Below are 55,664 nucleotides of genomic sequence, written 5' to 3'. Positions count from 1 at the left end.
CCATAACAAAGGAGACGACATGGACCTGCATTACAGCGACGACGACCTGGCCTTCCGGCACGCCGTGCGCGCATTCATCGCGGCCGAACTGCCTGCGGAATTGCGCGCCAAGGTCATCAACCACCTGCGGCTGGACAAGGACGACTACGTGCGCTGGCACCGCATCCTCGCGCGCCAGGGCTGGGCGGCGCCGGGCTGGCCGAGCGCCTACGGCGGGCCGGGCTGGACGCCCGTGCAGCGCCATATCTTCGAGGAAGAGTGCGCCCGCGCCGGCACGCCGCCAGTGCTGCCGTTCGGCGTGAACATGGTGGCGCCCGTGATCATGGCCTTCGGCAGCCAGCAGCAGAAGGATTACTACCTGCCGCGCATCCTGTCCTGCGAGGACTGGTGGTGCCAGGGATATTCGGAACCGGGCGCCGGCTCCGACCTCGCGTCGCTCAAGACGCGTGCCGTACGGGGCGTCGACGCCGACGGCGAGCACTACGTCGTCAACGGCCAGAAGACCTGGACTACGCTGGCCCAGCACGCCGACATGATCTTCTGCCTCGTGCGCACCGACCCCGACGTGCGCAAGCAGGAGGGCATCTCCTTCCTGCTGATCGACATGCACAGCCCCGGCGTGACGGTGCGGCCGATCGTGATGCTCGACGAGGAGCACGAGGTCAACGAAGTCTTCTTCGACAATGTGCGGGTGCCGGTCGCCAACCTCGTCGGCGAGGAAAACAAGGGCTGGACCTATGCCAAGTACCTGCTGGGGCACGAGCGCACGGGCATCGCCGGCGTGGGCCGTTCCAAGCGCGAGCTGGCGCGCCTGAAGCGTCTCGCGCTGCGCGAACACAAGGACGGCCGGCCGCTGCTGCACGATCCGCTGTTCGCGGCCAAGGTCGCCGACCTCGAGATCGAGCTGATGGCGCTCGAGATGACGGTATTGCGCGTGCTGGCACGGGCCGACCAGGCGCCCGGGCCGGAAGCCTCCGTGCTGAAGGTGCGCGGCACCGAGATCCAGCAGCGCCTGACGGAATTGATGGTGGAAGCCGTCGGGCCGCTGGCGCTGCCGTTCGATCCCGCCTACCTGTCCGGCGAAACCGACCACAGCGTCATCGGCGACGACGATGCGGCGCCGCTGCTGGCGCATTACTTCAATTATCGCAAGACCTCGATCTACGGCGGCTCGAACGAGATCCAGCGCAACATCATTGCCCAGATGATCCTGGGACTGTGAGGAATACCATGGACTTCAATTTCAAGGAAGAGCAGCTGCAGCTGGCGGATGCCGTCAAGCGCTGGATCGCGAAGGATTACGGCTTCGAGGCGCGGCGCGCCATCGTGGCGTCGGAGACGGGAGATTCTCCGGCCGCCTGGGCCACGATGGCCGAACTGGGCCTGCTCGCGCTGCCGCTGCCGGCGCAATATGGCGGCTTCGACGGCGGCGCGCTGGACGGCTACCTGGTGATGCAGGAACTGGGCCGCGGTCTCGTCGTCGAGCCCTACCTCGCCACCGTGCTGGGGGCGAAGTGCCTGGTGCTGGCCGATGACGGCGCACGCTTCGGCGCGCTGCTGGAACGGGTCGGCACCGGCGCCGCCAAGCTGGCCTGCGCGCTGGGCGAGCGCCAGTCGCGCCACGACATGCGCGACGTGGCGACCCGTGCCGCCCGCGACGGCGACGGCTGGGTGCTGAGCGGCGAGAAGAAGGTCGTGCTGCAGGGCGCCGCGGCCGACGTGCTGGTCGTGTCCACGCGTACCCGCGGCGGCCAGCGCGACGAGGACGGCATCACGCTGTTCGCGCTGCCGGCCGCCACGCCCGGCGTGCGCGTGACCGGCTACCGCATGCTGGACGGCCAGCGCGGGGCCGACGTGCTGCTGGACGGCGTCCGCGTGGACGCCACGATGCTGGTCGGGCGCGAGCACGGGGCTGGGCGATCCTGGACGAGGTGCTCGACGTGGGCGCCGGCCTGCTGTGCGCGGAAGCCATCGGTGCGATGGATGCGCTGTTCGCGGTTACGCTCGACTACCTCAAGACGCGCCAGCAGTTCGGCGTCCCCATCGGCAAGTTCCAGGCCCTGCAGCACCGCATGGCGGACATGTATGTGCACCTGGAGCAGGCCCGCTCGCTGGCGCTGCTGGCGGCCGTGCGCATCGACGGCGGCGACGCCGGGGAGCGGCGCGCCGCCGTGTCGGCGGCCAAGTACCGCGTCGGCCAGGCTTCACGCTTCGTCGGCCAGCAGGCGGTGCAGCTGCACGGCGGCATGGGCGTGACCGACGAGCTGCCTGCCGCGCACTGGTTCAAGCGCCTGTCGACGATCGAGCTGGCGCTGGGCGATTGCGACCACCACCTGGCGCGCTTCATCGCCCAGCCGGGCTTTGCCGCCAACCTCGGCGCGGAGGCCGCATGAGCACCCCCCGCATCGCGTGGTACTTCGAGGATTTCCACGCCGGCCAGGACATCGACCTGGGCACGCGCAGCGTGACGGAAGAGGAGATCGTCGCCTTCGCCACGGCTTTCGACCCGCAGCCCTTCCACGTCGATGCCGCGGCGGCCAGCGCCTCGATCTACGGCGGCGTGATCGCGAGCGGCTGGCATACCTGCAGCATGATGATGCGCCTCGTGGTCGACGGCCTGCTGAGCCGTTCGTCGAGCATGGGTTCGCCCGGCCTGGACGGCGTGCGCTGGCTCGCGCCCGTGCGCGCCGGCGACACGCTGAACGTCCGTTACCGCACGGTAAACGTCAAGCCGTCCAGTTCCAAGCCGGACCGCGGCGTCGTGTGGTCGACCTGGGTCGCGATCAACCAGCACGGCGAGACCGTCTGCACCGTGGAGGGCATGGGGATGTTCGGACGGCGGCCCGCCGCATAGCGCTCAGCCCATCCGCTCAGCCCATGGTCCGGTACTGGTTGCGGCCGCCGGCCTTGGCCTGGTAGAGCAGGGCGTCGGCCACCTGCACCAGGTCGGCCGGCGCGCTCAGGTCGCCGGGGACCATGCTCGAGATGCCCATGCTGGCCGTCAGCCGCGGCGCTGTGGGCGACGCCGTGTGCGGGATGTCGAGGGCGGCCAGTTCGTCCATGAGGCGGTGGGCGACGCCCGTGGCGCCCTTGGCGTCGAGCTGGGGCAGCAGGATCGCGAACTCCTCGCCGCCGTAGCGCGCCACCAGGTCCTGGGTACGCGCGGCGGCGCGCCGCATGGCGCCGGCCACCTGCACCAGCGTGGCGTCGCCGGCCGGATGGCCGTAGTGGTCGTTGTACAGCTTGAAGTGGTCGATGTCGACGAGGATCAGCGCCACCGGCAGGTGGGCGCGCCCACAGCGGCGCCATTCGGCGTCGATGCGCTCGTCGAACGCGCGCCGGTTGGCCACGCCGGTCAGCGAATCGGTGAGGATCAGCGCGCGCAGGGCGTCGCGCTGGCGCTTGACGGTGAGCTGGGTGCGCACGCGGGCGCGCACGACGGCCGCGTTCACCGGCTTGCCGATGAAGTCGGCGGCGCCCGCGTCCAGCGCCCGCGTCTCGTCCTCGGGCGAGGTAAGCGCAGTGACGAAGATGATCGGGATGTCGGCCGTGTCCGGGTTCCCCAGCAATTCCCGGCAGACGGCATGGCCGTCCATGTCCGGCATGACGGCGTCGAGCAGGATCAGGTCGGGGTGCTGGGTGCGGGCGATCTCGAGCGCGCGCCGGCCGTCCAGCGCGAACAGCACCTCGTGCTCGTCCTGCAGGGCGCCATGCAGGATCTGGATGTTTTCCATCGCATCGTCGACGACCAGGATGCGGCCGCCCGCCGCCATGTCGGTCCAGCTCATGCCTTCGCCTCCATGTCCAGTATCCCGCGCACCAGGCGCGCGGCCCCGTCGAAATCCAGCACGGCCAGGGCGTCCGCCAGGGCCGGCAGTGCCGCCGGCACCTGCCGCGCCAGCGCCGGGCGCATGCTCTCGAACTGTGCGATTGCCTTCATGTTGTTATTGTGGAGTAAATCCAGCAGATGCGCCAACGCGTGCCGCAGCGCCGCGTGTCCGGTGGGCGAGGGCGAGGGCGCGGGGTCCGGCGCCGGCGCCGGGCCGTCCGGCGGGGCCAGGTCGCGCGCGGCGTCCAGCACTTGGTGCAGCGCCCGATCGAGCTCCAGCAACAGCCGTTGCGGCGCCGGCGCTGCGGCGGCGTCGCCGCGCAGCGCCTGTTCCAGTTCCAGCGCCAGCCGCGCGACCTCGGTGGCGCCCAGGTTGGCGGCCACGCCGCGCAGGCGGTGGGCGGCGTGGGACGCGCCCACGCGGTCGCCCGCAGCCAGGCTGGCGCGGATGGCGTCCGCGGCGCCGCCCTGCGATTGCGTGAAGCGCCCGAACAGCGCCGCGAAGGCCGCGACGTTGCCGCCGAAGCGGGGCAGCGCGGCGTCGAGGTCGACGCCGGAAATGCGCGCCGGCATCCGCTGGCCGCTCTCCATGGGGCGCGTGACGCCGTCCGTGCCGGCTGTCCGCGCCCGAGCGCCCGAGCGCTCCAGCGTGGCGACCAGTTCGTCGAGGTCGACCGGCTTGGCGATGTAGTCGTCCATGCCGGCGTCCAGCGCGCGCCGGCGGTCTTCCTCGAAGGCGTTGGCCGTCATCGCGATCACGGGCAGGGCGGACAAGCCCATGGCGCGGATGGCGGCCGTGGCCTCGTAGCCATCCATGACGGGCATCTGCAAGTCCATCAGCACGGCGTCGTAGCGGGACGCGTCCTCGGCCAGCATGGCGACGGCGGCCTGGCCGTCCGGCGCGAAATCGACGGCGGCCCCGGCGTGCGCCAGCACGTAGTGCGCCACTTCGCGGTTCAGGACGTTGTCTTCGACGACGAGCACGCGCAGGCCGGCCAGCCGCGCGGCCGGCCGTGGCGGCGGGAGCGGCTACTCAGGCGCCCCTGGAGGCACGTGCTGCGGCCCGGCGTCGCCGCAGTGCGCCTCGGCGAGCGCATCGGCGAGCCCTTGCGGCGTGAACGGCTTGGCCAGCACGGCGTCCACGTGCAGGCCGGCCGCGTGGGCGTCGAGGCGCGCGCGCTCCGCATCGGCCGCGAGCAGGATCCAGCGCGGCGGCGAAGTTCGATCGGCGCCGCGGCCGGCGGCGGCGATGACGGCGAGGCCGTCCGTATGCGGCATGCCGGCGTCGACGAAGGCCAGCGCGTAGCGCTTGCCGGCGCGCAGCAGCGCGAGCGCCTGCGCGCCGTCGATGGCGGTGTCGACGTCCCAGCCGCCCGCCGCGAGGGCGGCGGCCAGCGCGGCACGGGCGCTGGCGTTGTCGTCGGCCACGAGCACCGTCCGTCCAGGCGCCGCGTGCGGACAGGCCGGCGATCGCGCCGCTCCCGCACCGAACCAGGCCGAGAAGCGGAAGGTGGTGCCCTGGCCGGGCGCGCTCTCCACGGCCAGCTCGCCGCCCATCGCGTCGACGAGGCGCCGGCTGATCGCCAGGCCCAGTCCCGTGCCGCCATACTTGCGGCTGGTGGAACTGTCCGCTTGCGAGAATGCCTCGAACATGCGTGCCTGCTGGTCGGGCGCGATGCCGATGCCCGTGTCGCGCACGCCGAACGCCAGTTGCACCTGTTCTCCGTCGGGCTCCACGCGGCGCGCCAGGCAGCCGATCGACAGCACCACCTCGCCGCGTTCGGTGAACTTGACGGCATTGCCGAACAGGTTCAGCAGCACCTGCTGGAGGCGCATCGGATCGCCCACCAGCGCGTCCGGGACGCCGGGCGCCACCGCAAACACGGGTTCGACCCCCTTGTTCCAGGCGCCCGCGGCGGCCAGCACGCCGATGCTGGCCAGGACATCGTCCAGCCTGAACGGGGTGCGCTCCAGCGCCAGCTGCCCGGCCTCGATCTTCGAGTAGTCGAGCACGTCGTTCAGCATCGACAGCAGCGTCCTGGCGGCCATCTGCATGCGCTCCACATAGGCGTGCTCGCGCGGGCCCAGGCCCGCGTCCTGCAGCATCCGCGCCAGGCCCATGATGGCGTTCATCGGCGTGCGGATCTCGTGGCTCATGTTGGCGAGGAACGCGCCCTTGGCGTTGCTGGCCGCCTGGGCCGCGTGCAGCGCCTCCTCCAGGCGCGACTGGGTCCTTTTCAGCTCCGTCACGTCCGTGTGCAGCATGTAGAAGCCCTGTACGCGGCCCGTATCGTCGACGTCCGGGATGTAGTTGCCCCAGGCATCGATCACCTGGTCCGAGCCCTTGCGCTGCAGGCGGCGCTCGAAGGACACCCGCTCGCCCGCCAGCACCCGTGCGATGTGCGGCCGTACCTGCGCCATCTGCGCCTCGTCCATCAGTTCCTGGGCCGTATGGCCGATCACCTCGGCCGCGGGGCGTCCCAGCCAGTCGAGGTAGGGCTGGTTGGCGAAGCGGCAGCGCAGCCCCGCGTCCCAGTAGCCGACGAGGGCCGGCAGGTGGTCCGTCACGGTGCGGATCATGCGTTCGCTCGCCTCCAGGCGTTCGCTGAACGCCTGCAGCGCCGCCTGCGTGCGCACGCGTGCCGTGATGTCGCGGATCGTGCCCTGGACGATGCCCTTACCGCCGATGTCGACGGCGTTCAGCAGCACGTCGGCGTCGAACAGGGTGCCGTCGCGGCGCCGGTGCACCCACTCGAAGCGGCAGCTGCCCATCTCCAGCGCCTGGCGCATGTAGGCGAGCGCGGCCTCGTCCGAGCGCCGTCCGCCCGGCTGCAGCTCGGGAGACGTGCTGACCGGGGACAGGGACAGCACATCGTCCGCGCGCTCGACGCCGAACAGCGCGGCGGCGGCCTGGTTGGCGCTGACGAAGCCGGCGCCGTAGGCGATCAGCACGTGGGCGTCGCCCGAGCCTTCGAACAGGGCGCGGAACAGTTCCTCGTTGTCGCGGTTGCGCTGTTCCTGGCGCTTGCGCTCCGTGATGTCGAGCACGACGGCATTGATGCCGACCAGTTCGCGCTCCGGTCCGTACACGGGATAGTAGCTGCACATCCAGTGGCGCATCGTGTCCGGCTCGGCCGGCGACGGGCCGCTGTCCTCGATCGCGATCAGGGGACGGCCCGTGGCCAGCACCTCGCGGTAGGGACGCTCGATCGCGACGCCGCGTTCGCCCAGCAGTTCGGGAAGGGTGCGGCCGATGTGGGCGGCGGCGGACAGCGCGTTCACGCGCGCCAGGTAGTCGTTGATCATGACCACGCGCAGGCTGCGATCCAGGAACGCCAGGCCGACGGGGGCGGTCGCGTACACGGTCCCGAGCAGGGCGCTGGAGCGCTGCAGCTCGCGGGTGCGTTCGGCCACCCGCGCTTCCAGGTTCGAGCGGTACTGCTGCAGCTCGTCCTCCACCTTGCCCAGCGCGCGCGCCACCTGCGCCGCTTCGCGGATCGCCAGCGGCGGGATGGCGAGCGGTTCGCCCCGACCCAGCGCCGCGGCGGGCGCCGTCAGCGCGCGGACGGAATCGGCGATGGAGCCGCCGATGCGCCAGGCCAGCACGAGGCTGACGGCCAGCATGGCGCCGATCCAGGAGAACGTCGTGCCGGGCGCGGGGCCGAGCAGCTCGCGCGCGGCGTGGCGCGGGAAGCCGATCGCCACGGTCCAGTCGTGCGCCGGCGTGCGCGCATAGGCGATCCAGGCCGGCTGCGTGTCGCCGTCCCGTTGCTGGCGCACGGCGACCAGCCCGGTCGGCGCGCGCGGCAGGGCGGCGGCCAGTTCCGGCCGCATCGGGGCGCCGAGCGCGCGCAGCCGTTCGCCACTGCGCGCGACCAGGCGCCGGCGGTTGTCGAAGATGCGCGCGCTCCAGTGCGCCGGCAGGTGCTGGCTGGCCAGCAGTTCACCGAAGCGGCGCGGGCGCAATTCCACGCACAGCACATACGCCACCTTGCCGTCGCGCCAGACGGGTACGGCGATCGAGATCACCCATGGATCCGCATCGCTGCCCCGGTGCAGGCCGGAGGTGACAGCGTCGCCTTGCGCGAACACGGCGCGCACGTCGGCCTCGTCGCCGGAGGGGCCGAGGCGGCTGCCGAACGCATGCCGGGTGTCGAGCAGGACGGCGCCGTCCGGCCCGTGCAGCACGAAGGCATGGGACGGCAGTTCGGGGCGCAGCAGGCGGCGCGCCGTCGCGTGGAAGGCGGCTAGGTCGCCGCGCGCCAGGCTGGCGTCGATGGCCAGCGTGCGCGCGGCCGTCTCGCCGTTGGCCAGGTCGCGGTCGACGCCGGCGGCCAGCGCCCGCGCGATCATCTCGGCATCGTTGGCGATGTGGGCGCGCTCGCGCTGGTCGGCATCGGTCGCGAAGACGAAGTAGCCGGCGACGATCGGCAGTGCGCAGCCGAGCACCAGCCAGACCAGCTTGGCGCGTATCGAAGGAAGCGAACGTCGTTGTAACAGCTGCAATGCAGGCTCCACCACGGCAAGGGCACCCGGCGGGTGCCGATTCCATTCTGCCACTCTCGACGATACGCGACCGTCCCCCACGCACCCGAATTCGGGGTCAGAGCACATTTTTCGTTGCCGAACGGTCGTAAGCCGCTGAAACAAAAGGGATTTGTTGAGAAAAGATCTTGAAAATGTGCTCTGACCCCGAATTTTCGGTTGCGTGGCGGATACGGTTGGGAACCGAAAGTAATTCCTTGGATCAATTTTCAGTTTTCTGACGTAAAATTGCCGGATTGCATATGTTCGAAACGAAGGCGTGTCATGGCGAGGCCAGAAAAAGTCCGGCTGGGGGAAATCCTGGTGCAACAGAAGCTGCTGTCGGAAGACCAGCTGAACCAGGCGCTCGCCGACCAGAAGCGCAGCGGGCGCAAGCTCGGGCGCGTGTTCGTGGACAACGGCTTCGTCACCGAGGAGCAGATCGCCGGTGCGCTGGCGCGCCAGCTCGGCATCCCCACGATCAACCTCAAGTTCTACAACATCAACCAGGAACTCGTGCGCACGCTGCCAGAGACGGCCGCGCGCAGGTTCCGCGCCATCGTGCTGGAAGACCGCGGCGAGACGGTGCTCGTCGGCGTCTCGGACCCGACCGACTTGTTCGCCTATGACGAGATCGCGCGCCTGCTCAAGAAGGGCGTCGAGCTGGCCGTCGTCAACGAGACCGAGGTGCTGCAGGCGATCGACCGCATCTACCGCCGCACGGGCGAGATCACGGGCCTGGCGCGCGAACTGGAGCAGGACCTGGGCGACGCCACGTCGGTCGACTTCGGGGCCCTGAGCGCCAGTTCCGGCCTCGAAGAAGCGCCCGTCGTCAAGCTGCTGCAATCCGTGTTCGACGATGCCGCCCAGGTGCGCGCTTCCGACATCCACATCGAGCCGCAGGACGGCCGCCTGCAGATCCGCTTCCGCATCGACGGCGTGCTGCACCTGCAGACCGAGGCGGACATCAAGATCGCCACGCCGCTGGCGCTGCGCCTGAAGTTGATGGCCGACCTCGACATCTCGGAAAAGCGCCTGCCGCAGGACGGCCGCTTCGCCGTGAAGGTGAGGAACCAGCGCATCGACGTGCGTATCTCGACGATGCCCACGCAGTATGGTGAATCGGTCGTCATGCGTCTGCTGAACCAGGTCGGCAGCACGCTGCGCCTGGACGCGATCGGCATGGCCCCGCGTCTCGTCGAGCGTTTCCGCGCCATCGTCCAGCGTCCCAACGGTTTGGTGCTGGTGACTGGGCCGACGGGTTCCGGCAAGACGACGACGCTGTATTCGGCGCTGTCCGAGCTGAACTCCGTCGAGAAGAAGCTGATCACCGTGGAAGACCCGGTCGAGTACCGCCTGCCCGGCATCAACCAGGTGCAGGTCAACGACAAGATCGAGCTGTCGTTCGCGCGCGTGCTGCGTTCCGCGCTGCGCCAGGACCCGGACATCGTGCTGGTGGGCGAGATGCGCGACCAGGAAACGGCGCAGATCGGCCTGCGCGCGGCGATGACGGGCCACCTGGTGCTGTCGACGCTGCACACGAACGACGCGGCATCGACGCCGCTGCGCCTGATGGACATGGGCGTGCCGCGCTACATGGTGGGCGGCTCGCTGCAGGCCGTGCTGGCGCAGCGTCTCGTACGCGTGATCTGCGAGAGCTGCTCGGAGCCGCACCAGGCCCCGGCGGCCGAACGCACCTGGCTGCGCGCCGAGCTGGGCGACCGGGCCGAGGCCGTGCCGCTGTTCCACGGGCGCGGCTGCTCGCACTGCAACGGCACGGGCTACCGCGGCCGCACGGGCGTCTACGAACTGCTGGAGATGACGCGCGCCGTCAACGAAGCCGTCAACCATCCGGATCCGGCGCACTTCCTCAAGGTGGCGCATGCCGAGATGCGCGGCGAGACGCTGCGCCGCAGCGCCGTGCGCCTGGCCATCGCGGGCCGCACGACGGTGGCGGAAGCCATGCGCGTGTCGAACCAGATGGACGAATAAGGCATGCCGTTCTTCGCCTACAAGGGCCGCAATGCGCGCGGCGAGTTGATGCAGGGCGTGCTCGAAGGGGCCGACAGCGGCGCCGTCGCCGACCAGCTGTTCGGCACGGGCGTCACGCCCATCGAGATCAGCCTCACGACGCGCAAGAGCGCGGGCGGCGCCGACGACAGCCTGTGGCAGCGCCTGACGCGCAAGCGCGTGACCTCGCTCGACGTGCAGCTGTTCAGCCGCCAGATCTACACGCTGCTCAAGTCCGGCGTGCCCATCATGCGCGGCCTGGCCGGCCTGCAGGAATCGGCGACCAATAAGAGTTTCGCGCGCGTGCTGCAGGACTTGCGCGAGTCGCTCGACGCCGGCCGCGAACTGTCCGCCGCCATGCGCCGCCATCCGGAGTGCTTCAACGCCTTCTACCTCGCCATGGTGCGCGTAGGCGAGATGACGGGCCGGCTGGAAGAGGTGTTCCTGCGCCTGTTCGACCACATCGAATTCGACCGCGACATGCGCGCCCGCGTGAAGACGGCGTTGCGCTATCCGAGCTTCGTCATCATCGCCATGATCGTCGCGATGGCCGTCGTGAACATCTGGGTCATCCCGCAATTCCAGAACATGTTCAAGACCCTCCACGCCGAGCTGCCGTTCATGACGCGGATGCTGATCGGCACCTCGGAATTCACCAAGTCCCAGTGGCCGTGGTTCGCCACGCTCGCGCTGGCCGCCTTTGTCGGCTTCCGCAAGTGGACGGCCACGGTGAACGGCCGCCTGCGCTGGGACCGCACCAAGCTGCGCCTGCCCATCGCCGGCAAGATCGTCCACAAGGCTACGATGGCCCGCTTCGCGCGCAGCTTCGCGCTGTCGATCCGCAGCGGCGTGCCGATCGTACAGGCCCTGAGCGTCGTGGCCCAGACGTCCGACAACGCCTACCTGTCGATGCGCATCGAACAGATGCGCGAGGGCGTCGAGCGCGGCGAGAGCATCCTGCGCACGGCGACCAATGCGGACGTGTTCACGCCCGTCGTGCTGCAGATGATCGGGGTGGGCGAGGAGTCGGGCTCGCTAGACGACTTGATGGACGAGATCGCGATGATGTACGAGCGCGAGGTCGACTACGAACTCAAGACGCTGTCGAGCCAGATCGAGCCGATCCTGATCGTGTTCCTGGGCGTGATGGTGCTCGTGCTGGCGCTGGGGATCTTCCTGCCGATCTGGGACGTGGGGGCGGCGGCATTGCGGCACTGAGGCGTGGCGAGTGTTTACAGGACGCCACACATTCCCGCCGTCCAGCGTTTTCGTCAAAAAAACTTTACTTTCAGTACGTAAAGATTGCTGAAAATCAAGGTAGAATGAGGCACGAACCGGCGCCAGTCTGAGGCGCGATGTATCCCTAACAAGCACGCGCGGCGATCGCGCACCATCCGGAGAAAACATGAACAAGAATTTGAAGCCCAGCGCCCAAGGCGGTTTCACCCTCATCGAGCTGATCGTCGTGATCGTCATCCTGGGTATCCTGGCGGCGACGGCCATGCCGAAGTTCATGAACCTGAGCGGCGAGGCGCGTTACGCGTCGCTCAAGGCCGCCAAGGCTTCACTGATCTCGACGTCGACGATGGCGCACAGCAAATGGCTGGTCAATCCGACCAATACGATCACTGTGGAAGGCGTGACGATCACGATGGAAAACGGCTACCCCAACTCGGCCACCATTGCTGCGGCGGCGGGCCTGGACGCTAACGATTACAAGCAGACCATCAACGGCAGGAACATCACCGTCTCGCCGGTTGGCGCCAACGCCGCTACCTGCAGCGTCGTCTATGACAACACCGGTGCCGCCACCGGCCCGATCATCACGGTCAACGGAACGTCGGGCGACAACTGCATGTGATTCACCCAGCCGGGAACGGATGAGGCTGTTCCGATCGGCCGTACGGCTTCGTGGCCAACCATGTGTTGGGGCGGGGTCGTACGGCCGCCATCATTTTTGCGGACATGCTCGACGGTTGAGGACGGCACGCGACAGTTCCATGTGTCCAAACCAAAAATATTTTTCCTGAGTGAAAAATTGGTATCGATTTTGCGTATCTGTTGAATATAATCAATACCCTAGCATACGTACTTCAACCTTACCGCCATTCACCGCCGATGGGCCTTTTCAAGAAAACCAAGAACAACGGAGCCTGGCTGGCCCTGGCGCTGCAGGGCGACGGCATCGCCGCCGCCAGCGTGCGCAGGGGCGATGGCAAGCCGGCGGTGACGGTGGCCGCGTTCTTTGCCGGCGCGACGGGCGCCGACGCGCTGGAAAAAGCGGGCAGGGAGCTGCACAGCGCGGACTACCGCTGCACGACGGTGCTGGGCGGCGGCGCCTACCAGTTCCTGACGGCCGAGGCGCCGAACGTCCCTCGCGAAGAACTCGGGACGGCCATGCGCTGGCGCTTGAAGGACCTCCTCGACTTCCCCGTCGCCGACGCGACCATCGACGTGCTCGAACTGCCTCCCGGCGACAATGCGGGCGCGCGCGCCCAGCAGAGCGTGTTCGCGATCGCCGCGCGCAACAGCACCATCGCGCCGTTGCAGCAGCTGTTCGCCGACGCCAAGGTCAAGCTGCGCTGCATCGACATCCCCGAGATGGCCCAGCGTAACGTGTCGGCCCTGCTGGAGGCGGACGGGCGCGGCGTCGCCATGCTGTCGTTCGGCGAGGATGGCGGCCTGCTGACCGTGTCCTGGCGCGGCGAGCTGTACCTGTCGCGCCGCATCGACGTGACGCTGGCGCAGCTGCTCGAGGCCGACCACGAGCGCAAGCACCAGAGCTTCGACAAGATCACGCTGGAGCTGCAACGCTCGCTCGACCACTTCGAACGCCAGTTTTCCTTCATCAGCGTGGCCAAGCTGGTCCTGGCGCCGACGGGCGCGACGGGCCTCGAGGAGTACTTGTCGAGCAACCTGTACACCCGCGTCGAGTCGCTCGACCTGGGCGCCGTGTTCGACCTGCAGGACGCGCCCGAGTTGAGCGAACCGGCCCGCCAGCAGCGCTTCTTCGTGCCGCTCGGCGCCGCGCTGCGCGATGAGAAGGCGGCCGCATGAGCCAGCAGATCAACCTGTTCAATCCGGCGTTCGAGCAGCAGAAGCACCTGCTCTCGGCGACGGGCATGGTGGCCGCCGCCGGCGCGGCCGTGCTGGTGCTGGCTGTGGCCGGCGCCGTCGTGCACGTGCGCACCGCGGACTTGCAGGCGGAAGCCGATGCCGGCGCCAAGCGCCTGGAAGCGGCTCAGCAACGGCTGGCCGCCGTCAGCGCCGAATTCGCGCCGCGCGCCGCCGACCCGCTCGTCGCCACTCAGTTGTCGGAAGCCGAAGGCCAGCGCGCGGCGCTGCAGCGCGTGCGCGGCCTGATCGAGCACGGCGACCTCGGCAACACCCAGGGCTATGCCGAATACTTCCGCGCGCTGGCGCGCCAGCACGTCGAAGGACTGTGGCTGACGGGCGTGCGCGTGAAGGGCGCGGGCCTGGACCTGGGCGTGCAGGGCAGGGCGCTCGATCCGGCGCTGGTGCCGGGCTTCCTCGCGCGCCTGCGCAACGAGCCCGTCATGCAGGGCAAGCCCGTGGGCAGCCTTCAGATCGGCCAGGCGGCCGACCTGAAGGCCGTCGACAAGGACGGCAAGGAAACGGCGCAGCCCGCGCCCTACGTCGAATTCAGCCTGCAATCGGCCGGCGCCGCGGAGCCCAAGCCATGACGATGAAACAGCGCTGGCTGGCCTTTTCCGCGCGCGTGGATGCCCTGGCGCCGCGCGAACGCATCATGGTGCTGGGCGCCGTGCTGGCCGTGCTGGCGGCGCTCGGCTGGACGACGGCGCTGGGCCCGGCGCTGCACAAGCAGGACGTGCTGCGCCGCCAGATCGGCCAGCAGCGCGACGCGCTGGCGGGCATCGAGGCGGAGACGGCGCACAAGGTCGCGGTCGGCCGCGACGACCCGGACGCCCCGCTGCGCGAGCGCCTCGCCGTCACGCGCCAGGACAGCGCGCGCATCGCCGACGAGCTGCGCGCCATGCAGAAGGGCCTGGTGGCGCCCGAGCGCGTCGCGCCGCTGCTGGAAGCGATCCTGCGCGCGAACGGCAAACTGAAACTGGTGTCGATGAAGACGCTGCCCGTCGGCTCGCTCAGCGACATCGCCGCGCAGGCGGACGAGGCGCACGCGCCGGCCGCCGGCGACACGATGGCAACCGCGCCGGCAACCGCGCCGGCAACCGCGCCGGCGAATGCGCCGAATGCGACGGCGTCTGCCAAGCCCGTCGCCAGGGCGCCCGACCTGCTGTACCGCCACGGCGTCGAACTGACGGTGCGCGGCAGCTACCTCGACATGGTCGACTACATGACGGCGCTGGAGGCCATGCCGACCCAGTTGTTCTGGGGCCGCGCCCAGCTCGACACCGAGCAGTACCCGAGCGCGCGCCTCACCCTTACCCTGTACACCCTGAGCCTGGACCCGAAATGGATGAAGCTGTGAAGCCGAGGAAGACCGTCACGCGCCGCGCGCTCGTGGCCGCAGTGGTATCTGCCCTTGCCGCGCTGGCGTGCGGTGGCGCGGCCGCCCAGGCGCTGCAGGATCCGACCCGCCCGCCGGCCGCGGCGCTGGCCGCCGCTGCCGCCCCGACGGCGGCGGCCGGCGGCCCGCAGCTGCAGACCATCCTGATCGGCCGCGGTCCCGGCGGCCGCCACCTGGCCGTCATCGACGGCGAGACCGTGCGTCCCGGCGACACCTTCCGCGGCGCCCGCGTGGCGCGCATCGCCGAGAACGAGGTGGAGCTGGCGAACGGGCGCGAACGCCAGGTGCTGCGCCTGTACGCGCCGGATGGCGCCAAGGGCGGCATGTCGCCGGCCGGGCGACCCGGCGTGCTGGCCCAGGCCACTTCCCGTTGAACGAGCACGACCCCGACCAGGACCGATGAAGACGATGCGACCCTCCCGCCCCCATGCCACGATCGGCGCGCTGCTGGCTGCCGCCATCGCCATGAGCGGCTGCCAGACCCCGCCCGCGAACACGACCTACGACACCATCCGCAAGGAAGTCGCGGAGGCCTCCCGGCGCCCGGCCGCGCCCGCGCCCGCCGCAACTGCCGATAATGCGGCGGTGGCCGACGCGCTGCTGCCGCCGGCCGCGGCGCTGGCGAACCAGTTGCCGAAGGCGCGCCCGGCGCTGGAGGAGCGCTTCAATGTCTCCTTCAACAACGTGCCGGCGCAGCAGTTCTTCCGCTCGATCGTGGCGGGCACGCGCTACAACATCCTCGTGCACCCCGACGTTTCCGGCACCATCACGGCGAACCTGAAGGACGTGACGCTGCCCGAGACGCTCGACGCCGTGCGCGAGATGTACGGCTACGACTACAAGATCGAAGGCACGCGCATCTCGATCAAGCCGCTCACCATGCAGACCAGGATGTTCCGCGTGAACTACCTGGTCGGCAAGCGCCAGGGCGCGTCGAACACGCGCGTGACGTCGACGTCGGTGGCGAATGCCGTCGGCAACAACGGCAACAACGGCAACCAGAACAACGGCTTCGCCAACCAGAACGGCCAGGCGAACAACAACGGCAACAACCCGAACAATCCGAACAACCCGAACGGCCAGAACGGCTACCAGGTCGACAGCACGGACGTCAGCACGTCGTCCGAGAACGACTTCTGGGGCGACCTGAAGAAATCGATCGAGGCGATCGTTGGTTCCAAGGACGGCGGACGCAGCGTGGTCGTCAGCCCGCAGTCGGGCGTGCTCGTGATCCGCGCGATGCCGGACGAACTGCGCAACGTGGACGCCTATTTGAAGGCCACGCAGCTGGCCGTCGACCGCCAGGTGATCCTGGAAGCGAAGATCCTCGAGGTGGAGCTGAACGACAGCTTCCAGAGCGGCGTGAACTGGGCCTCGTTCGCCTCGATCCGCAGCAGCCACGACAACCGTGTCTCGGGCGGCATCGTCGCCCCTGGCGCCACGCTGACGCCGCTGCCGTTCGGCGGTGGCCAGCCGGCCGTGATCACGGACCCGTCCACGGGCCTGTCGGCCAGCAGCGGCTTTTCGCTGTCGAACGCGGCGGCGACGGCCGGCTCGATGTTCGGCCTGGCGGTCCAGACCAGCAATTTCGCCGCGCTGATCTCGTTCCTGGAAACCCAGGGTAACGTGCACGTGCTGTCCAGCCCGCGCGTGGCTGCCGTCAACAACCAGAAGGCCGTGCTCAAGATCGGCACCGACGAATTCTTCGTGACGGGCGTGCAGACGACGACCAACACGACCACCACCGGCAACACGACGTCGCCGAGCGTCACGCTGCAACCGTTCTTCTCGGGCGTGGTGCTGGACGTGACCCCGCAGATCGACGAGCGCGGCAACATCCTGCTGCACGTGCACCCGTCCGTGAGCCAGGTGTCCACCGTGACCAAGCTGATCGACCTGGGCACGGCGGGCAGCCTGAAGCTGCCGCTGGCCGCTTCCGCGACGTCGGAGCTGGACAGCATCGTGCGTGGTTCCAACGGCCAGGTCGTCGCCATCGGCGGCTTGATGCGCCAGTCCTCGACCAACGACGTGTCGGCCGTGCCGGGCACCACCAGCGTGCCGGTACTCAGCACGCTGTTCGGCCAGAAGAAGCGCGTGAACCAGAAGCGCGAGCTGGTCGTCCTGATCAAGCCCACCATCGTCGAAGGCATGGGCAACTGGAACGAAGACCTGCTCGACACGGGCCGCCGCATCGAGCAGCTCGATCCGCGCCAGCGGGGAGCGCGCTGATGTACACCGCGCACTTCGGCTTGCGCGAGCTGCCGTTCGGGATCACGCCGGACACCAGCTTCTTCTTCGGCAGCCCGGGCTCGCAGGAAGCCTTGAACACGCTGCTGGTGGCGGCGCGCAGCGGCGAAGGCTTCATCAAGATCACGGGCGAGGTCGGCACCGGCAAGACGCTGTTGTGCCGCAAGTTCCTGGCCACGCTGGGCCCGGAATTCGTCACCGCCTACATCCCGAACCCGTACCAGGAACCGCGCGCGCTGATGCTGGCGCTGGCCGACGAGCTGGAGATCCTGCTCGAGCGCGACGTCGACCAGCACCGCCTGCTCAAGTCCATCACGGAACGCCTGATGCAGCTGGCCGGCGACGGCCGCCAGGTGCTGCTGTGCATCGACGAGGCGCAGGCGATTCCCGTCGAGAGCCTGGAAGCGCTGCGCCTGCTGACGAACCTGGAGACGGAAAAGCGCAAGCTGCTGCAGATCGTCCTGTTCGGCCAGCCGGAACTGAACCGCAAGCTGGAACTGCAGTCGATCCGCCAGCTCGCCCAGCGCATCACCTTCCACTACCACCTCGGACCGCTGTCGCGCGACGATCTCGATTTCTACCTGGCGCACCGGCTGCGCGTGGCCGGCTTCGGCGGCGCTCGCCTGTTCTCGCGCGCCGCCGTGGCGGGCCTGTACCGCGCCAGCGGCGGCGTGCCGCGCCTCGTGAACATCCTGGCGCACAAGGCGCTGATGCTGTGCTATGGCCAGGGACGCCAGCAGGTTGAGCGCCTGCACGTGAACGCGGCCGCCAGCGACACCATCGCCACCAGCCGGCGCGTGCCGCGCCTCGCCGCCTGGCGCCCGGCGGCGGCGGGCGCGCTGCTGGCCGGCTTGGCCGCCGGCATCACATGGGTGTGCATGCGATGAGCCTCATTAACAAGATGCTGCAGGACCTGGACGCGCGCGGCACCGCCGCGGGCGAGGCGTATCCGATGCCGGCCCGGCCGGTGGCGCGCGAGGAGCGGGCCGTGCCGCTGCGCGCGGTGGCGGTGGCGGCGGGTATCGCCGTGGCCGGCGCCGCCGGATGGTTCGCGTGGCAGCAATACGCATCCCGGCCCGCCGCCATGCATGTGCCTGTGCCCGTGCAGGCGAATGCGCCGGTCTCGGCGCCCGCCGCCGTCGCGGACAGCCGGCCGGTGACAGCGCCGCCTGCGCAGGCCGTCCAGGCTGCTCCGGCCGTCCCGGTCGCGCCGGAGGCAGAGCTGCCCGCACCCGTCGCGCACGAAGCGGCGCCGGCGCGCGCGCCGGCAGCGCCGACCGCCGCTACTGCCGCCACCCCCGCACCGTCCGCGGCACCCGATGCCCCGCGCGGAAAAACCGTCGAGCCGATGGAGCCGGACAGCCCCGAAGCGCGCGAGGCGCGGCGCGTGATGACGGCCCTGCTGGCCGCGCGCCAGCCCGCGCCGGCGCCGGCGCCGACGCCCAAGGCAGCCGCGCGTGCCGCCGCTGCCGCGCGTCCGTCCGTCAAGGACCCGCGCCCCACAGAACCGCAAGCACGCCAGGCCGGCGGCTCCCGTCTCGCCGAGGCGGCCTACCGGCGCGCGCTGGAGCGCTTGCAGGACGGCCGCATCGGCGAGTCGCTCGCCGCGCTGGAAGAGACGCTGCGCATCGATCCGGGACACGATGCGGCGCGCCAGACGCTGGTGGGACTGTTGATCGAGGATGGCCGGCCGGACGAGGCGGTGCGCCAGCTGGAACTGGGCCTGGCGCGCGATCCGCGCCAGCCGGCGCTGGCGATGCTGCTGGCGCGCCTGCAGATCGAGCGCGGCGGCAGCGGCATCGAGACCCTGATGCGCACGCTGCCGCATGCCGGCAACGATCCGGACTACCACGCCTTCCTAGGCGGCGCGCTGGAACGCCAGCAGCGCCACCGCGACGCGGCCGAGCATTACCTGGTAGCCGTGCGCGGCATGCCCGCCAACGGCGTGTGGTGGATGGGGCTGGGCATCGCCCTGCAGGGCGACAGGCGCAATGCCGACGCGCTGGACGCTTTCCGCAAGGCGCGCGCCAGCGGTACCCTGACGGCCGAACTGGCGGCCTTCGTCGAGCGCCGCATCCAGCAGTTGGGCGGATGACGCCCGGGGCGGTGGGTACCACGTGCCCACCAGGCATACACCCTAGATTTTCGCGAGACGCGCGAGCGCCAGCTTGAGCGTCTCGTCCTTCTTCGCGAAGCAGAAGCGCACGATGCCCGACTCCGTCGGCCGGCTGTAGAAGGCCGACACGGGGATCGCGGCCACCTTCACCTCGCTGGTCAGCCACTGGGCGAATTCCGCTTCCGGCAAGTCCGAGATCGCGTCGTAGCGCACGCACTGGAAGTAGGTGCCGTCGGCCGGCAGCAGCGTGAAGCGGGTGCCCGCGAGGGCGTCGCGGAACAGGTCGCGCTTCCTCTGGTAGAACGCGGGCAGCTCCAGGTAGGGCGCCGGATCGGCCATGTAGGCGGCGATCCCGTGCTGCATCGGCGTGTTCACGCTGAACACATTGTACTGGTGGACCTTGCGGAATTCCGCGCTCAGGGCCTTCGGCGCGGCCACGTAGCCGATCTTCCAGCCCGTCGTGTGGTAGGTCTTGCCGAAGCTGGAGACGACGAAGGCGCGTTCGGCCAGCACGGGATGGCGGCTGACGGAGGCATGTTCCTGGCCGTCGTAGACCATGTGCTCGTAGACCTCGTCGGACAGCACGAGGATGGGCCGGTCGGCGACGATGGCGGCGAGCGCGTCGAGGTCGGCGCGGCGCAGGATGGTGCCGGTCGGGTTGTGCGGCGTGTTCACGACGATCATGCGGGTGCGCGGCGTGACGGCGGCGGCGACGTCGTGCCAGGGCACGCTGTAGCCGTCGTCGCCCAGGCGCATCGAGACGGGCACGGGCACGCCGCCGGCCAGCACGATCGACGGCTGGTAGCTGTCGTAGCAGGGATCGATGACGATGACTTCGTCGCCCGGGTGAACGGCGCACAGGATCGCCGTGATGATGCCTTGCGTGGCGCCGGCCGTCACCGTGATCTCGCTGTTAACGTCGTAGCTGTGGCCGTACAGCGCGGCGATCTTGGCGGCGATGGCCTCGCGCAGCGGCTGGATGCCCGTCATGAACGGATACTGGTTGTGGCCGGCGCGCATGGCGGCGGCGACGGCATCGACGAGGCGCGGGTCGCAGTCGAAGTCGGGGAAGCCCTGGCCCAGGTTGACGGCGCCGTGCTGGTTGGCCAGCGCCGACATCAGGGTGAAGATGGTGGTGCCGACGGCGGGCAGGCGCGATTGCAGGTCGGGTGTGGTCATGGCGAAGAGTGGGGTAGATGAATGATCGCACCGTCGTCCCTGCGAAGGCAGGGACCTAAGTACTGTGTGCGTTATAGCAGCATCAGCAACATTGGGTCCCTGCCTGCGCAGGGACGACGCGGTGATGGTTCAGACCTTATATTCTGCCACGGCCGCGGCATCCACCTTGAGCCACGCCTCGGGCGTCATGATGCGGAACAGGTTCTCGCGCGCGGCGCGGCGCGCCAGTTTCAACAGCGCCTTGTCCTTGGTGACGAGCACGGCGGCGTTCGCATCGCGCGCGATCTCGAGGAATTTCTGGTCGTCACGGTCGGTGCAGACGGGCAGGCGGACGGCGCGCGACTCCGGCGCCACGACCTCGACCAGCGCGTCGAAGCGCGCGGCGGCCACCGGGCGGCTGGCCTCGTCCAGCGGCAGGTGCGGGTAGTTGAGGACGAACAGGTATTCGTCGCGGCAGTCGGCGCGGGTGACGGCTTTCACGCGGCCGGAGGAGAGCGCCTCCAGCAGGGGCACCCAGCGCGGGTCCTCGAACACGAACAGGTCGAGGCAGACATTGGTATCGATGACGATGGCTTGCACGGAACAGGGTATCATGGTGGCAATTTTACCCGCTGCACCGTCTTTCCCGCCTTTTCTTTTATGTTGATCGTCCTCTCTCCCGCCAAATCGCTCGACCTCGAATCGCCCCCCACCACCGACAAGCACACGACGCCCAGGTTCATCGACCAGGCCGCCGAGCTGATCAAGGTACTGAAACCGTATTCGCCCGCGCAGGTCGGCGCGCTGATGTCGATTTCCGACCCGCTGGCCGTGCTGAACGTGACCCGCTACGCCGACTGGCATCCGGACCACGCGGCGGCGCGGCAGGCCGTGATGTCCTTCGACGGCGACGTCTACACGGGCCTGGATGCGCGCTCGCTCGACGCGAAAGGGCTCGACTACCTGCAGCGCCACGTGCGCATCCTGTCCGGCCTGTATGGCCTGCTGCGTCCGCTGGACGGCATGTATCCGTACCGCCTCGAGATGGGCACCAGGCTCGCGAACCCGCGTGGCAAGGACTTGTACGCGTTCTGGGGCGAGACGGTCACGCAGGCGCTGAACGACGACCTCGCGCAGGCCAAGGCGACGGCGCTGGTCAACCTGGCGTCCGAGGAGTACTTCAAGTCGGTCAAGCCGAAGCTGCTCGACGTGCCCGTCATCGCGCCCGTGTTCGAGGACTGGAAGAACGGCAAGTACAAGATCATTTCCTTCTTCGCCAAGCGCGCGCGCGGCATGATGGCGCGCTACGCGGCCGACCACAGGATCACGGATCCGCAGCAGCTGAAGGCATTCGACGTGGACGGCTATGCGTACGACGCGAGCGTCTCGACGGAGAAGGCGTGGGTGTTCCGGCGCCGGATCGAGGCATGAGCGGCTGGTAGCGACGTCGTCCCTGCGCAGGCAGGGACGCAATTTTACGCAGCCGATTGCATGCCGTACTTGGGTTCCCGCCTCCGCGTGAACGACGGTAATAAAAAATGTCCGCTGTCAAGTCTTTGGCGCAGGGATGCATCGGCGCGAAAGGTCTTATGGGGCAACAGGTTAGGCCAGATTTCGGCCATCGCGTACGCTTGTCTCTTTTCGAGCTAGGTGCCGGATAGGCGCTTCGCGGCGGCAAACCCAGGGGCGGCACAGCGGGCAAGGTCGCATCGTCATCATAGCCCTAGCGTGTCACAAACCACCTCTCAAAGCGAAAGCGCAGCCCTCGGGCTGCGCTTTCATCGTGCGCGTATGGCGGATGCGTCTGCATCGTCAACCAGGCTTAGGGGCTGCGGCCTTGCCCACACTTCCCTTCCTGAATCCTCGATCCCCCGCCATAAAGGCTTCGAGCATGTGCGGGATCAGCGTGGCCGCATCAACCGCTTCGCCATACGCCTGCGCGTGCAGCGCGGCGTAGGCATCGAGGTCGGCTTTCAGGCTGGCCGGGCAGGAGAAGGTCAGCTTCATGACTTCATGGCGAGGCAGAGGGCCAAGCCGCAATTTCCTGGTCGTGCTCATCGTGAAGTTCCCTTGTTGAAAAAGAGCGGCTGATAGGCACGCAACACCAGATCGCGCGCCACGATGATCCGCACCGGCAAGCCGGGCCGGCTGGTCAAGGTCGGCTGGATGTTGAGGTTGCGCCGGGTCATCTCCTGGCCGACCTGATTGATGCTGTCCTGCGCGCTGTCGCGCCCGGCGATGATGATGCGATCGCCGTCCTGCCGGTTCTCCGGCGCGGCCAGCTCGGCGCCGATGCCTAGCAGCGTGGTCAGCGCCGCGCCGGCAAAGATGCGATCCCAATGCCAATCCACATCGTCTTCCAGGCCGGCATAGCCGGCCGGGTCGGTGCCGGCCAGGTTGTCGAGCGTGAGCGATGACGTGTCCGGCAGGATGATCCGGTTCCACACCACCTGCACCCGGCTCTGCCCGTAGCTGACCTGGCTGTTGTAGCGGCCCAAAATGCGCGAACCCTGCGGGATCAGCAGGAAGCGCCCGGTCGCCGTGTCATAGACCGGCTCCGTCACCGTGGCGATCACGTCGCCCGGCAAGTCCGACTTGATGCCGGTTACCAAGGCACCTGCGATCACCGTTCCGGCCATGACCTGGTACGGCGAAGCCGGCAGGGTCAGGTTGCCGGAATTGCGGGTTTCCGTAGAACCACCTTTCAGAAAAGCCTCTTTCTGGTCTTGCCGGTTCTGCACGGCGGTCGGGTCGGCAGGCAGGGCCGCCGTCGAAGCCGGCCCTGCGGCCATCGGGTCGAAGGCCGCATTGGCGGCGAAGCCCGGCGCGGCGGCGACCTGCGACTGCGCGACCGGCGCAGCCGCCTGCGCACCCGAACGGAAGAACACGGACGAAGCCGCGGCCGCTTCGGCTTCCTTGCGCAGCGCGTCGTTCGGATCGTGGCCGGGGGCCGCATAGGCGGCCGTCACCGGCTGCTGCGACTTCACGATGGCCGGGCCGAGATCGCCCGGCAGCGGCGGCCCCAATTCGGGAACGGCGGGCGGCAGCTTCGAGTAATCCGCCGGCAGCGCATCCAGCCCTTCCGACTTCGAGACGCGATCGACGTTGTAAAGCTCGGCCTGCTCGCTGGCTCCGCGCCTCTGCGGTTGCAGCGACCACATCAGCGCGCCGAGCACGGCGACCGCGAGGCCGCCGGCAAGGATGGCCAGGGTGCGCCGGTTCAGGCGCGTGACCGGGCGCGGCTGCGCGCGCAGCGCCACCGCCTCGGGCGCGATCTTGTCCGCCGCCTGCGGCGTGGCGAGGTCGGGAGTGTCGTCCTGGCTCATGGTCAGTTCCTCCGCGCCACGCCATCGGTGCGCTCGATGCGTACCACGTCGCCGCCATCGCCGCCCAGGCGCAGTTCAGCCGCGCCGAACAGCCGATCCACGATGTAGTACGGCGAGCGGAAGCGGTAGTTCACCAGTTGCCCGTCGCCCTGCGCACCAATGACGAATAAGGGCGGCAATTCGCCTTGCGCGATGCCGGGCGGGAACTGGATATAGACCTTCTCGCCGTCGTCGAAGGCGCGCAGCGGCTTCCACGGCGGATTGCTACCGCTGACCGCGTAGCGGAAACGGATCTTCTCCAGCGACAAGCCAGTATCGACCGGCGCGGCGGCGCTGGCCGCCTGCGACTGGCGCTGCAAGGCCAGCATCCGGTCTTTCGGATAGTCCCAGGACACCGAGGCCATCCACGCCTTTTCCGTCGAGGTCAGTTCCAGCAGGTAGGTGCGTCGGCTGGTGGTGATGACCAGATTGGTTTTCAGGCCCGAGCGGATGGGCTTGACCAGCACATTGACGCGCAGCGCTTCGCCGCTGCCGCTGGACGTATCGCCCACGATCCAGCGCACGGTATCGCCAGCGGCGACCGTCATCAGTTCCTCGCCGGGCTGCAAGGAAACCACGGTCACGCGCCCCGGCGCGGCATAGACCTGATAGAGCGCGCCGTCCGTGAAGGGCCACACCTGAATCGCATTGACGTAGCCCTCGCGGGTCGGCGCGATGCGCGCCTCGGCGTTGGCGCGCGAAACGCGCACCTTCTCGTCGGCTGGCTCCGGCGCAGCCGGGGCCATATCGACCTCCGGCAGCGGCTTCAACTGCGCGGGCAGCGCCAGCGGCTCGGGGACGGCCACGACTTCGACCGGCTTGGGCGGCTCGGGCAGCGGTTGCGCCTGCACCGGCCCATCGAGCGAAATGACCGGAGGCGGCTTGCCCTGCGAGGCGCAGCCCGCAAGGGCAAGCAGGATCGACGGCAAAGCGTAAAAGCGGAAAGGCAGGTTCATGGCTTGGCTCCTTCGGAAGAATCCAGTTCGCGGCTCCACGCCAGGCCATTGACGTAGATGCCCAAGGGATTGCGGCGCAGGCGTTCTTCGGTGCGCGGGGTTTGCAGGACGATGGACACCACGGCCGTCCACCGCTCCAGCCCGGCGGCCGCGCCGTTGACATAGCGGCGTTCCGTCCAGCGCACGTTGAATGACGTGTCGCTTGCGCGGACGACACTGGTGATCTGCACCGTCACCGACTCCTTGCCGATGCGCGCGAACGGGTCATTGGTGCGGGCGTAATCGTTGAGCGCGGCCGCGCCTTTGTCGGTCGTGTAGTCGTAGGCGTCGAGCCAGTTCTGCCGCACGACGATGGGATCGACGGACAGCGAGCGAACCATCGTCACAAAGCGCGCCAAGTGGTGTGCGATCTGCGCATCGCCTGGCCGGTACGGCGTGGCGGCTTCGCCTACGGCGCGCACCTGGCCGGCTTCATCCACCTCGATGACATAGGGCGTGACGATGGACTGCGCCGAGCGCCACACCAGGCCACCGGCCATCAGCAGTGCCAGCACTAGACAACCGAACGCCATGAGACGCCAGTTCTTCGCCTGTACGCGGGCCGAGCCGATACGGTCGTCCCAAACTTGGGCGGCGGATTGGTATGGGGTGGCAGGCTGCGGCGTGTCGGCATAGCGCACCTGCGGTCGCTTGAATCGCATGGGTTTCTCCTTGAAGGTCAGGTATCGGAATCGCGCAGGCTCGGGCCTTGCCCGGAGCCGCCGCCGTCGCCCCCGCGAAGCGTGTGGGCGGCGGTGGTCGCGGCATGGGTGATTTGCTGGCGGCGGTGCATCCGCTTGGCCCAGGCGGGTTGTTCCTGCTTGGGCGAGCCGGCAGCACCGTCTGCTGCTTCGCCAGCGGCGGCCTGGCCTGCGCCAGCAGCGCCAGCGCCTGTGCCGTTCCAGCCGGCGCGGAATGAATCGGCCACCTTCTGCCCGGCAGCGGAAGCGCCAGACGCGGCGCGGCGGCCCGCCGCCTGTGCGCCCGTCTTGGCGACATTGCCTAGGCCAGCCGCTGCACCCCTGGCCCCGCCGCCAGCAGCGGCGGAACCGGCCTGGAACGCCGAGCGGGCGCTACCAGCCGCCGAGGTCGCGGCACGCGCACCCGCGCCGGCCAGCTTGGCGGCGGCCGGGGCCATGCGCGCTCCAGCCATGACCGCGCCGCCCACGCCAGTAGCGGCGGCGCCGATGGCAACACCCGTGCCGACAGCACCAACCGCCGCGCCGGCCATCGCGCCCGCGCCGAGTTGCGGCGCACCGGACACGAGGCCCGTGGCGATGCCGGGGCCGAAGATGCCGAGCGCCAGCAAGGCGAGCGAGGCCAGCATCACGACCAGCGCGTGGTCGATGGATGGCTCGTCGGGGTGAACCTGGAACTCCGTGAACAGGCCCGATCCGATGCCGACGATGACGGCCAGCACCAAGACCTTGATGCCTGACGACACCACGTTGCCGAGTACCTTTTCCGCCAGGAAGCTCGTCTTGTTCCAAAGCGCAAACGGGATCAGGACGAAGCCGGCCAGCGTCGTCAGCTTGAACTCGATCAGCGTGATGAAAAGCTGTACCGCGAGCACGAAGAAGCACAGGATCACCACCAGCCAGGCGAGGAACATCACCACGATGGGGTCGATGTTCACGAACACCTCGGGGAAGCCCGCCATGTCGCCGATCTGTTCCAAGATCGGCGCACCCGCGTCGATGCCGGTCTTTGCCAGTCGCCCCGGCTGAAGAAAGTTCTCCATCGTGATGGCCGAGCCGGTGGCAGTGATGCCCAAACCGGCGAACGAGCGGAACACGATGCTTGCCAGCCAGTTGAAGTTGCCGATGATGTAGGCGAAGGCGCCGACGTAGAGCACCTTGCGAACCAGTTTGGCGATCACGTCCTCGCCTTGGCCAGTCGCATGGCTCATGGCCCAGTACAGTCCCGCGATGGTCATGTCGATGACGATGAGCGTGGCCGTCAGGAACGCCACCTCGCCTTGCAGCAGTCCGAAACCGGAGTCGATGTAGCGCGAGAATGTATCGAGGAACTTGTCGATGATGGTCACGTCATTCATGGCGTGTCCTCCGTAGCGGCGAGCGGCGCATCACCAGCGTCATCGGTGGGCGTGTCGAAGCTCGCCGGGATCGGTGGCAGGTCGGCCAGCGAGCCGTATTCGTCCGGCCCGGTGTGGCCGGCGAAGAAGCGCCGCCGGAAGGCGTCGGCGGCGGCGCGGCAAGCGTCTTCGCCCACGGCCTGCCGGTCGGCCGCGCATTGCGCGCGTAGCGCCTTGAGCCGCACGGCATCGGCGGCCAAGGTCGCGGCCAGGTGTTCGGCCGGTTGCTGGCCGCACGCGGTCAGCAGCACGGCCAGCAACGAAACCGGCAGGACGTGAACGCATCGCATGGCCGCCTCCTGTCAGTTGTTGTAGAAGTTGACGGACTGCGGCGTGTACGGCGTGCCGGTGCCGAGGAAGCGCCGCCGCACTTCGCGGGCGCGCTCGGTGGCCGCCGCCTGCCGCGCCAGTTCCAGCGAGGCCGCCCGGTCTTGCGTGATCTGGAGCTGCTGGGCCTGGATGGACTGCTTGGCCTGCAAGGCGAGAAGCTGGTTCGTCGCCTGCATGGCTTGCAGCGCGCCGGTGGCCGACTGGCTCTGGCTCACGAGGTCGGCCAGTGCGCTTTCGTCTTGGGCCAGGTTCTGCGACACCTGCGCCTGCATCCGCATCGCGGTGTGCAGGCCGTTCAAGGTGTTCTTCCAACGCTCTTGCGCGTCGCGTAGCATCTGGTCGCCGCTCACCGTCGCTGCGTACTGCTCCGGGTACAGCCGGGCGAAGGTGGCATCCATGCTCTGCACGTCGTAGGCCAGGCCGCGTGCCTCGGTGATCAGGCGCTCGGTAGTCGCCAGTGTCGAGCGCAGGCGATTGACGATGTTGAAGTCGAGATTCGCTAAGTTGCGCGCTTGGTTCATCAACATCTGCGCTTCGTTCTGGAGCTGATTAATCTGGTTGTTGATCTGCTCCAGTGTGCGCACGGCGGTCAGCGTGTTCTGCACGAAGTTGGACGGGTCGAACACCGTCAGTGCGGATGCAGGCTGTGAGGCCAACAGCGACACCGACAGCACGGTGGCGAGCGAGGCAGACAGCAAACGGTGCTTGGTATTCATGGTGAAACCTCCAGTGGTGGGGAGTTGAGGAAAGAAGCCGCCGCCGGTGAGGACGGCAGCAGGTCGGCGGCCCAATCGAGGCCGCGATGGCGCAGCCACGCGCCGGCGAAGCCGGGAGCGCCGGCCTGCGTCAGCACGCGGTCGATGTCGCGTTGGTCTTGTGGTGTAGATGCGCCCGCAAAAGCGAGCGCGGCCGGCCCCAGGTCGAGGTCGAACAGGCGATTGCCCAGGCGCGATTGGTAGTAGTAATCGCGCTTGGGCTGCGCGGTAGCGACGATCTCGATTTGCCGACTGTTGAGGCCGAAGCCCTCGTAGATCGTGCGAATCTGAGGCTCTGTCGCCTGAGGGTTAGGGAGAAAAATCCGACTGGCGCAGCTTTCGATGATCGCGGGCGCGATGGTCGAGTCCTTGATGTCGGCCAGCGATTGCGTGGCGAAGATCACCGACACGTTTTTCTTGCGCAGCGTCTTGAGCCATTGCCGGATGCGCGCCGCGAAAGACGGCTCATCGAGGAACAACCAGGCTTCATCGAGGATCAGCAGCGTGGGCGCACCGTCGAAGCGCTCATCGAAGCGGGCGAACAGGTAGCGCAGCACCGCTTGCACGGCGGCGGGGCTGTGCATCAGTTCTTCCATCTCGAAGCCCTGCACGGCGGCCATGCCCAGCCGGTCGCGGTCGGCGTCCAGCAGCTTGCCGTGCGCGCCACCCAGTACATACGGCGACAGAGCCTGCCGCAGCGCGTTGGATTGCAGCAGCACGGAAAACCCGGTCAGCGTGCGTTGCTCCACCGGCGCACCGGCCAGGCTCCCCAGCGCCGACCAGATCGCCGCCTTCTCGTCCGGGCCGACGGTGACGCCTTCATGCAGAAGACGGCCTTCCACCCATTCGGCCGCCCAGGTGCGGTAGCCCTCGCCGTCGATGCGGGCGAGCGGCTGGAAGGCAATGCCGCCATCGGCTCCGAGATCGTAGTGCTCGCCGCCCAAGCCGAGAATGGTGGCTCGCATCGAGCGCCCCATGTCGAATGCGAAGATGCGCGAGCCGAAGTAGCGGCGGAACTGCATCGCCAAAATGGCGAGCAGTACCGACTTGCCCATGCCGGTCGGGCCAGCGACCAGCGTGTGGCCCACGTCGCCGATGTGCGTCACCAGCCGGAACGGCGTCGCGCCATCGGTGCGGGTGACGATCAGCGGCGGGCCGCCCAGGTGGTCGTTCTTCTCCGGCCCGGCCCATACCGCCGACAGCGGCATCATGTGCGCCAGGTTCAGCGTCGAGACGATGGGCTGGCGCACATTCGCATAGGCATTGCCGGGAATGGACGACAGCCAGGCATCGACCGCGTTCAAGGTTTCGGGGATGGTGACGAAGCCCCGGCCCTGGATGACGCGCTCCACCATGCGCAGCTTTTCATCGGCAGCGGCCGGGTCGGCGTCGAGCACCGTCACCGTGGCGGTGAGGTAGCCGAAGGCGACTTGATCGCTGCCCAGCTCCTGCAAGGCGGCATCGGCATCGGCCGCTTTGTTGCTGGCGTCGGTATCGACCAGCGGGCTTTCCTGCTGGAAGATGGTTTCGCGCAGCAGCGCCACCACGTTCTTGCGCTTGGCGAACCACTGGCGGCGCAGGCGGCCCAACTCCTTTTCCGCCTCGGCTTTGTCCATGCAGACAAAGCGCGTACTCCAGCGGTAGCCAAAGCCCAGGCGGTTGAGGTCGTCCAGCAGGCCCGGCCAGGTGGAAGTCGGAAAGCCCCGTACCGACACCACCCGCAGGTGCTGGTCGCCCAGCGTCGGCGCGAGGCCGCCGACCAGAGCGGAATCGGCCAGCAGCGCGTCGATATGGAACGGCACTTCCGGCACGCTCACGCGGTAGCGCCGCGTGGACACCGTGGCGTGCAGGTAGGTCAGCGTTTCAGCGTCATCGAGCCAGGCGATTTCCGGCATCACACCATCGAGCAGGTCAAAGACCCGATCCGTTTCCGCCACGAAGGCATCGAGCCGGCCGCGCCAGTCCACGCCGTCGCTGGGCGTGTTCTCGTAAAGTAGCTTGGCGGCGCGGGCGCGGGATTCCTCCGGCGGCAGGTAGGCCAGCGTCAGGTGATAGCCGCTCTCGAAGTGATGGCCCGATTCCTCGAACGCGGCACGGCGTTCTTCCTCCACCAGCCACGACAGTGGTTCGGGGAAGTCGGAACGCGGATAGTCGGCGGCGGGACGGCGCTCGGCCTCGATGAACAGTGCCCAGCCCGAACCCAGCCTGCGAAGCGCGTTGTTGAGCCGGGCCGAGGTGGCGATCAGTTCGCCTTGCGTGGCGCTGTCCAAGTCCGGTCCGCGAAAGCGCGCCGTGCGCTGGAAAGCGCCATCCTTGTTCAAGATGACGCCCGGCGCGATCAGCCCGGCCCAGGGAAGCCAGTCGGCCAGCAGCGCGGGCCGCTGGCGGTATTCGGCAAGGTTCAGCATGGCGGCATCCCCCTACACGTCCAGCAGCGGCTTGTGCTTGATGTGCCGGGCAAACACGACCATGAACTGCGGATCGACGCGCGCGCCCCACACCGCCAGCGAATGGCCGACGATCCAGAGCACCACGCCAGGAATCCAGAGTTGCAGGCCCAGTCCGACGGCGGCGGCCAGCGTGCCGTTCGCAATGGCGACCGTTCGCGGCGCACCGCCCATGAGGATCGGTTCGGTCAGCGAGCGATGCAGCGGCACCTCGAAGCCCGGAAGATCGTTGGCCGTACTCATACGACAGCCCCGCCGGAGAAGCTGAAGAAGCTCAAGAAGAACGAGGACGCAGCGAAGGCGATGGACAGGCCGAACACAATCTGGATCAGCTTGCGGAAGCCGCCCGACGTATCGCCGAAGGCGAGCGCGAGGCCCGTGGCGATGATGATGATGACCGCGACGATGCGCGCCACCGGCCCCTGAATCGACTCCAGAATGGATTGCAGCGGCCCTTCCCAGGGCATCGAGGAACCGGCGGCCTGTGCCGTGCCAGCCAGCAACAGCAGCAGCGCGGCCAGCAGCAGACCTTGCCCCGCCGGGTGGGCTAGGCTGCGCAGCCGCGCAAGGCTGGACAGGCGGGGAAGCGGATTTACGGAAAAGCGGAAAGCGTGAGCGTGCATCTGCGTCATGGCAGTTCTCCAGGTTGGTCAGGGGACGGAGAAGAAAGCGGCGGCAACTCGGGAAACGGCGTTTCCAGCGCGTCCGCCAGGCGATAGCCCATGCCGTCGAAGCCGACGACGCGGGCAATGCTTCCGACGCGGCGCTTGCGGCCACGTCCGGCGATGTGGATGACGACGTTGACCGCCTCGGCGATCAGCGCACGCGGCGGGTTCACCGCGACTTCGAGAATCAACTGTTCGAGGCGCAGCAATGCGCCCAGCGCGGAACCAGCGTGGATGGTGGCGATGCCGCCGGGGTGGCCGGTGCCCCACACCTTAACCAAGTCCAGGGCTTCGCCGCCGCGTACCTCGCCGACGATCACGCGGTCGGGGCGCAGGCGCATCGTGGCCCGCACCAGCTCGGTCATAGACACGACGCCAGCGCGGGTGCGCAGCGGCACATGGTCGCGGGCTGCGCATTGCAGCTCGATGGTGTCTTCGAGCACAAGCACGCGGTCGCCCGTGGCGGCGATCTCCGCAAGCAAGGCATTGGCGAGTGTGGTTTTGCCGCTGCTCGTCGCCCCGGCGATCAGGATGTTCTGGCGCTCACGCACGGCGCGGCGCAGGAACTCGGCCTGGCCTGTGGTCAAGATGCCGTCGGCCACATAGCGATCCAGCCCGATGATGCTCACGGCGCGCTTGCGCAGCGCGAAGGCTGGGCCGGGCGCTGCGGGCGGCAAGATGCCCTCGAACCGCTCGCCGGTTTCGGGCAGCTCGGCGGTCAGCAGCGGCCGCCCGCGATGCACCTCTGCGCCGACGTGCGCAGCCACCAGCCGGATGATGCGTTCGCCATCGTCTTGGGACAGCTCCACGCCCAGCGGCATGCGGCCCGATGACAACCGATCCACCCATAGGGTGCGGTCGGGGTTGAGCATGATTTCCACCACGTCGGGGTCGGCCAGCGCAGCGGCGATGACTGGCCCCATTGCCGTGCGCAGCATCTGGATACGGCGATCCAGAGAGGTTGCGGCGGATGAGAGTTCGGGCGGGGTTTGCGGAATGGCGCTCATGAGGCACGCTCCTGCGCTTCAGCCAGTGCCTCCGCGTCATCCATTCGCGCCGGGTCTGGGTGCAGTTCTTCCACAACGTCGCGCACCAGGCTGCGGCCACGCAGCAGGTGGCGGCCGAGCCGCTCCACGAATTGCTCGAAACGCGCTTTGCCTTGGGCGCGAGCTGCGTCCTGATGGGCTTCGGGAATCGGGGTGCTGACGGTCAGGAAGTAGCGGATGAACAGCGCCAGTGTTTCGATCTGGATGTTCTGGTCGCGCTCCATGCGCTCGGCCTGCCGCGACAGGCGATCGAGCCGCTTGGCGATGGCCGCCTCGCGCTGGTCGCCAGCATCGGGCGATAGCCACGACGCGAGCGCCGCCGCGACAATGGACGACTTGGACACGCCTTTCTTGGCGGCCAGTTCTTCGAGACGCTTGGCGTGCTCGGGCTGAATGAACAGATTGAGGCGGTATTGGCTCATAAGTCGATTCCGTCGTTGGGGTCGAGGGAAGCCAGCCGGGCCGTGCGCTGCATGGCCGGGTCGAGCTGGCCGGGAAGCGGCAGCGGCAGGTCGTCGTCGTCATCGAGCAGAGTCAGGTCATGGCCGGCGAGCAGCGGTTCGGGGCTGTATTCGCTGACTTCGGATAGCTCCGGCTGTCGGCGTGGGCCGCCGTCATCGGCGGTGCCTGTGCCATCGCCGGACAGGCCCGCAGCCCGGACCGTTGACACGGCTGGGATCGATAGGCCGCTCCAGTCGTCGGGCCGGGCCGGTGGCGCGTCCGCGTATTGCCCGGCCGCGAGCACAGGCGGCGGTAAAACGCGGTTCTTGAAATTCGCGTCGGCGTAGTAGCGCAGCTTCTTGGCCTTGATCGGTGCCACGCTGGACACCATCACCACAGCTTCCTCAGTCGGAAGCTGCATCACTTCACCGGGCGTCAGTAGCGGGCGGGCCGTCTCCTGCCGCGACACCATGAGGTGCCCCAGCCACGGTGCCAATCTGTGCCCGGCATAGTTGCGCTGCGCGCGCAGTTCGGTAGCGGTGCCAAGCGTTTCGGAGATCCGTTTCGCAGTGCGTTCATCGTTGGTGGCGAACGTCACGCGGACATGGCAGTTATCCAGAATCGAATGGTTCTGGCCGTAGGCTTTGTCGATCTGGTTGAGCGATTGGGCGATAAGAAAACTGCGGATTCCGTAGCCCGCCATGAAGGCAAGCGCCGTCTCGAAGAAGTCCAGGCGGCCCAGCGCCGGGAACTCATCGAGCATCAGCAGCAGCTTGTGGCGGCGTTCGATGCCGTCGCTGCCGTCGAGCGATTCGGTGAGCCGTCGGCCGATCTGGTTGAGGATCAGGCGAATGAGCGGTTTCGTCCGCGAAATATCCGAAGGTGGCACTACCAGATAAAGCGACACCGGATGCTCGGACGCGATCAGGTCGGCGATACGCCAGTCGCAGCGCGAGGTGACTTCGGCCACCGTGGGGTCGCGGTAGAGGCCCAGGAACGACATGGCGGTGCTCAACACGCCGGAACGCTCGTTGTCCGACTTGTTGAGCACTTCGCGCGCCGCCGAAGCGACGACTGGATGCGGGCCACCACCTTCCACGTTCACGAGGTGCTGTGTGGTCATCATCCGGTGCAAGGTCAGCTCGAAGGGGCTGGCCGGATCGGAGAGGAAATTGGCGACGCCGCGCAGCGTCTTGTCCTCGCCCGCGTAGAGCACATGCAGGATGGCCCCGACCAGCAGCGCGTGCGAAGTCTTCTCCCAATGGTTGCGCTTCTCAAGCGCGCCTTCTGGATCGACCAGAATGTCGGCTATGTTCTGTACGTCACGCACTTCATGTGCGCCGCGCCGAACTTCTAGCAGCGGGTTGTAGGCCGCCGACTTCGCATCGGTCGGATTGAACAGCAGGCAGTGTGAGTAGCGTGAGCGCCAACCTGCGGTGATCTGCCAATTCTCGCCCTTGATGTCGTGGACTACGGCGGATGCAGGCCAAGAAAGCAGCGTCGGCACCACAAGGCCGACGCCTTTGCCTGAGCGCGTGGGCGCGAAAGTGAGGATGTGTTCCGGGCCTTCATGCCGAAGGTACTTGCCATCGTGCTGACCGAGGAACACGCCGATCGGCTGCGTAAGGCCGGCTTTGCGAATGTCCTCCGTACTTGCCCAGCGTGCCGAGCCATAGGTCGTGACTAGGCGTGATTGACGAGAGCGCCAGATCGACATGCAGACTGCGACCACCACCGCCAGCAAGCCACTGCCACCCGCTATGGCACCGCCCGTGTCGAAAACGCGTGGCGCGTAGGCATCGAAGAAGAACCACCACTCAAACAGCTTCCACGGGAGGTAGATCGGTGTGCCGAGGAAATCAAACCAGGGGGAGCCAAGGCGTACCTGATAGCCAAGGGCTGCTGCCGTCCATTGTGTGGCGCCCCACACACCCGCGATCACGATGCCGAATACCACGGCTATCTGACCGAACAGCACATTCGTACCTTGCATAGCCCCGCCTCCAATCTCTCCTACGCTGATTCCCTTGGGAAACGCGGCTTAGAAATGTGCCGCAGGCGTCAGGATCGGTGCTGGCTTAGTGCCGGTCAAAGACCGTTTGGGGCAGAAAGGTCGATAAGAAAGAATGAATTCGCGCTGTGTCTAGCCAGGGAGTGACTCCGTAAGCGCCGGCGAATATCAGCGTGCCGAACAGAAGATTCAGGCAGACTAGCGAATTGCTGAATTGCTGAATTGCTGAATTGCTGAATTGCTGAATTGCTGAATTGCTGAATTGCTGAATTTCAGAATTTGGGGGATTCTTTGGGCGGTGTGTATGGCGTTTTTCCGTCACCGTAGAACCGCTTACGTGTTGCCTCCGCTACCCGGTTGCAAAGCAGTTCGCCCAAAGTAGGCCGATCCGTCTTGCATTGCTGGCGCAACTTCTTGAGCTGTTCCGGGTCTGCCACCAGCTCTTCTACTGTCGGGGTTTTCTTTTCTGCACTAGTGGCTTTGTGCGGTTTATCAGATTGACCGCATGCGACTAGCATTGCAGCGACGAGCGTGATGGCGAGTCTCATGGCATCAATTCCTCCGGAAGATCGGGATTTCGGCTTTTTGTTGACCTGAGAAACTCTGGCAATTCGATGGCCTGTACTCGCTGAATGAAGCGCGCAAGCTCGTCAAACGGATCGCCTTCAAGTCTGAGTAGATAGGTCGTCAAAGGTGGTACGCGTGTCGAAAGCGGCCTCGCCACGACTCCTGGCTCTCGGGAGGCTGCAATGTGTGCAGCCCCTGTAAGTCCGAGTGCAAAACCGGCAGATACCAACGCCATCATCAGGTCGAAAGTGGTAACCCGCTCGGCAACTAGAGGCTGCATTTCAGCCCGGCTAAGTACTCGCTCAATGTGCTTGGCGTGGCCCTCGCACACTTGAGGATCAGATAGCACTAGCGGGTAGCGCAGCAGTTCATCCAATGGAATTCGCTTAAGAGCCAGCAACGGATGCCGAGCTGGCAGCGCCACCATAAGCGTGTCAGTCCACGCGGGAAGTGCGACGATTCCATCACCTACGTCGTCGGACTGTGCAAAGCCGACGTCATACAGGTCGTCGTGCAATCCTTTGATTTGTTGGGATAGTGGCACCTCAAAAAAGCGAATCTCAACCTCGGGCTCCTCCTCGCGACACAACGCCAATAGGGCTGGTAAGCACAGTAGTGTTGCGCCGTCTGACAAGGCGACGCGGAGTTGTCCATGAAAGCCATTTTTTGCTGCCTTCACGCAGTCCCGCGCCTGTTGCAAGGATGCGAACACCCGAGGTGCGTGCTCCATGAGCATCAACCCAGCTCGTGTCAAACGCGTGCTTCTCGTGTTCCGAATAAAGAGCTGTGCTCCTAACTCCTCTTCGAGTTCTTTGATCGTGCGAGACAGTGGGGACTGCTCAATATGCAGTTTCGCAGCGGCGCGAGCGAAGTGAAGTTCCTCGGCGAGCGCCATAAAACAACGTAGATGTCGAATTTCCATGCGTCCCCTACTAATCGTCGATCTATTCAGTATTTAAAACTCGCTGCCATGCTGCGTTCTTCCAACTCAAGGACTCAGGGTGAAGATTGCAGATTCACATGCTCTGGCGAACCAGAAAGCGCTTTAGCGAGAACACCCCATTGCACGGCTGCGTCGGCGCGAGCACGGACCAGAGCCGCTCGCTGGGACAAGGTGCCACGCTCCGCTTCTGCAACAACGGTCGCATCCACCTGTCCCGCCTCAAAGAGGCGTCGACTGCGGTCAAGGAGTCGATCAGCGACGACAAGACCATCGACCTGATGCTGCAGAGAAGTCCGCTGGGTCTGCCAGCCCAGATAAGCGTTCTCCACATCCTGAAGCGCAAGCAAAACCGTGCGTTCCAGGTCAGCCTGTGCGCCGCGACTGCGTGCTGAGCCCTCGTCGATTCCCGCTTGTATTGCTCCACCGTCAAAGATCGGAAGCGTCACACCCAAGCCCAGAGAGAAAATGTTCCCTGCCACACGTGTTCCGTTGTTCTCGAAGCGTTGGCGCCCACCACTCAAATCGAGCACAAGTTTGGGGAACCGCTCGCCTTCTGCTGCGTTCCATCGCGCCGTCGCCGCTGCAAGACGCGCCTGCGCGGCTCTGACGTCGGGGCGCTGCTGCAGCAATTCGCCTGGCACGCTTCTGGGAGTCCAATCGGGCATGGTGAGAGAGGCAAGCGCAGGACCGCTGCCAAGCGCCCCCGGAATCCGGCCAACGAGCACATCCAAGGCATGCGTTGCTTCGCCGCGTACGCGTCGCAACTGCTCTTGCTCCACCCGGAGGGCGATGACCTCGGAACGCGTGCGTTCAATGTCAAAGCCCGTAGCTTGACCTGCCTTGAACTTCTGCTCTGTCAGACGCTCAAGGCGCTCGGCGACTTGAAGTCGCTCTTTTGCCAGATCTTCCAGCTCTGCCGCCTGCCGCTGCTGCAGTGCAGCGGACACTGTCTCAAAGGCGATCTGCCAACGTGTCGCGAACCAGTTCTGTTCGACAGCAACTGCGTCCATCCGTGCGCCATCAGCGGCATGCGAGAGGCGGCCCGCTAGATCAACTTCCCATGAAGCCGACAGCGGAAGCCTGGCATCGCTGCTGATGGTCGGTGCCAAAGAAAAGTCGCGCGCGCGCGTTGCTTGGGGCGTGAGCGCCAAGCTAGGGAACATTGAAGCGCGTGTACGTCGGGTGATCGCCACAGCTTCATCAATCCGCGCTCTTGCAATAGCGAGATCGGTGTTGTGCTCCAGCGCGTTGCGCACCAGCGCGTCAATCAGCGGATCACCGTACGCCGTCCACCACTCGGCCGGGAGTGCTTGTGCTGGCACCTGCTGCACAGCCAGACCCGCTTCGTTCATGAATTTGGCCGGAACCTCAACGCGTGATGTCTCCACCCTGTGAGGCGAGTGGCTGCACGCGGCGAGAAGCGTGATCGATAGGAATGCAACAGCAGTAAGGCCGCGGCGGGCGTAGGGATCGGACATGTTGAGCCACTAGGTTGTGAATTGAGGAGGCCGTCTTGACGGGCATAGTTCATGGCGTGTACTATACCGTCCAGACGGTTCAAAAATCAAGCATCTTTGGAGTTTCACCATGGCAACTCGTATGAAATCAAGCCCAGAGGAGTCGCATTCGGCGGACAACGGCGCTGAAGCCCCCTCCATCTCTAAGAAAGCGCAACAAACACGGGAGCGCATCCTTCAAGCTGCGCGTGACGTAGTCATGGAGGGAGGTGCCGGGCACCTAACGCTTGACGCGGTCGTTGCACGGGCAGGAATTTGCAAAGGTGCGTTCCTGTACCACTTCAAGACCAAGCGCGATCTGCTCCTCACGATGATTGATGACCAGGTCTCGGCGTTTGATGGCGGGCAGGAAGAGCGAGAGCTGCCATTCGTCGGCGATCCAGACCCTTGGCTATCCAGCCAGGTCTCGGCTATGCCTGACGGCGGGATGCAAAAGATGAGCGCTGCATTGCTGGCGGCCGTGGCTGAAGACCCCACGCTGCTTGAGCCTGTGCGCGGCTGGTACCGCAGGCAGTACGAGAACGCGAGCAAATCTCCACGCGGCACCGATATCGCCGGAATCGTTCTATTTGCCTTGGACGGAGTCTTCCTCGCCGAAATGATGGGTTTTCCGACGTTTGCTGCCGAAGACCTTTCTCGACTCATGCACACCCTCCAGGCGCTCGCCCGCGGCGAACTGGAACTCACCCCTATTGATAAACGCTGATGAAAGGCCTTCCCGTGTCTTGCACTCCCTTTAAATCCCAGTCCTGGCAAATGCAGAAAGTCGGCCTCGCGTTTGTTCTGCTCGCATCGCTTGCCGGCTGTGGTAGTCAGAAGGAGCCTGCTTCCGATCCACCGCGAGCGGTCAAGCTGCTCACGGTGGGGGATGTAGGTTCTGTGGCCAATCGCATTGAATTGAGTGGTCTAGCTCGCTCCAGTGAGCGGAGTACCTTGGGGTTCGAGACTGGCGGGCGTATCAGCAAGCTTCATGTGGACGTGGGAGATCGCTTCTCTCGCGGACAGCTTCTGGCTGAGTTGGATGTTCAGCCCGAGCAACTCCGCCTAGAACAGGCTCGGGCGACACTCGCTGCTGCGGAAGCCGCATTGGCAGACAGAATCGTGCAGACAACGCAGCAAAGGGGGCTGCTTGAGGGCAACGTAATCTCCCCGGCTGCATTCGAGAGTGTGAAAGCACAGTTGGTTGCAGCTGAAGGCCAGGTGCGCAATGCAAAGGCCGCATTCGGCCTTGCCGAGCGTGCGCGAAGGGGGGCCGCCATTCATGCGCCATTCGACGGCGTCGTCGCGGAGAAACTCGCTCTGCCGTTCACAGATATTGCAGCCGGAGCGCCGGTGCTTCAAGTGGATGGACTACGCAGCGGCGTAGAAGTCCTTGCGACTGCATCGACGACCCAGGCGGCAAATATCAAAATTGGGCAGGTCGCCGAACTGCGCCTGAGCGAGTCAGCAAGTCCCGTTCGTGCTTCGGTACAACGCATCGGCTTGCGTGCTGAAAATGGCTCACTTTTACCTGTCGTGCTCGTTCCTCAAGATGCTACTCTTGCGCGCAGTCTTCGACCCGGGTCTGCCGTTCAAGTATTGCTGAAGGCACCGGAAGCGAAGGATGCCTCACCAGATCGTCTGATGCTTCCCTATTCGGCACTGGTGCTCAGTGAGAAAGCAGGACAAGCCGCAGTGTTTGTATATGACGTGACCGGAAAGAAGGTGCACCGCCGGGAAGTGCAATTCCAGAGCGAGCCAGGCGGCGACAACGTTCGCGTTGTGGGCGGCCTGAAGCGCGGCGAGATGGTAGTCGCGGCTGGCGCGAGTTGGCTGACGAACGAGCAACAAGTCACCCCACTCAAGGCCACGACCCAATTGGCCGGACGCTGACCCGCTACAGGAAGACTTCGCTATGAAGATCACAGAAATGGCGCTGCGCGCCAGCAGACTCACCTACCTTGCCGCGGTCATCATTCTTGTTGCCGGCATTGCCACGTTTCTCAATTTCCCTTCGCAGGAAGAGCCATCGGTCACGATTCGAGATGCGGTTGTTGCCGTTCTGAACCCTGGCATGCCAGCCGAACGTGTTGAGCAGTTGATCGCGCGTCCGATCGAGGAGCGTTTGCGGGAGCTGGCCGAGGTCAAGCGTGTAACCACAACCGTTCGCGCGGGCGGGGCCGTCATACAGGTCACGATCTGGGAGCGGTACACCGACCTAGCCCCCATATGGCAGCGCGTTCGCGCGAAGGTTGCCGATGCTCAGCCTCTGCTTCCACAGGGTACGTTGGGGCCATTTGTCAACGACGACTTCGGCCGTGTTGCCGTGGCCTCCATTGCGGTGACCGCGCCGGGCTACTCCATGGGCGAAATGCGTGTGTCGTTGAAAGAGATGCGCGATCGCCTATACGCGCTTCCCGGCGTTGATCGCATCAGCTTCTACGGCTTGCAGGAAGAGCGCGTCTATCTCGAATTTGATCGACCAAAACTAGCCCAGCTTGGATTGACCCCACAAGGGGTGATCGATCAACTCGTTAAACAAAACGTCGTGCTTTCAGGCGGGCAAATCGCCATCGGTGGCATCAACGCTTCGCTGGCTGTTAGTGGAGAGGTTCGCGACGCCGCTTCGCTGCGCGCGTTGCCGATCATGATGGCGCAAGCTCAGGGTGCGCGCGGTGCTTCGCCTGCTCCTTCAATCTCACTGGGAGAGCTTGCGCGCGTGCAGGTACAACCTGCAGATCCTCCCGAGTCTGCTGCAGTCTATAAGGGCCAGCCTGCCGTAGTGATGGCAGTGTCCATGACCTCGGGCCAGAACGTGGAGCAATTCGGCGTAGCCCTCAAATCCCGTGTGGCCGAGCTTGAGAAACTTCTGCCCGCAGGTTTCGAGCTCTCCTATGTGACATTCCAGGCAGACGTCGTCAAACGTGAAATGGGCAAGATGAACCAGGTGATGATCGAAACGATTGTCATCGTGCTCGGCGTCGTCGTCCTTTTCCTGGGATGGCGCACAGGATTCATCGTCGGGATGATCGTGCCGCTTACCATTCTGGGGGCACTGATCGTGATGCGCGCGCTGAACATCGAGCTGCAAAGTGTTTCGATGGCAGCCATCATCATCGCTTTGGGGCTCTTGGTAGACAACGGCATCGTGATTGCCGAAGACATTGAACGGCGCTTGGCAGCCGGTGAAGACCGCAAACAGGCTTGTCTCGAAGCGGGTCGTACCCTCGCACTGCCGCTGCTGACGTCCTCATTGGTTATCGTCATCGCCTTCTCCCCGTTCTTCTTCGGCCAGAGTGCGACGAGTGAGTATCTGCGCTCTCTCGTCATTGTCCTCGCGCTCACGTTACTCGGATCTTGGCTGTTGTGTCTGACCGTCACTCCACTGCTGTGCTACCACTTCACCAAAGTGCATCATCAACCGGCGAATGACGCGCAAACCTACAACACACGCTTCTATCGCGGCTATCGCAAGTTGCTTGAGTGGGTGCTTGACCACAAGGCGATCTACGTTGGTGTGATGACGGGTGCATTGGCCGTAGCTCTGTACGGATTCACGACACTGCCATACGACTTCTTGCCGAAGTCCGACCGAGTTCAATTCCAAATACCGGTGCAGCTCGCCCCTGGAACGGATTCACGGCTCACTCTTGCCAAAGTGAAGGAAGTGAGCGGCTGGCTCGGTGATCAAGAAATCAACCCCGAAATCACGGATCACATTGGCTACGTCGCTGACGGTGGGCCGCGCTTCATCCTTGGGCTCAATCCCCCATTGCCAGCATCGAACATCGCGTACTTTGTCGTGACGGTCAAGGCAGGCACCAACATTGACGTCGTGATTGCCCGAACTCGGGCTTACTTCGCGCAGCATCATGGAGATGTACGCGCAGAGCCTCAGCGGTTCTCGCTAGGCACTACCGAAGCCGGCACAGCCGTCTACCGGGTCAGTGGGCCGGATCATGAGGTGCTGATGAATGCGGCGGCGAAAATTGAGTCCGCGCTACGGGAGCTGCCAGGTACGGCCAACATCAAGAACAACTGGGATACCCGTGTCGGCCGTCTCGATGTTCGGGTCGATCAAGATCGTGCGCGACGTGCTGGCGTCACCACCGACGACATAGCTGCCTGGCTTGGCACCCGCTACATCGGCCAGTCGATCTCTGTGATCCGAGATGGCGATACCAGCGTGCCAATCGTGATGCGCGGGACGTCCAATGATCGGCGCAGCACTGCGGACGTTGGTTCGACGACCATCTATCCAGCGTCGGGTGGCCAGCCGGTTTCCCTGGCGCAAGTGGCCGATGTCACGCTCGCTAGCGAGCCGTCTGTGATCCAGCGCCGCAATCTCATTCGTACAGTCACAGTTCAGGGGCAGAACACCGCATACACCGCGCAAGAGATCGTGGATCACCTCGCACCTCGGATCGCCGCAATTGAACTACCTGCAGGCTATGCCATAGAGCTTGGTGGAGAAATTGAGGAATCGGCTGAATCGAATGCATCGCTCACGCACTACATGCCGTTCGCTCTTCTGGCGATGTTGCTGCTATTCATCTGGCAGTTCAACTCCTTCCGCAAGCTGATCGTGATTCTCGCAACGATTCCCTTCACGTTGATTGGGGTCGTGATTGCACTGAAGGCAACAGGCACTCCTTTCAGCTTCATGGCGACATTCGGGGTGCTTGCGCTGTTCGGAATCATCGTCAACAACGCCGTTCTTCTGCTCGAACAAATTGAACACGGCCTCTCGGAAGGTCTCGCCCGACATGAAGCCCTGGTGGGAGCTGCGATGCAGCGGCTGCGTCCAATCGTGATGACCAAGGTGACCTGTATCGCGGGTCTCGTGCCCCTGATGTTGTTTGCGGGGCCGCTGTGGAAGGGCATGGCCATCGGCATGATCGGTGGTCTCGCACTTGGCACGCTCGTGACGCTTGGCCTGATTCCGTTGCTCTACGAGGTGCTGTTCGGAATGAAGTGGCCGGGCAGCAAACGGAGTCACGAGGCGGTACAACAACCAGTGCAACCGGTCTGATCCCTCAGCGTAACTGTCCACACGCTTCCCCCGATCTCTCTCGTGGCCGGAGAGATCGGGGAGACAGATTCTCGCCATCAGAGAGTTTAAGAAGAAATCAGAAGCAGAGCGAATTGACCGCCTACTGCCTATTCTTTGATGCTTTGATGCTTTGATAATCAATTTTCACTGAATAGATTTGGAGAAATATATGAACCCGTTGTCATGGAATCCATGGTTGGTTCTACTGATTGCCGGCCTGTTCGAAATCGGTTGGCCACTAGGCCTCAAGATGGGTGCGGCCAATGCAGCGATGCGCTACGTGGGGCCGGCGATTGCAGTTGCCTGTATGGCAGCCAGCGGCTTTTTCCTATGGTTATCTCTTAAACAGATCCCCATAGGAACAGCTTATGCGGTCTGGACCGGCATCGGTTCGCTGGGCGCGTTTTTCGTGGGCGTGTATGTGTTCGGCGATACCGCCTCCTTGATACGTTGGGTTGGAATTGCGCTGGTTGTTGCTGGCATCGTCTGTCTGAAAATGGGATAAATGAAAATATATATGAAACGCCCTATTTCATTAATCCATTTTGTGCTGCTGGCAGGCCTCACGGCAACCTTATCTGGCTGTGCTTCAAACGGAATGACTCGATCAGGGTTTCTTGGTGATTACGATGTATTGGGAAAAACGAAGTACGAAAATGTTCTGCTCTTCAAGGCGCCAGGCTTTGAACCCAGTCGTTACCGGGAAATATTAGTCGAGGATGCTCAGGTAGTGACGGCAACTGGACGCATAGGTGGGCTTGAAGCTGAGCAAGTGCGAGAGCTTCTCGATCACGTCAACAGTGAACTGCGACATCTCCAAACTAAGTCCGAAGCTCCCGCATCGTCAGGCCGCATACGTGTGCGTGTGGCAATTACGACCATTGAGACGCCCAATAGAGCAGTCAACACCCTAACGACGTTGCTTGTTGGACCAGTGACAACTGGGGGAGCTAGTTTGGAGTTTGAGGCAGTAGATGAACAAACAGATCGTCGGGTGGCTGCTGCTAGCTGCTTCGAGCACGGCAACGCTCTCGCGGATTTCAAAGGCTCCTACACACTGCTCGGGCATGCAAAGTCTGCAATCACCACCTGCCTTGAACGGATCAATAGCGCTTGGAGAAGTGCTGGCTCGTGAATAGCTGCTATTCCATAACTTCGCGCGGATCGCGAGGAGCCTCATCAAGGGGATTCGTAGGGTGCCGTTCTTGTAACGTCTGCAGCATTCTGGAGTGGCTCTGCTTCGTCGCAAAATTGCCGGCGTTTCTCGTTCTTGTCTATTCGAAACGCTGCGTGGTGCTGCTTGCAGAGGTAAAGCGCCTGGAGGTGTGTAAATTCACACGATGGAGTTTGGCCGGTGTGCTGGCAACGGTAGTTCTGACAGGGTGTTCCACTTACCGTCCTTGGATCAACCCGACACTTTCCGACGCCGCCTTAATGTCTCTCGCCGAGAACGACCAACGCATCAGGCCGTCGGAGGTCAACCAACCGGTGGTTGTAGCGGTGACACTGTCAGGCGGGGGCGCTCGGGCGGCGGCCTTCGGCCTGGGCGTGCTGCGCGAACTCAAGGCCACACGCTTCGCGCTAGAGGGCCAGGAGACCACTCTGTTGGATCAGGTGTTCCTGGTCAGCGGAGTGTCGGGGGGCAGCATCCTTGCCGCGCACTTCGCGGCCTTCGGCGATGCCACGCTGACTCGTTTCGAGCCGGATTTTCTGCTTGTGCCTTTTGAGGGGCGACTCATACGTGAAGCTCTGTGGCCTGAGCGTCTTTATAGACTAACTTCACCTTGGTTTGGGCGCAGCCAGATCCTGGCTCAACGCTTGGACGAACTTTTTGAAGGCCGCACCTTTGGTGACGTGCGCCGACGACCGGGCGCGCCCGAACTGATGATCACGGCAACCGACCTCACGACCGGTGCCCCTTTCGATTTCACCACCGAGCAATTCCGGCTAATCTGTTCCGACCTCGATGCAACGCCGCTGTCTTTCGCGGTGGCGGCCTCGTCGGCAGTACCGCTGGTGCTGTCGCCCGTAACGGTGCGAAACAACGCCAATACCTGTCCGCCGCCTCTCCGATCTTTGCCTGTCAGAGGGCAAAATTACAGATCACGCATCCTGCAAAGCGGCATAGACAGCTACCTCAATGCGCACGATCGGCCCTATATCCACCTCGTGGACGGTGGTGTCTCCGACAACCTCGGCGTACGTCTGATGCTAGACCGGCTAGTAGCTTCGGGCTCAATGAGCGCCAATTTCTCGGAGGTCAAGCCCGGAAGCTTGCGCCGACTCGTGTTGGTGACGGTGAACTCCGAACGAGGACTGAGCGAGAGAGTGGACAGTAGCGACCGAGTTCCCAGCACGACGCAAGTACTTGAGTCGCTGATCTTCGGTGCCGGCGCTCGCGAGACCCAGGTGACGCTGGCCATGCTTAACGACGACCTGCAACACTGGCGTTCCGAGATTGTCCGCACCCGTGGCCAAGCGGACAGCCCCTTTGCGGCCGACGCAGAAATCTACGTAGTAAGCGTAAGTCTGAACGACGTGCCGGACGACAAGATCCGGCATTCGCTGCTGCGCGTGCCCACAGCCTTCACGATCGAGGCTACGGATGTCTTGGACCTGCAAACTGCGGGAGGCGAAGCACTGAGGCAATCCAAGGAGTTTATGGCATTGATTGAATCTCTAAGAAGAATCACAGCAGCCAAGCAGACTGCGCCTGGTACTCAGCTTCCCTTGATATCTAACTGATACCGATACTGGGCTTTCGTCCAAGTTCCCAAGAGGCACTTCCGCCGATAACCTTTGCGGCAAGCTGTTGTCCCAGTCGCGGCTCAATTACCGGCCGCCACGGCACAAGGCTGAACCCCATGCCGTCATCGAGCATCGCGTAGCGCCCGCTGGCGAGCATAATGGAACGCCGGTAGATACCGGCTACGCGCTGCCCGTCGGCCACCGGGCGATGCTCTAGGCCGGTTTCCGCCGCAATGTCTTTCGCGGCCTGCACTAGTTCCCGATTGCGTAGCGTGCCCAGCAGGTTGCGCGCGAGGATGACGCGCTGCCCGCGGCGCTGTGCCAGCCCCTGTTCTTCGAGGAAATCGGCTCGCTGCTGTATGGCCTGCTTGGTATCACCGCCAAAGCCCAAGTTGCCCAGCCCACGGCCACCGCCGATCAGTTGCTGGTCAAGCCAAGTCGCGCCGATGACGCGGGCCTGCCGTTCAATAGGAAGGTGTGATTTCAGCTCTACGGCTACATCGCCCAGCCGTTGCGCGTCGTATTGGCGGCCACGCTCGGCCAGGTCGTCCGGTACCTTCCATAGCCCTTCGGCCACGCGCTCCACGATGCAAGCCCGGCGCAGGGCTTCCAGCCGCCGGACATGAGCGGCGACGACTTCCTGCGGGTCGCGTCCGGGCGTAGCCCGGCCCTGCTCGATTACCAGGTGATGATCGGTGCGGTACAGGCCATCGCTCGCCAGCGAGGCGATGTTCTTGTCGGCCGTGCGCACCTCAGTCGAACCCTTCACCTCTACCACAGCGCCCGTGGGATAGTTCGCCAGTTCGTCGCGGGCGTTCAGTGCAACGTAGTGGGCCTTACCGTCCGTGCCGTCGATGATCAGATAGCCTCGGTCGTGCAACTCATCGGCAAGCCCCTTCGCGGCCACGCGGCCGATGAGGCTGCGACCATCGTCGCCCGGCTCGAACACCGCCAGCTCACGCGGCTGGCCGCGCATGGCCCGCTGCATGGTGCGGATGATGTCGCCACGCTCGCCCAGGGCGCGCAGGGTCTCTTCCGCGTCGGCATAGACGGCCCAGGTGCCGGGCTGTATTTCGTCGGCCAGGCCCAGGCGCTGCAAGCGTTGCAGGCGGCCGATTAGCAGCAGGCGCTGGCGTTGCAGCCGCGGTTCGTTGAAGCGTTCGATCTGCACTCGGCCGTCCTCGCCGACCTCGCGTTGCAGGGTGCGATCCAGGCTCGTCCACCGCTCCTGCTCCACCTCGCGCTGCAAGGTCTGCTGGATCTCCAGTTCGGTGCGCGGCCCCAGCCATTCGGTCGCCAGTTCGGCGGCGCGATGGCGAAAGCCTTGCGCGATGTAGTCGCCCGAGATGATGAGGTCTTTGCCGGTGTCGTCGCGCCCGCGCACGATCAGGTGGGTGTGCGGGTTGTCGGTGTTCCAGTGATCCACCGCCACCCAATCCAGCCGCGTGCCCAGGTCGGCTTCCATGCGGCTCACCAGATGCCGGGTGTAGGTGCGCAGGTCGTCCAGCTCGGCCCCGTCCTCGGGCGAGACGATGAAGCGGAAATGGTGCCGGTCGTCGGCGCAGCGTTCCTTGAAGGCGTCCAGATCGGCTTCGTCGGCCTGTGGCCCGTAGCCCCGGCCCGGTTCGCCATCGCGACCCGCGCCGTCGCGCTCGATGTAGCGCAGGTGCTTGGCGAGCGATTGCGGGCTGGCCCGCTGGTGATTGACCAGCAAGGTCTTGATGGTCACGCGCCGCGACATGGGCATTAGCTTCGCCCCGGCGAAGCGCGCCGCCGTGTGGCCACGTCCGAGCCGAGAGCCGGGCCGCTGGCCGGTGCCAGCCGCGCCAGGACGGCGTACTGCCGACTTGCCGCTGCTGGCTTTGCCGGCCTGCTTGAGCACCTTGGAAACGAAGCTCTGCCCCTGGCCCTTGCCCCGGTTCTTCGGGGCGCTGGGGCGCACGCGAAAGTCGTCGTCGCGGCTGTCGGTCATGGCTGCGCTCCCCGCAAGCTTGGGCGTGTCCTGTCGTGCGAAGCACGCGGACATGCCAGCATTGGCGCGACCCTCGCGCCAAACGCGGCACGGTGGCGAAGCCGCTCCGTGCCGCGTTCCCCCCATGTGCTGACTGGCTTTCGACGCGGCCAGGTGCCGCGTCCTTTTGTCTTGCCTTCCGCCTTTGCCCTTCGCTGTCGCTCCAGGCAACGGCGGCCCGGCGGCGCTGCTGCGTGAACAGACAGCGCGCCGGCGAAAGCGCCAATGGCCGCAGGCCGGGCGCGTTCGAGGCAAGACGCCTGAACGTTGGACGGCTGCGCCGGATGCTGCGCGACGTGCGGTGCGAATGCACCGGCACGACAGGCGCAGCGACACTGAAGCAGCCAGCAGAACGACATGCCCGATGGCACGTCAGAGCGCAGCGAATCGGCGGCCATCATGGGCGTATCTCCGGCCACACCGGATGCGCAACGCCGATCACGGCGGATGCGCTGACCGGGCCGAAATAGCGGCTGTCGAACGATGCTGGATTCGTCACGCTCAACAGGAGCAGTTCGCCCGGTTCAAGGCGGCGGCAAAGCTGCAAGGACGGCAGCGCCCGGCCCAGCCGGTCGGCGGGCAGTACGGCGGCCGAAGGCACGCCGTCGATGCGTACCTGACCGGCGACGATGCAGACGTGTTGCGGCGCGACCGCGCCCACACGTTTGAGCAGCGGAACGCGCGTCGGCAGGTAGCCGCGCTGCGCAGCGAGCGCGGCAGCCGTGGCCGGAAGCGGCACCAGCACGATGCTGTCCACGGACAACGGACGTGGCAGCGAGGCGGTGCGCGGGTCGAACGGGTCAATGCGATACCAGCCGACCGCCACGCTGTCGGACGGGTTGTAGGTCAGACGCGGCAGCGGCGACACGAAAGCCGCCCAGGCCAGCGCAGCGAAGCCGATGGCGGCCAGTGTCGCCAGCACGATGCGAGCGCGCAGGCGTGAGCGAGGACGCGGCGCCACGTCGGGCGCGTTGGGTGTGGTGGTCGGGGCGGTCATGGCAGCACCTTCCCGGCCAGCCAGGCGGTATGCCGCTCGGTGGTGTATTCAGGCAGCGCAAGGCGAGCCGCAAGACGGTTGCCCAGCGTGCGCCAGTACGCCGGCGACACGTCGATGGCAGCGATGCCCAGCGCCTCGATGCCGTCGATGCGCTCCAGCACGGCGCGCACGTTGGCATCGCCTTCGGTGTGTAGGAGCAAGCGCGCGCCCGGCTGAACACCGGGGATGCGCTGCGCCGCGTCCAGCGGTGTGCAAGCCTGCATCACCATGAGTTGCCAGCGGATCGTGCCGTAGTCGTTGGCCTGCCAGCGGATGCGGCAGAGCATCGCGCCCGGCAGGAACACCGCGCAGCGCCGCCAGCGGTCGAGCTGAAGCGTGCGCGCCGGTTCGCCGAAGCGCAGGTAGAGCTTGAAGCGATGTTCGAGGTAGGCCAGCGAAACGCGCGTCAGCGGCACATTGCCGGCCTGTCCGGCGAGTGCCGAAAGCGCAGGCAGCGGCGCAGCCGGTGCCGCGTTCGCGGCAGGCCAAGCGAATGCGTTCATGGTGTGTTCTCCGGCGGAAACTCCCGCTCCAGCAGGCCGCGCAGCAGGTCGGCCACGGTCACGCCTTGCGTGAAGGCCGACACCTTGATGCGCGCCCGCATGGCGGGCGTGATGTCGAGCGTGAGGCGGGCCGTGTAGAGGTCGCCTTTGCCCAGCGCGTCGGCATCGCCCTGACGAATCCACGCCTCGGCGTGCGGATTCGCGGGCGGACGTGCGCCGATGCCGACGCGCTTGCCCGTGCGTTTGCTGTTGGGTGGCTGCTGCGCTGTCATGTCGGCCACCGCAGCAGTTCGTCCACCAGGGCGGTGATTTCGCGGGCGGCGGCACTGTCGGGCGCTGTCTCGCGTGCGAGCCGGCCAGCGGCCACGCTGTCGGCGAAGACGATGCGCTGATGCACCTCCGAGCGCAGCGCGGGCAGCGGCTGTTCGGCGAGCGATTGCCGCGCCTCGCGCCCGATGATGGTGGTGCTGACGCGCCGGTTGATGACGAAGGCCGCGCGGAGCAGCGGCCGGAACACCTGCGCCTCGCGGATCAGCGAAACCATTTCCGAGCTGGCCCAGAGGTCGTAGGGGCTGGGCTGCACCGGGATCAGCACGCGCTCGGCCGCCAGCAGCGCGGAGCGCGCCAAGGCGGCGATGCGCGGCGGCCCGTCGATGATGACGTGATCGGCCCGCCTGGCGAGTTCTGGTGCCTCTTGGTGCAGCGTTTCGCGTGCGAGGCCCACGGCGCTGAACAGCCGTGGCAAGCCTTGCTGGCTTCTGCGCTGCGTCCAGTCCAGGGATGAACCCTGCGGGTCGGCATCGAGCAGGACGACATGCTGGCCGCGCATCGCCAGTTCGCCCGCGATGTGCGTGGCGAGCGTGGTCTTGCCGACACCGCCTTTCTGGTTGAGCAGAGCGAGGATCATGGCGCGGCCCTCCCTGCTGGAAAGCCGGGCTTTACCTGCCGTGCAAAACGCTGTTCGCCGTGCCGTTTCTCGGTTGTCCACCGAAACGGCGCGCTTCTACTAAAAGTTATGTATTTCTTGTTAGGGAAGTTAGAGGGGCCGCAAACCCGCGCCGTTATTGGCTTTCCGGCGTTTTCGTACTCCTGATAGCACGATAGGCGTACTCCCGATAGCACGATACCCGGTACTCCTGATAGCACGAGGCCGTCCACACCTTTTCCACGAGTTATCCCCGTGCCGTGTGCAGCACGGGCCGGAAGGTCAGCAGTTCTTGTCCGTCGTCCGGCATTCGCTCGATGCCCAGGACGTAGCCGGGCAGCGACTGCCGCGCCACCAGGACGCGCAGGTCGTAAGCGAAGTCGGAGAAGCGCGCAGCGCTGCCCGACTTGCGGTGCAGGTGCCGGAAGTCGAATTGCCAGCCGCCCGGCTGCTTGCCGCCGTGCTTGCGCACCAGGCGGTACAGCCAGCGCTCGATCCCGCCCTTCAAGCGGAAATAGGCTGGGTCGATGGTCAGCACCAAGGCGGCATCGAGCACGCCCGCATAGAACCAGTCCGGCAGGATCAGTTCGATGCCCAGCGGCACGCCGCTGGCATCGGCCAGTTCCTTCCACTCGTTGATCCACGAGAAGCGATGCAATCGCCTTCCCGTGGTTTCGCGGATGGACGTGGCCACCGTGGTCGATTGCAGCCGGTCGAGCGCGGCTTTCAGGCGCAGGTAGTCGTTGAGAGACGTGCCGCGCCCGATGAAGCGCAGGATCTCGTAGGGAGTGGCGCGTATCCAGCGCGACGGGCGCAAGCCCGCGTCGCGCGCCTCCACGATCTGCGAGGCGGCCCAAATCAGCAGGTCGGCATCCCATATCGTTGCGATGCCGTGCTCCTGCGTACCCTCCACGCGGATGGTGATGCCGCCGGCGCGGAAGTCGATCGGCGCGGTACGCCGCGACTTCGCCAGCGAGAAGAACGGAAAGGCCATCAAGTCCTGGCTGTCGCGGGGTGCCATGTCGCCCGGCAGCGCGCGGAACAGGTCGAGCTGTTCGCGCTGCAAGGCTTGCCCTGGCGGGCTGGACATGGCGACGGCCACCCACGCGCCAGCGATCAGCGGCCATCACGGTAATCGCCCGCGTGGCGTTCGGCATATTCCGGGTCGGAAGTCGCCTCGTAGCTGCGCTGGTCGGCCCAGGCATCGAGGTCGGACACCGCGTACATGACGCGGCGGCCGAACTTGCGGAACTTCGGGCCGCCGCCGATCACGCGCTGTTTCTCCAGCGTGCGTGGCGACAGGCGCAGGTACTCGGCGGCTTCGTCGTTGGTCAGGTAGCGTTGGGGCTGCGCAGGCGCAGCGACAGCAGCGGCGGCAGGCCGCAAGGGAGCGGGTCGCATGGGATGTACCTCCATCAAGCCCGGCCACACCACGCGGCCGGTTAGAGGCACTTTCAAGAAAGCGAGGCTGCTTGCTAAGGGACGATCTACGGGGGACGCGAAACGTCCCCCCCTACTGCAACGGCGGCGGAAGCTGTGCCAGGCGGCGATAGCCGCCACGCATCAGCGCATCGCCACGACGTACCAGCCGCCGCACGCGGGCACGTAAGGCGCTGTCCTTGTGCCAGTCGGCGGCGACGGCATCGGCGCCGAACAGCCCTTCGGCCACTTCGCGCAATGACGCGCCCGCCAGGGTCGCGTCGAGCGTCTGCAAGGTGTGCAGTTCCAGCACCGCGGCCGTCGTGGGCCTGGAACGGGCCGCCGCCGCAGGCGTGGCAACCGTGGCCACGGCCAATGCGTCCAGCTCGGACGCGAGCGTGCGATAGCGCGCGCAGGGCGTGGCGCAGGCGCGGGTGGCGTAGAGGTAGGCCATGCCGTCTTCCAGGCCCGGCGCGAGCGCGAGCCGCAGGCAGCAGCCGGGCCAATGCGACACCAGCACCAGGCGCTTGCCGTCGTGGATCAGTTGCTTGCGGCCAGGGACGCGCCAGAACTCGAAGGCATGGGCTTCGGGTGGCGGGTCATCGTCCGGGTAAACCTGCACGACGGCATCGTGATCGGGAAACCAGGCCGGATGCGCGTCGCGCGCATCCAGGGCTGGGTCTTCCAGCAGGCGCAGGCCCCACGCCTGCGCCGTGTCCGGCCGGCGGCGGCGGCGCAGCCAGTCGCGGCGGTAGTCGGGATTTCGGCGCAGGTATTCCCACGCCAGCGCAGGGCCGTCAAGGTGCAGAACGTAGAGATAGGCCGCTGTCGGATACCAGTGTTCGGCGCTGCGATCAGTCATGGCGAAACCTCCCTCTGTTTGGGATGCGTCGCCACGATTTCCGCGATGCGGGAACTATCGAAATGCCATCAGGTCGTCATCAAAATTGGTTAGGCTGTAACTGTCGGTGTCAAGACCATTTGGCTCTGCGTGTTGCGGAAATCGTCTGAATGCGACGGCTACGCCTTCAGGAAAATGACGCGCAGCACCGAACACCGTGCCGCAGCCCGCGCCCAAGATCAGGACTGTTTTCAACAGGATCGCACCACTTCGGTGCAAGAATGCGGATTCAGACCTGCACGGTCTTGATCAAGATTGAAATAGTCACGATGCGCCCCGGCTGGCTAGGCCGCGCTGGTTTTCATCAGTCCGTGATCGCGCCGTTCTCCTGCGCCAGCCGGACGTACTCCGATAACGGGCGCACCGCCTGGAAATACCGATCCCGCCGCACCGGCAGCTTGCGCGGCCCGACGATGCCCGCCAGGTCGGACAGCTTGACCATCCCGAGCTCAGGCATACCGATACCGAGGTCGATCAGGCCGTAGGCCGTGTCGCCATCCGCCGGGTCGAGCGACACCAGCAGCCAGGTCACATGCGCGTCCGGGGTGAACAAGCGCACCACGGGCAGCGGGTCGAGCCGCTGACCAGCGGCGAGCGCCGCGCCGTGGGCCAGCAGCCGGGCGCGTTCATCAGCGGTGACAAGCGGCAGGGTCATGGGCAGCTTCTCCACGAAACCGACGATGCGCGAATGCGCTTTGGTGCCGAAGCGCAGAACTGCCGAAACGCATCCGTGCATTCGTGTGGAAGCACCGATGTGCAAGCCATCGCATCCGTAGAAGAACAGAAGCGCCGAAGCGGAATTGTCGGAAGCCGGAAAGACACGGATGCGATTCCCCGGTTCTGTCGGAATCCGCATCTGCGGATTTCCGTAAAAGCACGAAAGCGGGCCTTTCAGCCATGAATGAACACTATAGATTGTAGCCCTATAGGGCGCAATGGGCTGTCATCTTGGTTTTTATGGGGAAACCAAGTTAGTGACAGCGAAACACTCATTGGCAACGGCAATACGGACAGTCAGGAAGGCGCGAGGCTTGAGCCAGGAAGCGTTCTCCGACGTGTCCAGCCGCACCTATATGAGTACGCTGGAGCGCGACTTGAAAAGTCCGACCCTGCACAAGCTGACCGAGCTGTGCGAGGTCATGGAAGTGCATCCGCTGACGCTGTTGACGCTGGCCTACGCCGGCGACGACACGCACAAGGCCGACGAACTGCTGGCGCGGGTGCGCCAGGAGTTCGAGGCCGTGCTGAAAGAGCGCGACGCGCCCTAGCGCGTCTGAATGCCCGCAAGCGGAGCGCGCAGCGCCGCCAGGCGCGAAGGCGTGAGGGATTGAAGCCGATTGGCCGTGACGGCGTAGCCGGCACGGGGCGCAGCCCGAAAGCCCGGCGGCGCTTCCAGCGCCGACACGCCATCTTGTGCCTGCGGCTGCCAAGGGTTGCGAACCCTCCAGTCAGCACCCATGCGATACCGGCCCTGGTGGACGTACCCAGCGCGGAGCGACTGCCGAAACCCTATGCGTGCGGTGATGCGATGAGCAGCACAGTGCCCCGCCGCAATGGGCGGGGCGCTGTGGGCGGCCGTCAGGCCGCCTTGGGCTTGTTGCGCGACCAGATCAGGTCGTGCGTGCCGTTCTCGCCTTCGATCAGGCGGGCATAAACGGTGGCTGGGAACGAAGGATCGTCCAGGGTCACGGACACATAGGGCCGTCCGGCCTCGCTGGTCTTCTTCCACGCCGCGCCGATGTCATGACTTGCCGCTTGCAGGCGGTAGTCGGGGGCGTTCTCGTTGTCGCCCTTGTCGTTGGGAACCAGCTTGACTTTGACGTTGAGCGTCAGGGTGCGGAGCGTGCCGGTGAAGCCGTCTTTCTCTGCGGTGAAGGTGCCGATGTTTGCCATGATGATTTCTCCTTTCGGGTTGAACAAGGTCGCGCCAGTGCGTCCTTGTTGTGATCCGTCCGGCGGGGATGGGCTGGCCGCACCGCTTGCGGTCGGAACGAAGTGGAGAACCTGGAAGCAAAAATAATTTGTCCCGCGAGGAATGCGCGCAGCGCAGGGGAAATTATTTTTGCTGGAAGGTTGCGGCCATGAAGCCCAAGGCGCAGCCGCGCCACCGCCAGGATTCACAACAAGACAAGGACGTACAGGCCGACCGCTCCCGAATGGAGACATGGCCGACTCGGCATCCCCGCGTGACGGCTTCACCGGCTTGCGCCCTGACGCGGGCCAGGTCAATGCCCCGACGACAAGGCCGGAGCGCCCCTGCCGCAGCTCGCGGCACATGCTTGAGGCGTGGCGTGGAGGCTCCATCGGGCGAGGCCGGGCGGTGTGTCGGTGAACCGTCCTTCGTGACATACAGGCAACGAACCGCCAGCGTCGAGGACGGCACGCTTTCGCACAACCTGCCGCAGCAAGCCGGGGCGTAGCCCCACAAGCCCCGCCCATTGCGGCGGGGCGCAGTCCAAACACCGGCGGCGGGGTGCGCCGCCGCACTTGTGGGCTTCGTGGTTTCTCGCGCACAAGGCCGCTTGTGCGCGGCCCCTTCGCCGCCCGCCCGAAGGCGGCGAAGGGGCGTTTTGGTTTTGGGCCTTGAAACCGGGCGCGGCCACCGCCGCGCCCGGATTTTTGACCACCAGCCCCAGGGCGGAACGGACTGGGGCTGGCGTGAATGATGGGTTAGTCCTTGGTTTCGATAATCCACCACACGGCACGCGGCAAGGCGCGGCCCGTGATGGGGTGAAAGTCGGTCAGGTCGGCTCGGGCTGTCCAGCCGCGAGGCGGACGGTAGCCGCGCACGTCGCCTTCGCCGTGCCAGCGGCGGGCGCGTACCGTACCGGGGGCATAGGTCGCCGCCATGCGTGGGCGGCTGGTCGTGGTGCGGGTCATTGGGGTTTCTCCTTGCAGCGAAGCGCCCCGGTCGAGGCCGGGGCGCTTGCCTTCCGTGCGGGTCAAGCGGCCAGTGCTTCGGCGGGTTCATCCGCCATTGCCTCGGCATCCTCCGGGGCGTTTTGCTCCGGGCCTTCTTCCTGCACGGCATCCTGCGGGCCTGCGGCCTTGAAGATGGCGGGCATCCAGCCCGTGCCATCGGCCAGCCGCTCGGCCTCGCTGGCAATGTCGGCCTTCTTCAACTTCGCCAGCCGGGTTACAGAATCCGGTGCAAACACGGCCACGGCATCCAGAATCACGGCCTTGGAAACATGCTTGAAGTAGCCTTCTGCGGTCGGCTTCCACCATGCGGCCATGTCGAGGCCCACGGCCTGCGCCAGTTCTGCGCCGCGCTGGTGCGGCGTGGCGCGGGGTGTCACCACGTCCACCGTGGAAGCCACGCACACGGCCAGCAGCCGCACCAGTTCATCTTGCGGCTTCGCCAGCAGCACGGCGAACAGTTCGGCGCTGTCCTCCGGCAAGGCTTCGCCCGCCACCTGTTGCAGTTCGCGCAGCGCCACGGCGGCGGGCGATTCGGGCAAGTCCGGGGCCATGCCTTCCAGCCGGTCTTGCACTTTGAGGCTTACGCCCAGCGG

53 protein-coding genes and 1 pseudogene (1 of these 54 cut by a window edge) are annotated in these 55,664 nt (G+C 65.9%); 21 read left to right on the top strand and 33 right to left on the bottom strand.

Going from position 1 to position 55,664, the window contains the following annotated elements; genetic code table 11:
- Positions 1–19: 19 nt before the first annotated feature.
- The 3 genes and pseudogenes from ACI1V7_RS09690 (at position 20) to ACI1V7_RS09680 (ending at position 2,854) form a co-directional block, all read left to right on the top strand.
- Complete coding sequence (locus ACI1V7_RS09690) at positions 20–1,222, top strand: acyl-CoA dehydrogenase family protein (protein ID WP_404531492.1); 1,203 nt, start codon at positions 20–22, stop codon at positions 1,220–1,222.
- 8 nt (positions 1,223–1,230) lie between these two features.
- Positions 1,231–2,393, top strand: a pseudogene (locus tag ACI1V7_RS09685) (acyl-CoA dehydrogenase family protein).
- Positions 2,390–2,854: a MaoC family dehydratase gene (locus ACI1V7_RS09680; RefSeq protein WP_404531491.1), complete on the top strand. Its 465-nt coding sequence runs from the start codon at positions 2,390–2,392 to the stop codon at positions 2,852–2,854. Before ACI1V7_RS09685 ends, ACI1V7_RS09680 begins: the two are co-directional and overlap by 4 nt.
- A gap of 16 nt (positions 2,855–2,870) precedes the next feature.
- Here ACI1V7_RS09680 and ACI1V7_RS09675 read toward each other — a convergent pair whose 3' ends face one another.
- The 3 genes from ACI1V7_RS09675 to ACI1V7_RS09665 are packed head-to-tail and all read right to left on the bottom strand — an operon-like array spanning position 2,871 to position 8,335.
- Positions 2,871–3,788 carry a diguanylate cyclase domain-containing protein gene (locus ACI1V7_RS09675; protein ID WP_404531490.1) on the bottom strand — a complete coding sequence of 306 codons (918 nt, stop codon included), beginning with the start codon at positions 3,786–3,788 and terminating at the stop codon, positions 2,871–2,873.
- Complete coding sequence (locus ACI1V7_RS09670; protein ID WP_404531489.1) at positions 3,785–4,813, bottom strand: response regulator; 1,029 nt, start codon at positions 4,811–4,813, stop codon at positions 3,785–3,787. The genes ACI1V7_RS09675 and ACI1V7_RS09670 overlap by 4 nt, the downstream gene beginning before the upstream one ends.
- 45 nt (positions 4,814–4,858) lie before the next feature.
- Complete coding sequence (locus tag ACI1V7_RS09665) at positions 4,859–8,335, bottom strand: PAS domain-containing protein (protein WP_404531488.1); 3,477 nt, start codon at positions 8,333–8,335, stop codon at positions 4,859–4,861.
- A gap of 303 nt (positions 8,336–8,638) precedes the next feature.
- On the opposite strand from ACI1V7_RS09665, the gene ACI1V7_RS09660 reads away from it, so the two are divergent.
- The 10 genes from ACI1V7_RS09660 (at position 8,639) to ACI1V7_RS09615 (ending at position 19,218) form a co-directional block, all read left to right on the top strand.
- Positions 8,639–10,345, top strand: coding sequence for a GspE/PulE family protein (locus ACI1V7_RS09660; protein WP_404531487.1), 1,707 nt, complete (start codon positions 8,639–8,641; stop codon positions 10,343–10,345).
- 3 nt (positions 10,346–10,348) lie between these two features.
- Entirely contained in the window at positions 10,349–11,581 is a 1,233-nt protein-coding gene (locus tag ACI1V7_RS09655; RefSeq protein WP_404531486.1) for a type II secretion system F family protein, read from the top strand.
- A 187-nt stretch (positions 11,582–11,768) separates the two neighbouring features.
- Complete coding sequence (locus tag ACI1V7_RS09650) at positions 11,769–12,224, top strand: type II secretion system protein (protein ID WP_404531485.1); 456 nt, start codon at positions 11,769–11,771, stop codon at positions 12,222–12,224.
- 257 nt (positions 12,225–12,481) lie between these two features.
- A complete protein-coding gene (locus ACI1V7_RS09645; protein WP_404531484.1) occupies positions 12,482–13,420 on the top strand; it encodes an agglutinin biogenesis protein MshI in 939 nt (312 codons plus the stop codon).
- Entirely contained in the window at positions 13,417–14,067 is a 651-nt protein-coding gene (locus ACI1V7_RS09640; protein ID WP_404531483.1) for a PilN domain-containing protein, read from the top strand. Before ACI1V7_RS09645 ends, ACI1V7_RS09640 begins: the two co-directional genes overlap by 4 nt.
- Positions 14,064–14,837, top strand: coding sequence for a type II secretion system protein M (locus ACI1V7_RS09635; protein WP_404531482.1), 774 nt, complete (start codon positions 14,064–14,066; stop codon positions 14,835–14,837). The genes ACI1V7_RS09640 and ACI1V7_RS09635 overlap by 4 nt, the downstream gene beginning before the upstream one ends.
- A complete protein-coding gene (locus ACI1V7_RS09630) occupies positions 14,822–15,250 on the top strand; it encodes a hypothetical protein (protein ID WP_404531481.1) in 429 nt (142 codons plus the stop codon). Before ACI1V7_RS09635 ends, ACI1V7_RS09630 begins: the two co-directional genes overlap by 16 nt.
- Before the next feature lie 34 nt (positions 15,251–15,284).
- The gene (mshL, locus tag ACI1V7_RS09625; RefSeq protein ID WP_404531480.1) at positions 15,285–17,105 is read left to right on the top strand and encodes a pilus (MSHA type) biogenesis protein MshL; all 1,821 of its coding nucleotides are present in this window, start codon (positions 15,285–15,287) and stop codon (positions 17,103–17,105) included.
- Positions 17,105–18,010, top strand: coding sequence for an ExeA family protein (locus tag ACI1V7_RS09620; RefSeq protein ID WP_404531479.1), 906 nt, complete (start codon positions 17,105–17,107; stop codon positions 18,008–18,010). Before mshL ends, ACI1V7_RS09620 begins: the two co-directional genes overlap by 1 nt.
- On the top strand, positions 18,007–19,218 hold the full coding sequence (locus ACI1V7_RS09615) for a tetratricopeptide repeat protein (RefSeq protein WP_404531478.1): 1,212 nt from the start codon (positions 18,007–18,009) through the stop codon (positions 19,216–19,218). Before ACI1V7_RS09620 ends, ACI1V7_RS09615 begins: the two co-directional genes overlap by 4 nt.
- A gap of 42 nt (positions 19,219–19,260) precedes the next feature.
- Here the strand turns inward: ACI1V7_RS09615 and ACI1V7_RS09610 are convergent, their stop codons facing one another.
- Together ACI1V7_RS09610 and ACI1V7_RS09605 are read right to left on the bottom strand one after the other, a co-directional pair.
- Positions 19,261–20,418 (bottom strand): pyridoxal phosphate-dependent aminotransferase, encoded by a 1,158-nt coding sequence (locus tag ACI1V7_RS09610; RefSeq protein WP_404531477.1) that lies wholly within the window; start codon positions 20,416–20,418, stop codon positions 19,261–19,263.
- Between the two features lie 129 nt (positions 20,419–20,547).
- Positions 20,548–21,012: a putative toxin-antitoxin system toxin component, PIN family gene (locus tag ACI1V7_RS09605; protein ID WP_404531476.1), complete on the bottom strand. Its 465-nt coding sequence runs from the start codon at positions 21,010–21,012 to the stop codon at positions 20,548–20,550.
- Positions 21,013–21,057: 45 nt separating this feature from the next.
- Here ACI1V7_RS09605 and yaaA point away from each other — a divergent pair, with 45 nt between their 5' ends.
- On the top strand, positions 21,058–21,828 hold the full coding sequence (gene yaaA / locus ACI1V7_RS09600; RefSeq protein ID WP_404531475.1) for a peroxide stress protein YaaA: 771 nt from the start codon (positions 21,058–21,060) through the stop codon (positions 21,826–21,828).
- A 381-nt stretch (positions 21,829–22,209) separates the two neighbouring features.
- Here yaaA and ACI1V7_RS09595 read toward each other — a convergent pair whose 3' ends face one another.
- From ACI1V7_RS09595 to ACI1V7_RS09520, 16 genes are all read right to left on the bottom strand, one after another.
- On the bottom strand, positions 22,210–22,455 hold the full coding sequence (locus ACI1V7_RS09595) for a DUF2274 domain-containing protein (protein ID WP_023110632.1): 246 nt from the start codon (positions 22,453–22,455) through the stop codon (positions 22,210–22,212).
- On the bottom strand, positions 22,452–23,723 hold the full coding sequence (locus tag ACI1V7_RS09590) for a TraB/TrbI/VirB10 family type IV secretion system protein (RefSeq protein ID WP_023110633.1): 1,272 nt from the start codon (positions 23,721–23,723) through the stop codon (positions 22,452–22,454). Before ACI1V7_RS09590 ends, ACI1V7_RS09595 begins: the two co-directional genes overlap by 4 nt.
- Before the next feature lie 2 nt (positions 23,724–23,725).
- The gene (gene trbG / locus ACI1V7_RS09585; protein WP_023110634.1) at positions 23,726–24,718 is read right to left on the bottom strand and encodes a P-type conjugative transfer protein TrbG; all 993 of its coding nucleotides are present in this window, start codon (positions 24,716–24,718) and stop codon (positions 23,726–23,728) included.
- Positions 24,715–25,419, bottom strand: coding sequence for a conjugal transfer protein TrbF (gene trbF / locus ACI1V7_RS09580; RefSeq protein WP_023110635.1), 705 nt, complete (start codon positions 25,417–25,419; stop codon positions 24,715–24,717). Before trbF ends, trbG begins: the two co-directional genes overlap by 4 nt.
- A 17-nt stretch (positions 25,420–25,436) precedes the next feature.
- Positions 25,437–26,813, bottom strand: coding sequence for a P-type conjugative transfer protein TrbL (gene trbL, locus ACI1V7_RS09575; protein WP_023110636.1), 1,377 nt, complete (start codon positions 26,811–26,813; stop codon positions 25,437–25,439).
- On the bottom strand, positions 26,810–27,142 hold the full coding sequence (locus ACI1V7_RS09570; RefSeq protein ID WP_023110637.1) for a hypothetical protein: 333 nt from the start codon (positions 27,140–27,142) through the stop codon (positions 26,810–26,812). The genes trbL and ACI1V7_RS09570 overlap by 4 nt, the downstream gene beginning before the upstream one ends.
- A gap of 12 nt (positions 27,143–27,154) precedes the next feature.
- Positions 27,155–27,898 carry a P-type conjugative transfer protein TrbJ gene (gene trbJ, locus ACI1V7_RS09565; protein ID WP_023110638.1) on the bottom strand — a complete coding sequence of 248 codons (744 nt, stop codon included), beginning with the start codon at positions 27,896–27,898 and terminating at the stop codon, positions 27,155–27,157.
- A complete protein-coding gene (gene trbE, locus ACI1V7_RS09560) occupies positions 27,895–30,345 on the bottom strand; it encodes a conjugal transfer protein TrbE (RefSeq protein ID WP_023110639.1) in 2,451 nt (816 codons plus the stop codon). Before trbE ends, trbJ begins: the two co-directional genes overlap by 4 nt.
- Before the next feature lie 12 nt (positions 30,346–30,357).
- Positions 30,358–30,627, bottom strand: coding sequence for a VirB3 family type IV secretion system protein (locus ACI1V7_RS09555; RefSeq protein ID WP_023110640.1), 270 nt, complete (start codon positions 30,625–30,627; stop codon positions 30,358–30,360).
- On the bottom strand, positions 30,624–31,016 hold the full coding sequence (locus ACI1V7_RS09550; protein WP_023110641.1) for a TrbC/VirB2 family type IV secretion system protein: 393 nt from the start codon (positions 31,014–31,016) through the stop codon (positions 30,624–30,626). The genes ACI1V7_RS09555 and ACI1V7_RS09550 overlap by 4 nt, the downstream gene beginning before the upstream one ends.
- Complete coding sequence (trbB, locus tag ACI1V7_RS09545; protein WP_023123861.1) at positions 31,013–32,056, bottom strand: P-type conjugative transfer ATPase TrbB; 1,044 nt, start codon at positions 32,054–32,056, stop codon at positions 31,013–31,015. The genes ACI1V7_RS09550 and trbB overlap by 4 nt, the downstream gene beginning before the upstream one ends.
- Complete coding sequence (locus ACI1V7_RS09540; RefSeq protein WP_004883086.1) at positions 32,053–32,517, bottom strand: ribbon-helix-helix protein, CopG family; 465 nt, start codon at positions 32,515–32,517, stop codon at positions 32,053–32,055. The genes trbB and ACI1V7_RS09540 overlap by 4 nt, the downstream gene beginning before the upstream one ends.
- Positions 32,514–34,529 carry a conjugal transfer protein TraG gene (locus ACI1V7_RS09535; RefSeq protein WP_004883083.1) on the bottom strand — a complete coding sequence of 672 codons (2,016 nt, stop codon included), beginning with the start codon at positions 34,527–34,529 and terminating at the stop codon, positions 32,514–32,516. Before ACI1V7_RS09535 ends, ACI1V7_RS09540 begins: the two co-directional genes overlap by 4 nt.
- Before the next feature lie 290 nt (positions 34,530–34,819).
- Positions 34,820–35,095, bottom strand: coding sequence for an EexN family lipoprotein (locus ACI1V7_RS09530; protein WP_004883082.1), 276 nt, complete (start codon positions 35,093–35,095; stop codon positions 34,820–34,822).
- Complete coding sequence (locus ACI1V7_RS09525) at positions 35,092–36,036, bottom strand: LysR family transcriptional regulator (RefSeq protein ID WP_004883081.1); 945 nt, start codon at positions 36,034–36,036, stop codon at positions 35,092–35,094. The genes ACI1V7_RS09530 and ACI1V7_RS09525 overlap by 4 nt, the downstream gene beginning before the upstream one ends.
- A gap of 74 nt (positions 36,037–36,110) precedes the next feature.
- On the bottom strand, positions 36,111–37,535 hold the full coding sequence (locus ACI1V7_RS09520; protein ID WP_028699135.1) for an efflux transporter outer membrane subunit: 1,425 nt from the start codon (positions 37,533–37,535) through the stop codon (positions 36,111–36,113).
- A 109-nt stretch (positions 37,536–37,644) separates the two neighbouring features.
- Between ACI1V7_RS09520 and ACI1V7_RS09515 the strand changes: the two genes are divergently transcribed.
- The 6 genes from ACI1V7_RS09515 (at position 37,645) to ACI1V7_RS09490 (ending at position 45,351) form a co-directional block, all read left to right on the top strand.
- The gene (locus ACI1V7_RS09515; protein ID WP_004883078.1) at positions 37,645–38,280 is read left to right on the top strand and encodes a TetR/AcrR family transcriptional regulator; all 636 of its coding nucleotides are present in this window, start codon (positions 37,645–37,647) and stop codon (positions 38,278–38,280) included.
- Positions 38,280–39,446, top strand: coding sequence for an efflux RND transporter periplasmic adaptor subunit (locus tag ACI1V7_RS09510; RefSeq protein ID WP_023123862.1), 1,167 nt, complete (start codon positions 38,280–38,282; stop codon positions 39,444–39,446). Before ACI1V7_RS09515 ends, ACI1V7_RS09510 begins: the two co-directional genes overlap by 1 nt.
- Positions 39,447–39,468: 22 nt before the next feature.
- Positions 39,469–42,585, top strand: coding sequence for an efflux RND transporter permease subunit (locus ACI1V7_RS09505; RefSeq protein WP_004883075.1), 3,117 nt, complete (start codon positions 39,469–39,471; stop codon positions 42,583–42,585).
- 190 nt (positions 42,586–42,775) lie between these two features.
- Positions 42,776–43,111 carry a DMT family transporter gene (locus ACI1V7_RS09500; RefSeq protein WP_004883073.1) on the top strand — a complete coding sequence of 112 codons (336 nt, stop codon included), beginning with the start codon at positions 42,776–42,778 and terminating at the stop codon, positions 43,109–43,111.
- Positions 43,112–43,123: 12 nt separating this feature from the next.
- Entirely contained in the window at positions 43,124–43,741 is a 618-nt protein-coding gene (locus ACI1V7_RS09495) for a DUF3313 family protein (RefSeq protein WP_004883071.1), read from the top strand.
- Positions 43,742–43,896: 155 nt separating this feature from the next.
- The gene (locus ACI1V7_RS09490) at positions 43,897–45,351 is read left to right on the top strand and encodes a patatin-like phospholipase family protein (RefSeq protein WP_196636953.1); all 1,455 of its coding nucleotides are present in this window, start codon (positions 43,897–43,899) and stop codon (positions 45,349–45,351) included.
- On the opposite strand, the gene ACI1V7_RS09485 is transcribed toward ACI1V7_RS09490, so the two are convergent.
- From ACI1V7_RS09485 to ACI1V7_RS28355, 9 genes are all read right to left on the bottom strand, one after another.
- Complete coding sequence (locus ACI1V7_RS09485) at positions 45,344–47,326, bottom strand: relaxase/mobilization nuclease domain-containing protein (RefSeq protein ID WP_275213735.1); 1,983 nt, start codon at positions 47,324–47,326, stop codon at positions 45,344–45,346. The genes ACI1V7_RS09490 and ACI1V7_RS09485 overlap by 8 nt on opposite strands.
- Positions 47,327–47,762: 436 nt before the next feature.
- The gene (locus ACI1V7_RS09480) at positions 47,763–48,362 is read right to left on the bottom strand and encodes a S26 family signal peptidase (protein WP_004883067.1); all 600 of its coding nucleotides are present in this window, start codon (positions 48,360–48,362) and stop codon (positions 47,763–47,765) included.
- Positions 48,359–48,904 carry a DUF2840 domain-containing protein gene (locus ACI1V7_RS09475; protein WP_004883064.1) on the bottom strand — a complete coding sequence of 182 codons (546 nt, stop codon included), beginning with the start codon at positions 48,902–48,904 and terminating at the stop codon, positions 48,359–48,361. Before ACI1V7_RS09475 ends, ACI1V7_RS09480 begins: the two co-directional genes overlap by 4 nt.
- Positions 48,901–49,176 (bottom strand): hypothetical protein, encoded by a 276-nt coding sequence (locus ACI1V7_RS09470; protein WP_004883063.1) that lies wholly within the window; start codon positions 49,174–49,176, stop codon positions 48,901–48,903. Before ACI1V7_RS09470 ends, ACI1V7_RS09475 begins: the two co-directional genes overlap by 4 nt.
- On the bottom strand, positions 49,173–49,811 hold the full coding sequence (gene parA, locus ACI1V7_RS09465; protein ID WP_004883061.1) for a ParA family partition ATPase: 639 nt from the start codon (positions 49,809–49,811) through the stop codon (positions 49,173–49,175). The genes ACI1V7_RS09470 and parA overlap by 4 nt, the downstream gene beginning before the upstream one ends.
- A gap of 265 nt (positions 49,812–50,076) precedes the next feature.
- Positions 50,077–50,919 (bottom strand): replication initiator protein A, encoded by an 843-nt coding sequence (locus ACI1V7_RS09460; protein WP_004883059.1) that lies wholly within the window; start codon positions 50,917–50,919, stop codon positions 50,077–50,079.
- Positions 50,920–50,945: 26 nt separating this feature from the next.
- Positions 50,946–51,230, bottom strand: a complete 285-nt coding sequence (locus ACI1V7_RS09455; protein ID WP_004883058.1) for a helix-turn-helix transcriptional regulator — start codon at positions 51,228–51,230, stop codon at positions 50,946–50,948.
- Positions 51,231–51,342: 112 nt separating this feature from the next.
- Positions 51,343–52,110: a DUF2285 domain-containing protein gene (locus tag ACI1V7_RS09450; protein ID WP_004883055.1), complete on the bottom strand. Its 768-nt coding sequence runs from the start codon at positions 52,108–52,110 to the stop codon at positions 51,343–51,345.
- Between the two features lie 343 nt (positions 52,111–52,453).
- On the bottom strand, positions 52,454–52,804 hold the full coding sequence (locus ACI1V7_RS28355; protein WP_028699139.1) for a DUF2958 domain-containing protein: 351 nt from the start codon (positions 52,802–52,804) through the stop codon (positions 52,454–52,456).
- Positions 52,805–53,123: 319 nt separating this feature from the next.
- On the opposite strand from ACI1V7_RS28355, the gene ACI1V7_RS09440 reads away from it, so the two are divergent.
- Entirely contained in the window at positions 53,124–53,417 is a 294-nt protein-coding gene (locus ACI1V7_RS09440; protein ID WP_064717570.1) for a helix-turn-helix domain-containing protein, read from the top strand.
- 310 nt (positions 53,418–53,727) lie between these two features.
- Here the strand turns inward: ACI1V7_RS09440 and ACI1V7_RS09435 are convergent, their stop codons facing one another.
- The 3 genes from ACI1V7_RS09435 to ACI1V7_RS09425 form a co-directional block, all read right to left on the bottom strand.
- Entirely contained in the window at positions 53,728–54,042 is a 315-nt protein-coding gene (locus ACI1V7_RS09435) for a DUF736 domain-containing protein (protein WP_014703526.1), read from the bottom strand.
- Positions 54,043–54,819: 777 nt separating this feature from the next.
- Positions 54,820–55,029, bottom strand: coding sequence for a hypothetical protein (locus ACI1V7_RS09430; RefSeq protein ID WP_023110658.1), 210 nt, complete (start codon positions 55,027–55,029; stop codon positions 54,820–54,822).
- A 62-nt stretch (positions 55,030–55,091) separates the two neighbouring features.
- A protein-coding gene (locus ACI1V7_RS09425) for a ParB/RepB/Spo0J family partition protein (protein WP_014703524.1) crosses the window boundary here: on the bottom strand, positions 55,092–55,664 show its end. 1,485 nt of this gene lie beyond the right edge of the window; only the last 573 of its 2,058 coding nucleotides appear in the window; its start codon lies off the right edge, out of view; it ends in the stop codon at positions 55,092–55,094.

Source organism: Massilia paldalensis (assembly GCF_044901715.1).
Lineage (GTDB): Bacteria > Pseudomonadota > Gammaproteobacteria > Burkholderiales > Burkholderiaceae_D > Telluria > Telluria paldalensis.
This window is presented reverse-complemented; position numbering and strand designations above follow the sequence as displayed.

Excerpts from the sequence above, each read along its gene's own strand:
- ACI1V7_RS09460 (WP_004883059.1), bottom strand. The coding sequence starts at position 50,919 with ATGTCCAGCCCGCCAGGGCAAGCCTTGCAGCGCGAACAGCTCGACCTG.
- ACI1V7_RS09455 (WP_004883058.1), bottom strand. The coding sequence starts at position 51,230 with ATGCGACCCGCTCCCTTGCGGCCTGCCGCCGCTGCTGTCGCTGCGCCT.
- ACI1V7_RS09650 (WP_404531485.1), top strand. The coding sequence starts at position 11,769 with ATGAACAAGAATTTGAAGCCCAGCGCCCAAGGCGGTTTCACCCTCATC.
- ACI1V7_RS09430 (WP_023110658.1), bottom strand. The coding sequence starts at position 55,029 with ATGACCCGCACCACGACCAGCCGCCCACGCATGGCGGCGACCTATGCC.
- ACI1V7_RS09480 (WP_004883067.1), bottom strand. The coding sequence starts at position 48,362 with ATGACCGCCCCGACCACCACACCCAACGCGCCCGACGTGGCGCCGCGT.
- ACI1V7_RS09555 (WP_023110640.1), bottom strand. The coding sequence starts at position 30,627 with ATGAGTACGGCCAACGATCTTCCGGGCTTCGAGGTGCCGCTGCATCGC.
- ACI1V7_RS09590 (WP_023110633.1), bottom strand. The coding sequence starts at position 23,723 with ATGAGCCAGGACGACACTCCCGACCTCGCCACGCCGCAGGCGGCGGAC.
- ACI1V7_RS09510 (WP_023123862.1), top strand. The coding sequence starts at position 38,280 with ATGAAAGGCCTTCCCGTGTCTTGCACTCCCTTTAAATCCCAGTCCTGG.
- trbJ (WP_023110638.1), bottom strand. The coding sequence starts at position 27,898 with ATGAATACCAAGCACCGTTTGCTGTCTGCCTCGCTCGCCACCGTGCTG.
- ACI1V7_RS09450 (WP_004883055.1), bottom strand. The coding sequence starts at position 52,110 with ATGACTGATCGCAGCGCCGAACACTGGTATCCGACAGCGGCCTATCTC.
- ACI1V7_RS09550 (WP_023110641.1), bottom strand. The coding sequence starts at position 31,016 with ATGACGCAGATGCACGCTCACGCTTTCCGCTTTTCCGTAAATCCGCTT.
- ACI1V7_RS09485 (WP_275213735.1), bottom strand. The coding sequence starts at position 47,326 with ATGACCGACAGCCGCGACGACGACTTTCGCGTGCGCCCCAGCGCCCCG.
- ACI1V7_RS09475 (WP_004883064.1), bottom strand. The coding sequence starts at position 48,904 with ATGAACGCATTCGCTTGGCCTGCCGCGAACGCGGCACCGGCTGCGCCG.
- ACI1V7_RS09675 (WP_404531490.1), bottom strand. The coding sequence starts at position 3,788 with ATGAGCTGGACCGACATGGCGGCGGGCGGCCGCATCCTGGTCGTCGAC.
- ACI1V7_RS09610 (WP_404531477.1), bottom strand. The coding sequence starts at position 20,418 with ATGACCACACCCGACCTGCAATCGCGCCTGCCCGCCGTCGGCACCACC.
- ACI1V7_RS09435 (WP_014703526.1), bottom strand. The coding sequence starts at position 54,042 with ATGGCAAACATCGGCACCTTCACCGCAGAGAAAGACGGCTTCACCGGC.
- ACI1V7_RS09630 (WP_404531481.1), top strand. The coding sequence starts at position 14,822 with ATGGATGAAGCTGTGAAGCCGAGGAAGACCGTCACGCGCCGCGCGCTC.
- trbL (WP_023110636.1), bottom strand. The coding sequence starts at position 26,813 with ATGAATGACGTGACCATCATCGACAAGTTCCTCGATACATTCTCGCGC.
- ACI1V7_RS09520 (WP_028699135.1), bottom strand. The coding sequence starts at position 37,535 with ATGTCCGATCCCTACGCCCGCCGCGGCCTTACTGCTGTTGCATTCCTA.
- ACI1V7_RS09635 (WP_404531482.1), top strand. The coding sequence starts at position 14,064 with ATGACGATGAAACAGCGCTGGCTGGCCTTTTCCGCGCGCGTGGATGCC.
- ACI1V7_RS09495 (WP_004883071.1), top strand. The coding sequence starts at position 43,124 with ATGAAACGCCCTATTTCATTAATCCATTTTGTGCTGCTGGCAGGCCTC.
- ACI1V7_RS09500 (WP_004883073.1), top strand. The coding sequence starts at position 42,776 with ATGAACCCGTTGTCATGGAATCCATGGTTGGTTCTACTGATTGCCGGC.
- trbB (WP_023123861.1), bottom strand. The coding sequence starts at position 32,056 with ATGAGCGCCATTCCGCAAACCCCGCCCGAACTCTCATCCGCCGCAACC.
- ACI1V7_RS09660 (WP_404531487.1), top strand. The coding sequence starts at position 8,639 with ATGGCGAGGCCAGAAAAAGTCCGGCTGGGGGAAATCCTGGTGCAACAG.
- ACI1V7_RS09595 (WP_023110632.1), bottom strand. The coding sequence starts at position 22,455 with ATGAGCACGACCAGGAAATTGCGGCTTGGCCCTCTGCCTCGCCATGAA.
- ACI1V7_RS09655 (WP_404531486.1), top strand. The coding sequence starts at position 10,349 with ATGCCGTTCTTCGCCTACAAGGGCCGCAATGCGCGCGGCGAGTTGATG.
- ACI1V7_RS09525 (WP_004883081.1), bottom strand. The coding sequence starts at position 36,036 with ATGGAAATTCGACATCTACGTTGTTTTATGGCGCTCGCCGAGGAACTT.
- ACI1V7_RS09640 (WP_404531483.1), top strand. The coding sequence starts at position 13,417 with ATGAGCCAGCAGATCAACCTGTTCAATCCGGCGTTCGAGCAGCAGAAG.
- mshL (WP_404531480.1), top strand. The coding sequence starts at position 15,285 with ATGCGACCCTCCCGCCCCCATGCCACGATCGGCGCGCTGCTGGCTGCC.
- ACI1V7_RS09540 (WP_004883086.1), bottom strand. The coding sequence starts at position 32,517 with ATGAGCCAATACCGCCTCAATCTGTTCATTCAGCCCGAGCACGCCAAG.
- ACI1V7_RS28355 (WP_028699139.1), bottom strand. The coding sequence starts at position 52,804 with ATGACCCTGCCGCTTGTCACCGCTGATGAACGCGCCCGGCTGCTGGCC.
- ACI1V7_RS09515 (WP_004883078.1), top strand. The coding sequence starts at position 37,645 with ATGGCAACTCGTATGAAATCAAGCCCAGAGGAGTCGCATTCGGCGGAC.
- trbG (WP_023110634.1), bottom strand. The coding sequence starts at position 24,718 with ATGAACCTGCCTTTCCGCTTTTACGCTTTGCCGTCGATCCTGCTTGCC.
- ACI1V7_RS09645 (WP_404531484.1), top strand. The coding sequence starts at position 12,482 with ATGGGCCTTTTCAAGAAAACCAAGAACAACGGAGCCTGGCTGGCCCTG.
- ACI1V7_RS09530 (WP_004883082.1), bottom strand. The coding sequence starts at position 35,095 with ATGAGACTCGCCATCACGCTCGTCGCTGCAATGCTAGTCGCATGCGGT.
- ACI1V7_RS09570 (WP_023110637.1), bottom strand. The coding sequence starts at position 27,142 with ATGCGATGCGTTCACGTCCTGCCGGTTTCGTTGCTGGCCGTGCTGCTG.
- ACI1V7_RS09690 (WP_404531492.1), top strand. The coding sequence starts at position 20 with ATGGACCTGCATTACAGCGACGACGACCTGGCCTTCCGGCACGCCGTG.
- ACI1V7_RS09505 (WP_004883075.1), top strand. The coding sequence starts at position 39,469 with ATGAAGATCACAGAAATGGCGCTGCGCGCCAGCAGACTCACCTACCTT.
- yaaA (WP_404531475.1), top strand. The coding sequence starts at position 21,058 with ATGTTGATCGTCCTCTCTCCCGCCAAATCGCTCGACCTCGAATCGCCC.
- ACI1V7_RS09535 (WP_004883083.1), bottom strand. The coding sequence starts at position 34,529 with ATGCAAGGTACGAATGTGCTGTTCGGTCAGATAGCCGTGGTATTCGGC.
- ACI1V7_RS09605 (WP_404531476.1), bottom strand. The coding sequence starts at position 21,012 with ATGATACCCTGTTCCGTGCAAGCCATCGTCATCGATACCAATGTCTGC.
- parA (WP_004883061.1), bottom strand. The coding sequence starts at position 49,811 with ATGATCCTCGCTCTGCTCAACCAGAAAGGCGGTGTCGGCAAGACCACG.
- ACI1V7_RS09470 (WP_004883063.1), bottom strand. The coding sequence starts at position 49,176 with ATGACAGCGCAGCAGCCACCCAACAGCAAACGCACGGGCAAGCGCGTC.
- trbF (WP_023110635.1), bottom strand. The coding sequence starts at position 25,419 with ATGCGATTCAAGCGACCGCAGGTGCGCTATGCCGACACGCCGCAGCCT.
- ACI1V7_RS09680 (WP_404531491.1), top strand. The coding sequence starts at position 2,390 with ATGAGCACCCCCCGCATCGCGTGGTACTTCGAGGATTTCCACGCCGGC.
- trbE (WP_023110639.1), bottom strand. The coding sequence starts at position 30,345 with ATGCTGAACCTTGCCGAATACCGCCAGCGGCCCGCGCTGCTGGCCGAC.
- ACI1V7_RS09615 (WP_404531478.1), top strand. The coding sequence starts at position 18,007 with ATGAGCCTCATTAACAAGATGCTGCAGGACCTGGACGCGCGCGGCACC.
- ACI1V7_RS09620 (WP_404531479.1), top strand. The coding sequence starts at position 17,105 with ATGTACACCGCGCACTTCGGCTTGCGCGAGCTGCCGTTCGGGATCACG.